General features: G+C 66.9%; 44 protein-coding genes (1 of these 44 cut by a window edge). 23 read left to right on the forward strand and 21 right to left on the reverse strand.

Annotation, left to right across the window (positions count from 1 at the left end):
* The 3 genes from addA to QN347_RS02165 form a co-directional block, all read left to right on the forward strand.
* Positions 1-592: the 3' portion of a double-strand break repair helicase AddA gene (gene addA, locus QN347_RS02155; RefSeq protein ID WP_322160141.1), read on the forward strand. 2,855 nt of this gene lie to the left of the window's left edge; 592 of the gene's 3,447 nt are visible here — the last part of the coding sequence; its start codon lies off the left edge, out of view; the stop codon is at positions 590-592.
* Positions 593-657: 65 nt separating this feature from the next.
* Positions 658-981, forward strand: coding sequence for a thioredoxin TrxA (gene trxA / locus QN347_RS02160; RefSeq protein ID WP_133186775.1), 324 nt, complete (start codon positions 658-660; stop codon positions 979-981).
* Between the two features lie 100 nt (positions 982-1,081).
* Positions 1,082-1,474 (forward strand): PEGA domain-containing protein, encoded by a 393-nt coding sequence (locus QN347_RS02165; protein ID WP_322160139.1) that lies wholly within the window; start codon positions 1,082-1,084, stop codon positions 1,472-1,474.
* 4 nt (positions 1,475-1,478) lie between these two features.
* Here the strand turns inward: QN347_RS02165 and QN347_RS02170 are convergent, their stop codons facing one another.
* Together QN347_RS02170 and argJ are read right to left on the reverse strand one after the other, a co-directional pair.
* Positions 1,479-2,384 (reverse strand): glutathione S-transferase family protein, encoded by a 906-nt coding sequence (locus QN347_RS02170; protein WP_322160138.1) that lies wholly within the window; start codon positions 2,382-2,384, stop codon positions 1,479-1,481.
* A gap of 156 nt (positions 2,385-2,540) precedes the next feature.
* Complete coding sequence (argJ, locus tag QN347_RS02175) at positions 2,541-3,767, reverse strand: bifunctional glutamate N-acetyltransferase/amino-acid acetyltransferase ArgJ (RefSeq protein ID WP_322160137.1); 1,227 nt, start codon at positions 3,765-3,767, stop codon at positions 2,541-2,543.
* A 172-nt stretch (positions 3,768-3,939) separates the two neighbouring features.
* On the opposite strand from argJ, the gene QN347_RS02180 reads away from it, so the two are divergent.
* The 4 genes from QN347_RS02180 to QN347_RS02195 all read left to right on the forward strand — a co-directional run bounded on the left by QN347_RS02180 (position 3,940) and on the right by QN347_RS02195 (position 7,834).
* The gene (locus QN347_RS02180; protein ID WP_323493956.1) at positions 3,940-4,446 is read left to right on the forward strand and encodes an energy transducer TonB; all 507 of its coding nucleotides are present in this window, start codon (positions 3,940-3,942) and stop codon (positions 4,444-4,446) included.
* Positions 4,447-4,508: 62 nt separating this feature from the next.
* Entirely contained in the window at positions 4,509-4,772 is a 264-nt protein-coding gene (locus QN347_RS02185; RefSeq protein WP_322160135.1) for a hypothetical protein, read from the forward strand.
* An 85-nt stretch (positions 4,773-4,857) separates the two neighbouring features.
* On the forward strand, positions 4,858-7,593 hold the full coding sequence (secA, locus tag QN347_RS02190) for a preprotein translocase subunit SecA (protein ID WP_322160134.1): 2,736 nt from the start codon (positions 4,858-4,860) through the stop codon (positions 7,591-7,593).
* 103 nt (positions 7,594-7,696) lie between these two features.
* Positions 7,697-7,834: a hypothetical protein gene (locus QN347_RS02195; protein WP_322160133.1), complete on the forward strand. Its 138-nt coding sequence runs from the start codon at positions 7,697-7,699 to the stop codon at positions 7,832-7,834.
* A 184-nt stretch (positions 7,835-8,018) separates the two neighbouring features.
* Here QN347_RS02195 and mtgA read toward each other — a convergent pair whose 3' ends face one another.
* The 4 genes from mtgA to QN347_RS02215 are packed head-to-tail and all read right to left on the reverse strand — an operon-like array spanning position 8,019 to position 12,056.
* Positions 8,019-8,762 carry a monofunctional biosynthetic peptidoglycan transglycosylase gene (gene mtgA, locus QN347_RS02200; protein WP_322160132.1) on the reverse strand — a complete coding sequence of 248 codons (744 nt, stop codon included), beginning with the start codon at positions 8,760-8,762 and terminating at the stop codon, positions 8,019-8,021.
* 23 nt (positions 8,763-8,785) lie between these two features.
* The gene (locus QN347_RS02205) at positions 8,786-10,138 is read right to left on the reverse strand and encodes an NAD(P)/FAD-dependent oxidoreductase (protein ID WP_322160131.1); all 1,353 of its coding nucleotides are present in this window, start codon (positions 10,136-10,138) and stop codon (positions 8,786-8,788) included.
* 4 nt (positions 10,139-10,142) lie between these two features.
* The gene (gene rpoH, locus QN347_RS02210) at positions 10,143-11,048 is read right to left on the reverse strand and encodes an RNA polymerase sigma factor RpoH (RefSeq protein WP_010186101.1); all 906 of its coding nucleotides are present in this window, start codon (positions 11,046-11,048) and stop codon (positions 10,143-10,145) included.
* 57 nt (positions 11,049-11,105) lie between these two features.
* Positions 11,106-12,056: an RluA family pseudouridine synthase gene (locus QN347_RS02215; protein WP_322160129.1), complete on the reverse strand. Its 951-nt coding sequence runs from the start codon at positions 12,054-12,056 to the stop codon at positions 11,106-11,108.
* 16 nt (positions 12,057-12,072) lie between these two features.
* Here QN347_RS02215 and QN347_RS02220 point away from each other — a divergent pair, with 16 nt between their 5' ends.
* A complete protein-coding gene (locus QN347_RS02220) occupies positions 12,073-12,477 on the forward strand; it encodes a M67 family metallopeptidase (protein WP_322160128.1) in 405 nt (134 codons plus the stop codon).
* A gap of 8 nt (positions 12,478-12,485) precedes the next feature.
* Here QN347_RS02220 and QN347_RS02225 read toward each other — a convergent pair whose 3' ends face one another.
* The 3 genes from QN347_RS02225 to QN347_RS02235 form a co-directional block, all read right to left on the reverse strand.
* Complete coding sequence (locus QN347_RS02225) at positions 12,486-14,270, reverse strand: AMP-dependent synthetase/ligase (RefSeq protein WP_322164104.1); 1,785 nt, start codon at positions 14,268-14,270, stop codon at positions 12,486-12,488.
* Between the two features lie 57 nt (positions 14,271-14,327).
* Complete coding sequence (gene ggt, locus QN347_RS02230; RefSeq protein ID WP_322160127.1) at positions 14,328-16,088, reverse strand: gamma-glutamyltransferase; 1,761 nt, start codon at positions 16,086-16,088, stop codon at positions 14,328-14,330.
* 98 nt (positions 16,089-16,186) lie between these two features.
* Positions 16,187-17,233, reverse strand: a complete 1,047-nt coding sequence (locus QN347_RS02235; RefSeq protein ID WP_322160126.1) for a quinone-dependent dihydroorotate dehydrogenase — start codon at positions 17,231-17,233, stop codon at positions 16,187-16,189.
* Between the two features lie 260 nt (positions 17,234-17,493).
* On the opposite strand from QN347_RS02235, the gene QN347_RS02240 reads away from it, so the two are divergent.
* From QN347_RS02240 to QN347_RS02305, 14 genes are all read left to right on the forward strand, one after another.
* Complete coding sequence (locus QN347_RS02240; protein WP_322160124.1) at positions 17,494-18,363, forward strand: AraC family transcriptional regulator; 870 nt, start codon at positions 17,494-17,496, stop codon at positions 18,361-18,363.
* Positions 18,364-18,456: 93 nt separating this feature from the next.
* Entirely contained in the window at positions 18,457-18,870 is a 414-nt protein-coding gene (locus QN347_RS02245; RefSeq protein ID WP_133186801.1) for an SUF system Fe-S cluster assembly regulator, read from the forward strand.
* Positions 18,871-18,908: 38 nt separating this feature from the next.
* Positions 18,909-20,393 carry a Fe-S cluster assembly protein SufB gene (gene sufB, locus QN347_RS02250; RefSeq protein WP_322160122.1) on the forward strand — a complete coding sequence of 495 codons (1,485 nt, stop codon included), beginning with the start codon at positions 18,909-18,911 and terminating at the stop codon, positions 20,391-20,393.
* A 343-nt stretch (positions 20,394-20,736) separates the two neighbouring features.
* Positions 20,737-21,480, forward strand: coding sequence for a Fe-S cluster assembly ATPase SufC (sufC, locus tag QN347_RS02255; RefSeq protein ID WP_322160121.1), 744 nt, complete (start codon positions 20,737-20,739; stop codon positions 21,478-21,480).
* A 68-nt stretch (positions 21,481-21,548) separates the two neighbouring features.
* Positions 21,549-21,851: a hypothetical protein gene (locus QN347_RS02260; protein WP_322160119.1), complete on the forward strand. Its 303-nt coding sequence runs from the start codon at positions 21,549-21,551 to the stop codon at positions 21,849-21,851.
* Positions 21,848-22,597, forward strand: a complete 750-nt coding sequence (locus QN347_RS02265; RefSeq protein ID WP_322160118.1) for a SufD family Fe-S cluster assembly protein — start codon at positions 21,848-21,850, stop codon at positions 22,595-22,597. Before QN347_RS02260 ends, QN347_RS02265 begins: the two co-directional genes overlap by 4 nt.
* Before the next feature lie 37 nt (positions 22,598-22,634).
* Positions 22,635-23,849: a cysteine desulfurase gene (locus QN347_RS02270; RefSeq protein WP_322160116.1), complete on the forward strand. Its 1,215-nt coding sequence runs from the start codon at positions 22,635-22,637 to the stop codon at positions 23,847-23,849.
* Positions 23,846-24,307, forward strand: a complete 462-nt coding sequence (locus tag QN347_RS02275) for an SUF system Fe-S cluster assembly protein (RefSeq protein WP_133186815.1) — start codon at positions 23,846-23,848, stop codon at positions 24,305-24,307. The genes QN347_RS02270 and QN347_RS02275 overlap by 4 nt, the downstream gene beginning before the upstream one ends.
* 123 nt (positions 24,308-24,430) lie before the next feature.
* Positions 24,431-24,784, forward strand: coding sequence for a HesB/IscA family protein (locus QN347_RS02280; protein ID WP_010187760.1), 354 nt, complete (start codon positions 24,431-24,433; stop codon positions 24,782-24,784).
* Between the two features lie 44 nt (positions 24,785-24,828).
* Positions 24,829-26,010, forward strand: a complete 1,182-nt coding sequence (locus QN347_RS02285; RefSeq protein ID WP_322160114.1) for an NAD(P)/FAD-dependent oxidoreductase — start codon at positions 24,829-24,831, stop codon at positions 26,008-26,010.
* A 90-nt stretch (positions 26,011-26,100) separates the two neighbouring features.
* Positions 26,101-26,496: an endonuclease domain-containing protein gene (locus QN347_RS02290; protein ID WP_322160112.1), complete on the forward strand. Its 396-nt coding sequence runs from the start codon at positions 26,101-26,103 to the stop codon at positions 26,494-26,496.
* A gap of 93 nt (positions 26,497-26,589) precedes the next feature.
* Positions 26,590-28,305, forward strand: a complete 1,716-nt coding sequence (locus QN347_RS02295; RefSeq protein WP_322160111.1) for a DEAD/DEAH box helicase — start codon at positions 26,590-26,592, stop codon at positions 28,303-28,305.
* A 71-nt stretch (positions 28,306-28,376) separates the two neighbouring features.
* Complete coding sequence (hisC, locus tag QN347_RS02300) at positions 28,377-29,471, forward strand: histidinol-phosphate transaminase (protein ID WP_322160110.1); 1,095 nt, start codon at positions 28,377-28,379, stop codon at positions 29,469-29,471.
* Complete coding sequence (locus tag QN347_RS02305; protein ID WP_322160109.1) at positions 29,468-30,169, forward strand: haloacid dehalogenase type II; 702 nt, start codon at positions 29,468-29,470, stop codon at positions 30,167-30,169. The genes hisC and QN347_RS02305 overlap by 4 nt, the downstream gene beginning before the upstream one ends.
* A gap of 4 nt (positions 30,170-30,173) precedes the next feature.
* Here QN347_RS02305 and QN347_RS02310 read toward each other — a convergent pair whose 3' ends face one another.
* The 10 genes from QN347_RS02310 to QN347_RS02355 all read right to left on the reverse strand — a co-directional run bounded on the left by QN347_RS02310 (position 30,174) and on the right by QN347_RS02355 (position 40,256).
* Complete coding sequence (locus QN347_RS02310) at positions 30,174-31,418, reverse strand: NAD(P)/FAD-dependent oxidoreductase (RefSeq protein WP_322160108.1); 1,245 nt, start codon at positions 31,416-31,418, stop codon at positions 30,174-30,176.
* A 73-nt stretch (positions 31,419-31,491) separates the two neighbouring features.
* The gene (locus tag QN347_RS02315) at positions 31,492-31,779 is read right to left on the reverse strand and encodes a DUF3325 family protein (protein WP_322160107.1); all 288 of its coding nucleotides are present in this window, start codon (positions 31,777-31,779) and stop codon (positions 31,492-31,494) included.
* Positions 31,776-33,317 carry a PepSY-associated TM helix domain-containing protein gene (locus QN347_RS02320; protein WP_322160106.1) on the reverse strand — a complete coding sequence of 514 codons (1,542 nt, stop codon included), beginning with the start codon at positions 33,315-33,317 and terminating at the stop codon, positions 31,776-31,778. The genes QN347_RS02315 and QN347_RS02320 overlap by 4 nt, the downstream gene beginning before the upstream one ends.
* Positions 33,314-33,616 carry a hypothetical protein gene (locus tag QN347_RS02325; protein ID WP_322160105.1) on the reverse strand — a complete coding sequence of 101 codons (303 nt, stop codon included), beginning with the start codon at positions 33,614-33,616 and terminating at the stop codon, positions 33,314-33,316. The genes QN347_RS02320 and QN347_RS02325 overlap by 4 nt, the downstream gene beginning before the upstream one ends.
* Before the next feature lie 18 nt (positions 33,617-33,634).
* On the reverse strand, positions 33,635-35,767 hold the full coding sequence (locus tag QN347_RS02330; RefSeq protein WP_322160103.1) for a TonB-dependent siderophore receptor: 2,133 nt from the start codon (positions 35,765-35,767) through the stop codon (positions 33,635-33,637).
* 75 nt (positions 35,768-35,842) lie between these two features.
* Positions 35,843-37,090, reverse strand: a complete 1,248-nt coding sequence (locus QN347_RS02335) for an adenosylmethionine--8-amino-7-oxononanoate transaminase (protein ID WP_322160102.1) — start codon at positions 37,088-37,090, stop codon at positions 35,843-35,845.
* Complete coding sequence (bioD, locus tag QN347_RS02340) at positions 37,087-37,713, reverse strand: dethiobiotin synthase (protein WP_322160100.1); 627 nt, start codon at positions 37,711-37,713, stop codon at positions 37,087-37,089. Before bioD ends, QN347_RS02335 begins: the two co-directional genes overlap by 4 nt.
* Positions 37,710-38,831 carry an 8-amino-7-oxononanoate synthase gene (locus QN347_RS02345; protein ID WP_322160098.1) on the reverse strand — a complete coding sequence of 374 codons (1,122 nt, stop codon included), beginning with the start codon at positions 38,829-38,831 and terminating at the stop codon, positions 37,710-37,712. The genes bioD and QN347_RS02345 overlap by 4 nt, the downstream gene beginning before the upstream one ends.
* Positions 38,832-39,017: 186 nt before the next feature.
* Positions 39,018-39,998: an aldo/keto reductase gene (locus QN347_RS02350; protein ID WP_322160097.1), complete on the reverse strand. Its 981-nt coding sequence runs from the start codon at positions 39,996-39,998 to the stop codon at positions 39,018-39,020.
* A 57-nt stretch (positions 39,999-40,055) separates the two neighbouring features.
* Positions 40,056-40,256: a hypothetical protein gene (locus QN347_RS02355; protein WP_010187745.1), complete on the reverse strand. Its 201-nt coding sequence runs from the start codon at positions 40,254-40,256 to the stop codon at positions 40,056-40,058.
* 161 nt (positions 40,257-40,417) lie between these two features.
* On the opposite strand from QN347_RS02355, the gene QN347_RS02360 reads away from it, so the two are divergent.
* Positions 40,418-42,526 carry an AsmA family protein gene (locus QN347_RS02360; protein WP_416194459.1) on the forward strand — a complete coding sequence of 703 codons (2,109 nt, stop codon included), beginning with the start codon at positions 40,418-40,420 and terminating at the stop codon, positions 42,524-42,526.
* Between the two features lie 148 nt (positions 42,527-42,674).
* Here QN347_RS02360 and QN347_RS02365 read toward each other — a convergent pair whose 3' ends face one another.
* Together QN347_RS02365 and QN347_RS02370 are read right to left on the reverse strand one after the other, a co-directional pair.
* A complete protein-coding gene (locus QN347_RS02365) occupies positions 42,675-43,136 on the reverse strand; it encodes a hypothetical protein (protein WP_322160096.1) in 462 nt (153 codons plus the stop codon).
* Positions 43,137-43,171: 35 nt separating this feature from the next.
* Complete coding sequence (locus QN347_RS02370) at positions 43,172-45,244, reverse strand: catalase (protein WP_322160094.1); 2,073 nt, start codon at positions 45,242-45,244, stop codon at positions 43,172-43,174.
* Positions 45,245-45,439: the final 195 nt, after the last annotated feature.

Below are 45,439 nucleotides of genomic sequence, written 5' to 3' on the forward strand. Positions count from 1 at the left end.
GCGTCCGCTCGCGCCGTCGTCGCTTGGAGAAGATGCTGTCGCCGATGCGCCGCCGACGCCGACGATGCGCGCCGCCGCCGAGCGCGGGCGGTTGATCCATGCGCTGTTCGAACGGTTGCCCGCGGTCGCGCCCGAGCTGCGGGCGGCGGCGGCGGATCGCTGGCTTGCGCAGGCGGGCGCGGTCGAGGATGCCAAGGACCGCGCGCGGATCATCGCGCCGGTGCTCGCGGTGCTCGATGATCCGACGCTGGCCGAGCTGTTCGGCCCGAACGCGCTCGCCGAGGCGCCGATCGCCGCTGTGCTGCGCGACGGGTTCGTCGTGTCGGGGACGGTCGATCGGCTGTTGGTGACCCCCGAGCTGATCCGCGTGGTCGATTTCAAGACCGGGCGCGCGGTGCCGGCGGGGCTTGCCGACGTGCCCGCCTATCATCTCAAGCAGATGGCGGCGTATGTCGCCGCGCTCGCGGTGATCTTCCCGCAGCGCGCTGTCGAGGCGGCGTTGCTCTATACCAGCGGGCCGACGCTCCACATGTTGCCCGACGACCTGCTCGCCGCGCACAAGCCAGGCTTCGCGGGGGTGGAGCAAAGCTAACGTTCGTGCGCTTGAGTGTACCCGGCGCACATCCTATCTCTGCGTTCACACGAAGGAGTTTCACCATGGCGACCAAGAAGATCACCGACGCGAGCTGGGAAGCCGACGTCACCAACGCAACCGGCCCGGTGCTGGTCGATTTCTGGGCGGAATGGTGCGGCCCGTGCAAGATGATCGGGCCGAGCCTCGAGGAAATCTCCGAGGAACTCGGCGAGCAGGTGACGATCGCCAAGCTCAACATCGACGACAATCCCGATGCGCCGGGCAAGTTCGGCGTGCGCGGGATTCCGACGATGATCCTGTTCAAGAACGGCGCGCCTGCTGCGACCAAGGTCGGCGCCGAGCCCAAGGGCCGGTTGAAGGCGTGGCTCGAGGGCGAACTCGCCTGAGATCCTATCGCGGGTTAGGCTGTTAGCGCTTTGAAGCGATAGCCTTTTCTGCATATCTTCCCGCCAGCGCGTGGGCCTCGCGCGCTGGCGGAGTCGTATCATGATCCTGGCGAAGCGTGCGACCGCGGCCGTGGCGGCGATCCTCCTGCTCGGCGGGTGCGCGACGATCTCGCACGGCACGACGCAAAGCCTGGATGTGCGCTCGCAGCCGGCGGGGGCCGACGTCAGCACGTCGCTCGGGATCGCGTGCATCACGCCGTGCACGCTGCGGCTCAAGCGCAAGACCGGCTTCGTCGCGACGATCCGCAAGCCCGGCTATCAGCCGCTTGAGGTTGCCGTGAGCAGCATCGACACCGAGCGGCCGGGCGCCGCTGCCCGCAGTGCGCTGACGACGGGACTGGTCGGCTACCTTGTCGATCGCGGCAATGGCGCGTTGCGCGAACTCAAGCCCAACCCGATCGACGTAACCTTGACGCCCGAGCCGCGACGCTGACGCGTCAGGCGGGTGCGAGGATCTGCCCGATCCGGGGGAAGTGCACCGCGACGCGCCCGACGTGCGGATCCTCGCGCAGCACGACGATCTCGCGCGGTGTCAGGCGCACCAGCGCGCCGGTTACCGCATCTGCGCCCGGGTCTTCGGTTCGAACGGTGACGGTCTGGCCCGCTGTGAAGCCGCTGTCGGGCTCGATCAGCTCGATCGCGGTGGGCTCGGCATCGCGCGCAATCACGAGCGCTTCGGCCGCGGAGAGGTCGGTCGGCGCGCCGTGGCCGATGGCGGTGACGCGCTCGAACCACGCGGCGAGGTGTGGCAGGCGGGCGGTGCGCGCGTCCTTCATCCCGAAATTGCCGTGGAACCACAGGTTCATCGCCGCCGCGCAATCGGCATAGCCCGGTGCGTCGCCGCCGAGGAACGCGCGCCCGTCGCTTAGCGCGTCGTCGAGCCGCGCGAGCCACCCGGTGAATTGCGCGAGCAGATGCGGCGCGGCCTTGGCGATACGGTCGCGGTCGAAGCCGAACAGTTTCTTGCGGTCCTCGAAGAACGCATCGGGGATCCGGTCGAGGAACGGCGCCATCGCCGAGCCGACCGCCTGGCTGAAGGTCGCGCCACCCGCCTGCAGCGCGAGCACCGCGTGTAACCGACCGAGCGGGACGGGGAACAGGCTCGGGCCGGGCAGAGCGGCCTCGATCGCCTCGATCGCGATCGCGGTATCGCAATAGATGTCGGCGCCGATCTGCAGCACCGGCGTCTTGCGATAGCCGCCGGTGAGCGGGGTGAGATCGGGCTTTGGCGCGATGTCGGGGATGATCACCGAACGCCACGCCGCACCCTTGATGCCGAGCGCGATCCGCAGCAGCTCGCTATACGGCGAGCGCGGGTAATGGTGGAGGATGATCTCGGACATCGTGGCTCTCCTGGTGTGTTTTATCTTTTATCGTTGGTGCTCCCCGGCGGAGGCCGGGGCCCAGTTGCGGGCGGATGATCGTCGTGTACCGCCCCCGCTATCAAGGCCTTCGCGACTGGGCCCCGGCCTTCGCCGGGGAGCAGTAAAGGGCAGTACTCAGCTGCGATAATCCGCGTTGATCGAGATGTAGCCGTGCGTCAGGTCGCACGTCCAGACCGTCGCCTGACCTTCGCCCAGCCCGATGTCGACGCCGATCTCGATGTCCTGCCCCTTGAGATGCGCCGCGACGGGCGCCTCGTCATAGCCGACCACCGCGAGGCCGCCCTGCGCCACCTGCGTGTCGCCGAAGCGGATCGCGAGGAGATCGCGCTCGGCGGGTTCGCCGGCCTTGCCGACCGCCATCACGACACGGCCCCAATTGGCGTCCTCGCCCGCGATCGCGGTCTTGACCAGCGGCGAGTTGGCGATGCTGAGCGCGATCGTGCGCGCGCTGGCGTCGCTTTCCGCCCCCGTCACCGCGATCTCGATGAACTTGGTCGCGCCTTCGCCGTCGCGGACGACGAGATGCGCGAGCTGGAGGCACAGGTCGGACAGTGCCGCGCGGAAGGCGTCGGCGCCGGCATCCTCGGCGTCGGCGAGCGGCGTGTTGCCCGCCTTGCCGGTCGCGAAGGCGAGCACGCTGTCGCTGGTCGAGGTGTCGCTGTCGACGGTGATGCACGAGAAGCTCGCGCGATTGGCTTCGCTCAGCGCCGCCTGGAGGAAGGCGGGTTCGACTGCGGCATCGGTAAAGATGAAGCCGAGCATCGTCGCCATGTCGGGCGCGATCATCCCTGAGCCCTTGATGATGCCGACGAGCGTCACGGTACGCCCGTCGACCACCGCGGTCGTCATCGCTGCCTTGGCGAAGGTGTCGGTCGTGCCGATCGTGTTGGTCGCCTGCTCCCACGTACACGGCGCGGCGGCGAAGGCGGCGTCGAGCCCGGCCTCGGCCTTGTCGATCGGCAGCGGCACGCCGATCACGCCGGTCGAGGCGACGAAGATATCGGAGGGCCGGCACCCGAGATGCCCCGCCGCGCGCGCCGCGATCGCCTCGACGGCCGCGCGGCCGCGCGCGCCGGTGAAGGCGTTGGCGTTGCCGGCATTGACGACCATCGCGCGCGCCTGGCCGAGCACGAGCGCGGCGCGGCACCATTCGACCTCGGGCGAAGGGCATTTGCTCTGCGTCAGCACGCCCGCGACGCTGGTGCCCGGATCGAGCGTGATGAAGGTCAGGTCGGTGCGCTCCCACGCCTTGTAGCCGGCGCGCGCGACATGCGGCGTGACGCCGGCGATCTGCGGCAAAAGCGGGAAGGGGCGGGCGAGCGGGGAGCGCGGGCTGGTCATGCTGTGCTCTTAGATGCGCTGCTGCGCCGACGCAAAGGGTGGGCGCCGCGTGGAGGGCGGCAAGGTTGGAGCGGGCCAGCGGGGGGATTGGCGCGTCTCTCGGCTAGCCGTATCGTCCCATAGCGTATCCCGGTCCGCTCACGCCGCTATCGTGCACGACGAAGGAGATGGCATGATGTCGGGGGAGAGGAAACGCCGCGAAACGCTGATGATCGCGGTTTGCAGCGTGCTGGGGTTCGCTGCGATCCTGGTGCTGAGCGTTGGCATCGCATCAATACGCGATTCGACCGACGATTCGCTCGCCGATCTGTCGCGCGTCCAGGCAAGGCAGTCCGCGCCCTCGACCAGGCGCGCAGCCTCGCCCAAGCGCTTGGAAGCGTCCGATCCGCAGGGTCCGGTACCCGTTGGAAATCCAGCGCGTTGGATCACCGCCGATGATTATCCTGTCGCAGCGCTCCACCGCAACGAGCAGGGCAAGGTAGGAGTCGATCTCCAAATTGCCGCCACGGGCAGCGTGGTGGCGTGCCGCATCGGCGAGAGCAGCGGCCATGAGTCGCTCGACCAGGCCGCGTGCCGTGCGCTCCGCAGCCGTGCCCGCTTCGCCCCGGCGCGCGATGCGAACGGCACGCCGATTGCCGCGACCTGGCACCGCAATGTCGTCTGGCGCCTTCCGTCCTGATCGGCGATGGAGGCGCGATCCGCTGGACGTGCGCGCGGTTAGTCCCTAGATCGCGCGGAGCCATGCCGTTTCTGCTGCTTCTCTCTGCCCTTCTGACCGCGCTGACCGGCGTGGTGAGTGGCGTGCGACCGGTCGAGATCAGCGCGCAATGCCCGCTGGCCGCCGCGCAGACGCAGCGTCTCGCGGTCGCGGTCGCCCCGTTCGTGATCGGCCATCGGCATTTGCTCGGCGCGTTTGGGCTCACCGACAGCTTTGCGCTTGCCGATTCGCTGCCCGCCCCGCTGTCGGCCGCACCGCGGCTGTATCTGGATCGCCCACGCGCTTGATCCGGCGGCGCTGACCGCGCTCGCCAGCTCTCCATCCTATTCTGCGCAGCCTCGGTGCGCGCGTTCTATCGTACAGGAATTCCCCATGTTTGGTGGCCTTGCCAAAACGCTCTTCGGTTCGTCCAACGACCGCTACGTCAAATCGCTCGGTGCGATCGTCACCAAGATCAACGACTTCGAGCCCGTCATCTCGGCGATGTCGGATGAAGACCTGTCGGCGCAGACCGTGCGCTTCCGCGAGCGGCTCGCCGCCGACGAGAAGCTCGACGACTTGCTCCCCGAGGCCTTCGCCACGGTGCGCGAAGCCGCCAAGCGCGCGCTCGGCCAGCGGCATTACGACGTACAGATGATCGGCGGCATCGTGCTCCATCGCGGCGAGATCGCCGAGATGCGCACCGGCGAGGGCAAGACGCTCGTCGCCACGCTCGCCACCTATCTAAACGCGCTGCCGGGCAAGGGCGTCCACGTCATCACCGTCAACGACTATCTGGCAGCACGCGATGCCGGCTGGATGGCGCAGGTCTACAATTTCCTCGGGCTGACGGTCGGCGTGATCGTGCCGAACCTGTCGGACGAGCAGCGCCACGCCGCCTACGCCGCCGACATCACCTACGGCACGAACAACGAGTTCGGCTTCGATTACCTGCGCGACAACATGAAGTACGATCGCGAATCGATGGTCCAGCGGCCGTTCGCGATGGCGATCGTCGACGAGGTCGATTCGGTGCTGATCGACGAGGCGCGCACGCCGCTGATCATCTCGGGCCCGACCGACGACAAGTCCGACCTCTATCGCTCGGTCGATCTGGTGGTGAAGGAGCTCGCCGCTGAGGATTACGAGAAGGACGAGAAGCAGAAGTCGATCATCCTCACCGAGGACGGTACCGAGAAGGTCGAGCGGATGCTCGAGAACGCGGGGCTGCTCGAGGGCGCGAACCTCTACGATTTCGAGAACACGCAGGTGGTCCACCACCTCAATCAGGCGCTGCGCGCCAACATGATGTTCAAGGCCGACACCGATTACATCGTCAAGGACGGCAAGGTCATCATCATCGACGAGTTCACCGGCCGGATGATGGACGGCAGGCGTTGGTCGGACGGGCTGCACCAGGCGGTCGAGGCCAAGGAGGGCGTCGACATCGAGCCCGAGAACCAGACGATGGCCTCGATCACCTTCCAGAACTATTTCCGCATGTACCCCAAGCTTGCGGGAATGACCGGCACTGCAGCGACCGAGGCGGCCGAGTTCTACGACATCTACAAGATGAACGTGGTGACGATCCCGACCAATGTCGGCGTCAAGCGCGTCGACGAGGAAGACGAATTCTACAAGGACACCGCCGACAAGTTCGCGGCGATCGCCAAGAAGATCAAGCATCACGCCGATCTCGGCCAGCCGGTGCTGGTCGGCACGGTGTCGATCGAGAAGTCCGAATTGCTCAGCGACTTCCTCGTCAAGGAAGGCGTCGAGCACGCAGTCCTGAACGCGCGCCAGCATGAGCGCGAGGCGCACATCGTCGCGCAGGCCGGCCGCGCCGGCGCGGTGACGATCGCCACCAATATGGCTGGCCGCGGCACCGACATTCAGCTTGGCGGCAATCTTGAATTCCTCGTCAATGACGAGCTGTCCGAGATGCCCGAGGGGCCGGAGCGCGAAGCCGCAATCGCGAAGATCAAGGAACAGATCGCTGCCGAGAAGGCCGCGGTGCTCGCCGCCGGCGGGCTGTTCGTGCTCGGCACCGAGCGTCACGAGAGCCGCCGCATCGACAACCAGCTGCGTGGCCGTTCGGGCCGCCAGGGCGATCCCGGCCTGTCGCGCTTCTATCTCAGCCTCGACGACGACCTGCTGCGCATCTTCGGGCCGGACACGCTGTTCGCCAAGATGATGCGCAACAATATCGGCGACGGCGAGGCCATCGGCAGCAAGTGGCTGTCGAAGGCGATCGAGACCGCGCAGAAGAAGGTCGAGGCGCGCAACTACGACATCCGCAAGCAGGTCGTCGAATATGACGACGTGATGAACGACCAGCGCAAGGTGATCTACGAACAGCGCGCCGACATCATGGATGCCGACACCGTCGGCGACGTGGTCGAGGACATGCGCGCCGAGACGGTCAACACGATCGTCGGCGGCGCCTGCCCTCCGGGCACCTACCCCGAGCAGTGGAACATCGAGGGGATGAAGGCGCAGCTCGCCGAGACGCTCAACCTCGACCCGCAGATCGAGGCATGGCTCGAGGAAGAGGCGATCGACCCCGAGATCATCGAGAGCCGCGTCCAGACGATGGCCGACGAGATGATCGCGGAGAAGGCCGCATCGCTCGACCCCGACACCTGGGTGCGCGTCGAGAAGTCGATCCTGCTGCAGAATCTCGACCATCACTGGAAGGAGCATCTGGCTACGCTCGATGCGCTGCGCCAGGTCGTCCACCTGCGCGCGTACGCGCAGAAGACGCCGATCAACGAGTATAAGCAGGAGGCGTTCTCGCTGTTCGAGCGGATGCTCGCCAACATCCGCGAGGACGTGACGCGGACGATCGCGTTCGCGCAGTTCCAGCTCGAACAGGCGCCCGAACTGCCGACGCTGCCCGACTTCATCACGCAGCATTTCGACCCGTTCACCGGCGAGGACGACAGCTACGATCAGGATGGCGCGTCGTCGGGGCACATCACGACGCGGCTCGCGCCGCTGTCGATCCCGCAGCCCGATGGCAGCGAGATCGGGCAGGACCCGGCGCAGTGGGAAAGCACGGTCAGCCGCAACGCGCCGTGCCCGTGCGGCTCGGGGCGCAAGTACAAGCACTGCCACGGCGCGGTCTGAACGCGATCCGGCGCGCGCGGGCATGGCGGAATGCCGCCGCTCTCGCGCGCGGGAACGAACCCGTGTCGCCGTGGTTCAGGTTTGACAGAACAGGGCGACGAGCATGAGCGACGAATTTTCCGATGTGCCGAGCGTCGACACGATCGAGCGCAAGGGCGGTGGCGCTGCGGTGATCGTGACCGGGATGATCATGCTCATCGCGATCGTCGTTGCTGCGGTGTATCTCATAAACCGCGGCTAGAGCGACATCCGTCGAGCAGCCTGGGTTCACGCGCGATCGACGCGCTGCGACTGGATAAGCGCAGACACCTAAACCGTTCCCGTCTCTTGGGCCGGGAAATGGGCTTGCACCTGAAGAGCAGGGCAGAAGTGTCGGCGAGTCCACCTTGGACTATGTCCGCACGGACGGGTTTGGGTGACAGGCCTTAGCGAAGGCATGCGTCCAATCCGTCGCTCCGCACCACGTTCACGCGCCGGGCGATCGTGTTTCCATGCCGTCGCGTAAAGCCGCGTGGCGCAACCGCCGCGCGTTTCTTTGGCAAGGGTAGGACCGCTGCAATCCGCCCGGCTTCGTCGGCCGACAGTCGCGACGCGTCATGGCCGAAATAGCGATGCGCCGCCGCGTCGACGCCGTAAGTGCCGATCCCCGTCTCGGCGACGTTGAGGTAGACTTCCATGATCCGGCGCTTCCCCCAGATCGTCTCGATCAGCAGCGTGAAATAGGCTTCGAGCGCTTTGCGCGGATACCCGCCGCCCTGGATCAGAAAGACGTTCTTGGCGGTCTGCTGGCTGATCGTCGAGCCGCCGCGGATCCGCCCGCCGCGGGCGTTACGCGCCATCGCGGTCTCGATCGCGGTGAAATCGAAGCCGTGATGCGCGCAGAACCGCGAATCCTCACCCGCGATCGCGGCACGCGGCATGTTGCGGTCGATGTCCGACAGCGGGCGCCAGCTCTTGTCGATACCGTGCCCGCCGAGCGCATCGCCGATCATCGTCAGCGTGATCGGCGGCGGGACGAAGCGGTACACCACCACCATCAGCACCGAGATCAACAGGAAGGCGATCACCAGTTTGACGATCCAGCCGATCGCCCAACCGATCCAGCCGCGGCGGCGCGGCGTTCTGGTCCAGTTGGAGAGGGGCGCGCGGGATGGCCTGGTGTCGCTCATCCTCGCGTCTTAGGGCGCGGCGGTCAGCGCTGTCCACCACGTGCGGCAAGCACGGCTGCAGCAGCGGCGAGGCCGGTCGCATAGGCGCCGTGCGCGGTCGAGAAATCGTGACGCGAGCAGGCTTCGCCAGCAAAGAACAGGCGATCGTCGACCGGGGCGGCGAGCACCGCACGTTGGTCTGCGGCACCGACCCGCGCATGCGAATAACTCCCGTGAATATGCGGCGCGTGCCGCCAGCGGGTGCGGCCGAGCGGGGTCAGTTTGGCGCGCCAGTCGCTACCGAGCAGCGCGACAAGTTCGCCGATCGCGAAGTCTTCAGCGGCGCGGTCGTCCTTGTCCTCGAGCATCTCCGCGCAGTCGCCGCCGAGAAAGCCTTCGATCAGCGGCGTACCGAGCGGCGCGAGGCGGTAGCTTGCGGTGCAGGCGCTGTGCGGATCGCCGATCAGATGGCCGTTGCGCGGCAGATCGGCGTCGGCGACGTGGAGGAAGATCTTGTCGGCGAGCCCGAGCGGCAGGTCGGCGGCGGCGGCGTGCTTGGCGGGGAGCGGGGGATCGAAGCGGATTGCTTCGCGCGCGAGTACGGTGGTGGGCACCGCGACGATGACATGGCGTGTCTCGAGCGTGCCGCGGTCGGTTTCGACGAGGATCGTCGTGCCGCGATGGTCGATACGCGTGACCACGGTCTGGAGTTGTCGTGGCAGGTCCTGCGCGTGACGCGCGACGAGCGTGCCATAGCCTTGCTCGACCGCCCAATTGTCGTCGGTCGCCGCATCCTCATACGCCGCCCAGTCGTGGAGCGAGACTTCGGCCAGCGGCGCGCCATTGGCATAGCCTGAGATCGCATCGATCATCGGGCGCCACGTATCGTCGGAGGCGATGAAATCGCTGAGCGGGCGATCGGGGCCGCTCAGCGCGGCGTGCGCAGTGGTTTCCCAGCGATCCCAGGCGGTGCGATAGGCAGCTTGCTCGGCGCGCTGGAAACCAAGGTCGCGCCATTGATTGCCCCAGTTGGAAGGGCTGCGATCGACGCTTAGCCCGTATTGCTCGGCAAGCCTCGTCCACGGGTTGCGCCGGGCGGAGTGGAGCCAGCCACAGCCATAATCGACGGTGATGTTCCCCAGCGAAGGCCGAGGTCCAGTCGTGCTGTCGGTATTCGGCTGAGGCAGACGCTGACTATGTCCGCCTTCGCTACTGGGCCCCGGCCTTCGCCGGGGTGCGGTATCGGGTGGGAGGGGAAGCGCTACGCTATGCGCCCGACCACCAATGCGGTCCCCCGCCTCGAGCAGCAGCACGTCGAGGCCGGCATCGTGCAGCGTGCGCCCGGCGGCGATGCCAGCGGCACCGGCACCGACGATGATGACATCGGCGCCGGCCATGCGCTTACGCCGCGACGAGCATCCGCTGGTCGCCGGCGATCCGCATCATCGCCTTCTGCAGCTTCTCGAACGCGCGTACTTCGATCTGGCGGACGCGTTCGCGCGAGACGCCGTAGACCTGCGACAGCTCCTCGAGCGTCTTGGGCTCGTCGGTCAGGCGGCGCTCGGTGAGGATGAACTGCTCACGCTCGTTGAGATCCTCCATCGCGGCGGTCAGCATCGAGTGGCGGACGTCAGCCTCCTGCGCTTCGGCGACGACAGTATCCTGCAGCGGCGCATCGTCCTGCAGCCAATCCTGCCACTGGCCGTCGCCATCCTCGCGCATCGGCACGTTGAGCGACGTGTCGCCGCCCATCGCCATGCGGCGGTTCATGCTCGTCACCTCGGCCTCGGTCACGCCGAGGTCCTTGGCGATCTTGGCGAGATGCTCGGGGCTGAGATCGCCGTCCTCGAACGCGTCGAGCTTGGACTTCATCCGGCGCAGGTTGAAGAACAGCTTCTTCTGCGCAGCGGTAGTGCCCATCTTCACGAGGCTCCACGAGCGTAGGATGAATTCCTGGATCGAGGCGCGGATCCACCACATCGCATAGGTCGCGAGGCGGAAGCCGCGATCGGCCTCGAACTTCTTCACCCCCTGCATCAGGCCGATATTGCCCTCGGAGATCAGCTCGCTGACCGGCAGGCCATAGCCGCGATAGCCCATCGCGATCTTCGCCACGAGGCGGAGATGCGACGTCACGAGCTGCGCCGCGGCGTCGGTGTCGCCATGCTCCTCGAAGCGTTTGGCGAGCATGTATTCCTGCTCGGGCGCGAGGATCGGGAATTTCTTGATCTCGGAAAGATAGCGATTGAGGCTCGCTTCGCCACCGAGGGCGGGGATCGTCGCGGGAACGTTGCTGCGGGCTGCCATGATCGTGTCTCCCTTTAATAGGTCGGGTGCCGTGAAACGCGGACGCCAGGCCGAATGCTATACCAAGAGTGCAGTGAACAGTTCCTGCATGTCGCCAGGCATTTCGCTGTCAAACGCCAAAGCGTTACTATTCACCGGATGAATGAACCCCAGACGGGCGGCGTGCAACGCCTGACGTCGGAAACCCAGGGTTTCCAGAAGTGCCTTATGGGCTTGCTTTGTTCTGCCGTAAACTGGGTCGCCGATCAAGGGATGGCCGAGCGAGGCCATGTGCACACGGACTTGATGCGTGCGCCCCGTTTCCAGTCGACATTCCACCAACGCACCCCCGTTCAACCGCTCAAGAGTAGTATAGTGGGTGACGGCGCGTTTTCCGCCGGGGACGATCGCTATTTTCTTGCGGTTCGATGGCGAGCGCGCGAGCGGGGCGTCGACCGAGCCCGCGGTGGGGGTAGGGCGGCCCGACACCATCGCCTTGTAGCGGCGGTCGATCGAATGGTCGTGGAACTGGCGAGCGAGGCCTTCGTGTGCGCGATCGGTCTTGGCAGCGACCATCAGCCCCGACGTGTCCTTGTCGATTCGGTGGACGATTCCGGGGCGCGCGACTCCGCCGATCCCTGACAGATTGCCCGCGCAGTGGTGGAGCAGCGCGTTGACGAGCGTCCCGTCGGCGTTGCCCGCTGCCGGATGGACGACGAGCCCGGCCTGCTTGTCGATCACGATCAGATGCTCGTCCTCGAAGACGACGTTGAGCGCGATGTCCTGCGCTTGGTTGGTCGATGGCGTCGCCTCGGGAACGGACACAACATACAGGCCGCCGGCGATCGCCTTGCTCGACGGATCGCTCACCACCGCGCCGCGCGGATCGGTGACCGCGCCGCCGGCGATCAGCGCCTTGAGTCGCTCGCGCGAAACCTCTGGCAGCGCGTCGGCAAGCGCGCGGTCGAGCCGGAGGCCTAATGCCTTTTCGGACACGCGCGCTTCGATGGTGACGACCCCCCGGTTCATGCTCTAGAATCTGGGAATGGCGATGGAAATTTCAAGCACTCTCGTGGCGAGACTGCTAAACGATGCGCGATTATCGCCGACGCGCGAGATTTGCGGGCTATTGTTCGGAACCGCCGAGACGATCGACAGCGCGCAACCCTGTCCAAACGTCGCGCCCGATCCAAGGCGGCATTTCGAGATCGATCCCGCTGCACTGTTCGCGGCGCACCGTGCGGCGCGGCAGGGCGCTCCCGCGGTCGTCGGGCATTATCATTCGCATCCGTCGGGGACCCCGACCCCCTCGGCGCGCGATGCCGAGGGGGCAATGGGCGACGGTGCGCTGTGGCTGATCGTGACGGCGAGCGACGCACGGCTGTGGCGGACGCCGTCCGCGGGCGCATTCGTGCCGGTCGACTATGTCGCGGTCGATAAGGCCGACTGAGCGTCCGCTCAGGCCTTGTAGAGCGCCTCTAGCCGCGGGCCGTAGACCGCCTTCAACACATGCCGCCGGATCTTGAGGCTCGGCGTCATCTGCTCGTTCTCGATCGCGAAGGGCTCGTCGGCGAGGACGAAGCGGCGGATTCGCTCGGTCACCGCCAGATCGGCGTTGACCCGCTCGACCGCCTGGCCGAGCGCGGTGCGATACGCGCTATTCTCGGCCAGCCGCGCGAAGTTGCAGGCGCTGCCCTCGCGCGCGCACCATTGCTGCGTCCACTCGGCATCGGGAACGATGACGGCGACCATGTAGGGCCGCCGGTCGCCGAACAGCATCGCCTGCGCGATCTCGGGCTGAAGCGTCAGCATCCCCTCGACCTTTTGCGGTGCGACATTCTCGCCCTTGTCGTTGACGATGATGTCCTTCTTGCGATCGGTGATCTGGATGCGGCCCTGCGCGTCGATCACGCCGATGTCGCCAGTGTGGAGCCAGCCGTTCTGCAGCACGCGCGCGGTCTCGGCGGGGTTGCGCCAATAGCCGTGCATCACGAGCTCGCCGCGCACGAGGATTTCGCCATCGTCGGCGATACGCACTTCGGTATCGGGCATCGGCGGGCCGACGGTGTCCATCTTCAGCCCGGCCTTGGGGCGGTTGCACGAGATCACCGGCGCGGTCTCGGTCTGGCCATAGCCTTGCAGGACGGTGATCCCGACCGCTTCGAAAAAGGTGCCGACCTCGGGCGTGAGCGGCGCGCCGCCCGATACCATCGCCTTGATGCGACCGCCGAAGCGCTGCTGGATCTTGGGGCGCAACGTCGCGCCGAGCAGGAAGTCGATCGGCTTGTCGAGCAAGCCCGCTTTGCCCGCCGCCTTCTTGCTGCCGAGCGCCTGTGCACGGCCGAGCAAATAGCTCGAGAGCTTGCCTTGCTTTTCGACCGCCTTGGTGATGCGCGTGCGGAGCAGTTCGAACAGCCGCGGGACGACGATCATCATCGTCGGGCGAACTTCCTCGATATTGGCGGCGAGCTTGTCGAGGCCTTCGCTGTAATAGATCTGCGCGCCGAGCCCGATCGGGAAATATTGCCCGCCGGTATGTTCATAGGCGTGGCTGAGCGGGAGGAACGACAGGAAGATCTCGTCGTCCCAGCCGAAATCCTCCGAGATGATCGTGCAGCAGCCCTGGACGTTGTGGAGGATTGCGCCGTGATGCTGCATCACGCCGCGCGGGGATCCGCCGGTGCCGCTGGTGTAGATCAGGCAGGCGGTATCGGCGCGCGTCGCGGTCGCGGCGATGGTCGACGGCGCGGCCGCATAGGTGGCGAGCAGCGCGTCCCACTGGTGGAATTCGAGCGCGCCCGACTGGTACGCGCGCAGATCCTCGATCCCGATCACGATCTGCGCGGTGCTTGCGCGGATGGCGGCGGGGAGCAGCGTCTTGGCGAGCTTCGCGGTCGAGACGATCACCGCCTTGGCGCCCGAATTCTCGAGGATGTGGATGTGATCGCGCTCGGTGTTGGTGGTGTAGGTCGGCACGGTGATGCAGCCCGCCGCCATGATCGCGAGATCGGCGATGCAGAATTCGGGACGATTCTCGCTGATCAGCATCACGCGGTCGCCGGGCACCAGCCCGATCGCTTTGAGCGCCGCCGCCATGCTCGCGACCTGGTGCGCGGTCTCGCTCCAGCTGCGCGACACCCAGCGGCCGCCCGCTTTATGCCACAGGAACGGCGCGTCGCCCTTTTCGGCAGCGCGCGTGAGGAACATCGCGACGAGATTGGGGAAATGTTCGAGGCGGCGGATGTCTGACATACTCTCTCTCCCGGGGAGGACGCGCCGTGTTCGGCTGCGGAATAACGGTTATTCGGCCGGACGCGGCGTTGCGCCGGCGCGGACGATCTGTGTGGTCTGGCCGTCCTCGCGGACTGCGACGCCCTCGCTGCGCGGATCGGCGGCGCCGACCCAGACGCCGTTGACGCGCTCGATCGCATTGGCTTTTAGCCCCAATGGCGCGATTTGGATATGCTCGCCGAGCGCTTGCAGGGCCGGCACCATCGCATCGAGCTGCGTGCCCTTTTCGGCAACGGCGTCGAGCTTGGGTGCGTAGAGCAAGCCCATCGCGATCGCATCCTGCGCGCTGAGCTTCCAGTCGAGCACGCCGACCAGCGCCTTGGCGACCTGCGCGATGATCGTCGATCCGCCCGCCGCGCCGATCGCGATACGGACCTTGCCGTCGGGGCCATAGACGATCGTCGGCGCCATCGAGCTGCGCGGGCGCTTGCCGCCTTCGACACGGTTGGCGACGAGATAGCCGTCCTTGACGGGCGCGAAATCGAAATCGGTGAGCTCGTTGTTGAGCATCACGCCGTCGACCGACACGCCCGACCCAAAATAGCTTTCGATCGTCGTGGTGACCTCGGCGACGTTACCCTGCTTGTCGACCGCGACGAGGTCGCTCGTGCCGGGAACATCGGCGTTGGGGGCGAGTGTGCGCTGCGGTGCGCCGGGCGGGGTGCCGGCGGCGATGCTCGTCATGCTGTGCTCGGGCGAGATCAGCGCCGAGCGCCTGGCGAGATAGGCCGGATCGAGCAGGCCCTTGGTCGGCACGGTGACATGGTCGGGATCACCGAGATAGAGATCGCGGTCGGCATAGGCCAACCGCTCGGACTCGGCGAAGAGATGCCAGGCGACGGGCGAATTCTTGCCGAGCTTGGGCAGGTCGAAGCGTTCGAGCTGCTTGAGGATCATCAGCACCGCGATCCCGCCCGACGAGGGCGGGCCCATGCCGCATACCTTGTAGACGCGGTACATCGTGCAGACCGGCGGGCGTTCCTTGGCGCGGTAGCCCGCAAGATCGGCGAGCGTCATCTTCGACGGGTTGCGCGCGGCGGTGTTGACCGCGGTGACGATCTTCTGCGCGACCGCGCCTGTATAGAAATAGTCGGCGCCGTGCTTGGCGATCGCGGTGAACAAAGCGGCCTGTTCGGGGCTCTTGAGCAGCGTGCCGACGGGCAGCGGCGTGCCGTCCGCCGCAAGGAAGTGCGACCGCGCCCAGGGATCGATGTGCCCCCCGAAATTGGCGAGCCCGTTATGCAGCCGCGGGGTGACCGCGAAGCCCTCCTGCGCGAGCTTGATCGCCGGGCCGAACAGCGTCGCCCAGGGCAGCTTGCCGTAGCGCTGGTGCGCCAGCGCCATCATCCGCAGGTTGCCGGGCACGCCGACGCTGCGCCCGCCCGGCAGGGCCGCCATGAACGGGAGCGGCTTGCCGTCTGCGCCGTAGAACCATTTCGGGTCGGCTGCCGCTGGCGCGCTCTCGCGCCCGTCGAACCCGGCGACGGCGTTGGTCGCGGCGTCGTGGTGGAGCATGAAGCTGCCCCCGCCGATCCCGCTATTCTGCGGCTCGACGACATTGAGCGCGAGCATCGTCGCGATCGCGGCGTCGGTCGCGCTGCCACCCTGGCGCAGGATCTCGGCCCCGGCGGCGGCCGCGCGCGGGTCAGCGGCGCTGACCATTCCGAGCGCAGGGCTATGCGCTGGCCGTGGCGGCGGAGCCGGGCGCCGGGCTTCCGCAGCGGCGGGCGCGATCAGCAGGAGCAGGTAAGCAACAAGCGGTCTGGTCATGACGCGACCCTAGCGCGCTGTACCGTGCAGGCAAGAACGGGATCGAGCCAAGCTTGCGCTTCTCATATCCTCTCGGCGTCCCTGGCCGGCGCGCAGGCTCAGGCGGCTCGCGTGCCGACCGCCTCGGCGATGCTGGCAAACCCGTCGCGCGCAAGGTTTTTTGCGAGCCCGCGGAGAATCCGCTGCGCGAGCCCTGGACCGTGGAAAACCAATGCCGAGTACAGCTGGACGAGGCTCGCACCCGCGCAGATCCGCGCATAGGCTTCGTCGGCGCTGTCGATCCCGCCGGCCGAGACGAGCGGCATCGTCCCGCCGGTCGCGCTGCGGAAATCGGCGAGCCGCTGGCGGGCGAGGCTTGCCAGCGGCGCGCCCGACAGGCCGCCGGTTTCGCCGGCATGCGCCGATCGCAGCGCGGGGCGCGAGATCGTCGTGTTGCTGACGATCAGCGCATCGACATGGTGCGCCGCCGCGGCGCGCGCGATGAAGTCGATTGCCGACGGGTCGAGATCGGGTGCGACCTTGAGGAACAGCCGCGGCCGCTCGACCGGTGCGCGGCGCGCCTCGTCGGCGGCGGCGAGCACGTCGAGCAATTCGTTGCCGTGCTGCAAGTCGCGCAGGCCCGGCGTGTTGGGCGAGCTGATATTGACCGTGACATAATCGGCAACGCGCGCGGCGGCCGCGACGCCGTGCGCATAATCGGCGACGCGGTCTGGCGCGTCCTTGTTCGCGCCGACGTTGATGCCGAGCACGCCGCGCCGCTTCGCCGCGACCGCACGTGGCAGTGCCGCGGCGATCCCGCCATTGTTGAAGCCCATGCGGTTGATCACCGCTTGGTCCTCGACCAGCCGGAACAAGCGCGGCTTGGGGTTGCCCGCTTGCGGCAGCGGGGTCAGCGTCCCGATCTCGACGCTGCCGAAGCCCAGCGCGAAGAACCCGTCGATCGCGCTGCCATTCTTGTCGACGCCGGCGGCGAGCCCGAGCGGGTTGGCGAAATCGAGCCCCGCGACGTTGGTGCGCAGGCAGGCCGGGCCTTCGCTCCGCGCGACGCCGGTGCGGCTCACCGTCGCAAGAAGCTTGAGCGTCATCTCGTGCGCGCGTTCGGCATCGAGCGCGAAGAGAGCAGGGCGGAGCAGGGGGAACAGCATGGCGGCGTGATGACAGCGCAGGGCGGCTGCGTCAAAGCGCTCCCGCGCTCGGGCAGACCTCTGTGTCACGCCGTTTGCAGGGGAGTCCGACGACTCTGTCCAATACTGACGACGGCGAATCACGGTATGAGAAAGTGCGACCCGGGGAGCCCCAAATTGGAGCTTCCTCCCTTGGGCCGGTCAGTTTGCTGACCGGCCCACTTTTCTTTGTTCGACGAACGCGATACGCTCTGTTCCCAAGAACAGAGGGGTCCGCAATCGTGGAGAACGTTCGGCTAGACTATGCCGTTCCGGCAGCGGATCTGGCCGACTATGTAACGCTATTTTATGATTTTTCCGCCGCCGTCGCCGTGTTCGATGATGTCGAGCGCGCCGACAACGCGCAGATTCGCTTTCGATTGTCCCCAGGCGGCGCCTGTTATCGCTTCGCCGACGGGACCGAGCAGGACTCGAGCGACATCCATGTGATCGGCCCGACCAGCGGCGCGGTCCATGTCCATGCCGAGGGACCGATTGCGCTCTTCGGGATGGGCGTGACCGCGGTCGGCTGGGCGGCGATGATCGGCGCGGATGCCTCGACCATGGTCAACCGCGTCGTCGATGCGGGCAAACTGTTCGGCCTCGGGCGGTTGCAGGTCGCGACCGCCGCGCTGCGCAAGACCGAGGGCATCGCCGCGCGCGCCGCGGTGGGCGAGGAATTGGTCCGCGACTTGATCCGCAGCGCCGATGGCCAATGTACGCTCGGCGCGATCGGGTTCGTGCGTGAGGTCGATGCCTGGCTGGCGGCAAGCCCCTCGCCCGAAATGGAGGAGCTGCTTGCCACCACCGGTCTGTCGCGGCGGCAGGTCGAGCGCAAGTGCAACGCCCTGTACGGCGCGCCGCCCAAATTGCTTGCGCGCAAGTACCGCGCCTTGCGGGCCGCGGTGGCGATGGCGGCGGATGCCGAGACGATTGGCGACGCGGTCGACCGCGGTTTCTACGACCAGTCGCACATGATCCGCGAGATCAAGCAGTTCACCGGCCTGACCCCCGGGCAGATCCGCGCCGATCCGGGTGTCCTCCCACGATTGACGATCGCGCAGCGCACCGCGCTCGACGGTGTCGTCAGCCCCCTGGTGAGCGGAACCTAGCGCGTCTTTTCCAGGGGAGGGCAGGCGCAGGGGTTGACCCGACTCGTGCGTGCGCCCATTTGCAATCGGAGCAATTCCATCCGATTGGACCCGATGCGTCTTTCCAGCCTTGCCGACTATGCCGTCGTGATGATGTCCGCCGCTGCGCGGCATTGCGGTAGCGTGGGTCGGCTCAATGCGACGATGCTCGCCGAGGAGACCGGACTGCCGCTGCCGACGGTGCAGAAGCTCGTCAGCCGGCTGTCGGCGGGAGGGCTGATCGAGAGCGCGCGCGGCACTGGCGGCGGTTTCCGTCTGTCGCGACCCGCGGCGGCGATCAGCCTGGCCGATATCATCGAGGCGATCGAGGGACCGATCGCGCTCACCACCTGCGTCGACGAGGCGCGGCACGATTGCGCGCTCGAGGGCGATTGCCGGGTCAAACCGCATTGGGGCGTCGTCAACGGCGCGGTGCGCGGTGCGCTCGACGGGGTTTCGCTCGCGAGCCTGTCGAGGATCCCAGCATGACTGATTTTAACGAGCCGCGTGACGGCAGGGATGATGTAATGGCTACCAAGAACGCCGAAGCTTATGAAGCCGTCAGCAAGACCTACGAATGGGGCTTCCATTCGGACATCGAGCAGGACTTCGCGCCCAAGGGCCTGAGCGAGGACACTGTCCGCTTCATCTCCGCCAAGAAGGGCGAGCCCGCGTGGATGCTCGACTGGCGCCTCAAGGCGTTCCGCCTGTGGCAGACGATGGAGGCGCCCGACTGGGCCAAGCTCCAGATGGACCCGATCGACTATCAGGACGCCTATTATTACGCCGAGCCCAAGGTAAAGCCCAAGCTCGGCTCGCTCGACGAGGTCGATCCCGAAATCCTGCGCGTCTATGAGAAGCTCGGCATTCCGATCGAGGAGCAGAAGATGCTCGCCGGCGTCGAGGAGCTCGATGCCGAGGGCAACCCGAAGCGCCGCGTTGCGGTCGATGCGGTGTTCGACAGCGTCTCGGTCGCGACCACCTTCCGCAAGGAACTCGAAGCCGCGGGCGTGATCTTCCGGTCGATCTCCGAGGCGATCAAGGAATATCCCGATCTCGTGCGCAAGTGGCTCGGCAAGGTCGTGCCGCAGCACGACAATTATTTCGCGACGCTCAATTGCGCGGTCTTCAGCGACGGGACCTTCGTCTACATCCCCGAGGGCGTGCGCTGCCCGATGGAGCTTTCGACCTATTTCCGCATTAATGCCGAGAATACCGGGCAGTTCGAACGCACGCTGATCGTCGCCGACAAGGGGTCGTACGTCTCGTATCTCGAGGGCTGCACCGCGCCGATGCGCGACGAGAACCAGCTGCACGCGGCGGTGGTCGAGCTCGTTGCGCTCGACGATGCCGAGATCAAATATTCGACGGTGCAGAACTGGTATCCCGGCGACGAGAACGGCAAGGGCGGGATCTACAACTTCGTCACCAAGCGCGCGCTGTGCCAGGGCAAGAATTCGAAGGTGTCGTGGACGCAGGTCGAGACCGGCAGCGCGATCACCTGGAAGTATCCGTCGTGCGTGCTCGCGGGCGAGAACAGCGTCGGCGAATTCTATTCGGTGGCGGTGACCAACAATCGCCAGCAGGCCGATACAGGCACCAAGATGATCCATCTCGGCAAAGGCTCGCGCTCGACGATCGTGTCGAAGGGGATTTCGGCGGGGCGTTCGGACAATACCTATCGCGGGCTGGTGCGCGTCGCGCCGACCGCGGAGGGCGTGCGCAACTTCACGCAGTGCGACTCGCTCCTGCTCGGCGACCAGTGCGGGGCGCATACCGTGCCGTATATCGAGGTGCGCAACCCGTCGGCACAGATCGAGCATGAGGCGACCACCTCGAAGATCAGCGACGACCAGATGTTCTACGCGATGCAGCGCGGGCTCGATTCCGAGGCGGCGGTGGCGCTGATCGTCAACGGCTTCGCCAAGGAAGTGCTCCAGCAGCTGCCGATGGAGTTTGCGGTCGAGGCGCAGAAGTTGCTGGGGATCAGCCTTGAGGGGTCGGTGGGGTGATGTGGCCGAGCATCTTTTTACTTAGTGCATTGCAGGGCGGCGGCACTCCCGTTCCGGCACCGGTGGTAAAGGCGTTGCAAACATACGGCGAATGTTTGCGTAGACGTGCTGTAGATCTTGAGCCGTCCCAGGCGACCCCGGCCGATATATTTCTGGCCGCGAAGACCGGCTGTGCGACCCAACACACAGACGCTCTCCTTGCTCTTCAAGATGAGTTTGGAAAGCGTCAGACCCAGAGTGAGGCCGCCCGTGGCGCGTTGGGGATGATAGAATTTACCGAAGACACTGCCGAAAGCGACATTCGCTTGCGAATTTTAGAGATACGAGCGGGACGAAGCCGATAATGTTGAAAATCACCGACCTCCACGCCGAAATCGACGGCAAGGAAATCCTCAAGGGGCTCTCGCTCAGCGTCAATGCGGGCGAGGTCCATGCGATCATGGGGCCGAACGGCGCGGGCAAGTCGACGCTCGGCTATATACTCGGCGGGCGGCCCGGTTATGAGGTCACCGCGGGCTCGGTCGAGTTCGACGGGAAGGATTTGCTCGAGATGGCGCCGCACGAGCGCGCTGCCGCCGGGCTGTTCCTCGGTTTCCAGTATCCGGTCGAGATCCCCGGCGTGTCGAACGTGCAATTCCTGCGCGAGGCGCTCAACGCCCAACGCCGCGGGCGCGACGAGAAGCCGCTGTCGGGCGCCGAGTTCCTCAAGCTCGCGCGCGAGCAGGCTGCCGCGCTGTCGATGGATGCCGAGATGCTCAAGCGTCCGGTCAATGTCGGCTTCTCGGGCGGCGAGAAGAAGCGCAACGAGATGGTGCAGATGGGCATCATCGGCCCCAGCCTCGCGATCCTCGATGAAACCGACAGCGGGCTCGACATCGATGCGCTGCGCGTCGTGGGCGACGGAATCAACCGGATCATGCGCAAGCCCGACAAGGCGGTGATCCTGATCACCCACTATCAGCGCCTGCTCGATTACGTTTCGCCCGATTTCGTCCATGTGTTGGCCGGCGGGCGGATCGTGCGCTCGGGCGGACCGGAACTGGCGCTGGAGCTGGAGCGTGAGGGATACGCCGGGGTGGCGGCGTGATCTTCGCCTTGGCCCTGCTCCAAAGTGTCGCCCCGTCGCCGCCACCAGCCGCCGACCCCGATATCGTCGTGATCGCCCGCAAGCTGCAGGATTGGCGCGCGTCGGTCCGGATGAAGAAGGGCAAATATGTCTGCGCGGTGACCCGATCGACCGGTGACCCGGAGATCGACGGGGTTGCTTGCGAGGCGATGCGCGTCTGCGCGATTCCGGCGATGCCGCGCTATACCGCGACACGCGCCAAGGGCGTGGATGCGGCGACGCGCCAGCGGCTCATCGAAGGGATCAATGGGGAGATGGCTACGTGCGTGCGCGACCAACGCCATCAACTGATCGGCGAGTTGGCCGATCGTCGGGCGGGAGCGGTGCAATGACGCTGGCTCTTCCCACCCGCCGCGATGAATCCTGGCGGTATTCCGATCTCGAAGCCGTCGCCTCGGTGTGGCCAGTGCCTGCGGCCGAAGTGATCGAGGTCCCCGCCGGCCAGTCCATCGCCCGCGTGATCGTCCAGGATGCAGCGATCGACGCCGTTGCGATCCGCGATTTCCAGGTCATCCTGCGCGAAGGTGCGACCGCGACCTTCCACGTGCTCAACGTCGGCGGGCAGCTCGGCCGCGTGACCATCGACGTGACGTGCCACGAAGGCGCGCACTTCGAGCTTGGCGCGGCGATGCTCGGCGGCGGCGACCAGACGCTCGAGATCGTCACCGTGCTCAACCATATCGAGCCCAATGCCACCTCGAACCAAGTGGTGCGATCGGTGCTCGGCGGACGCGCGACGGGGTCGTATCTCGGCAAGGTCGCGGTCGCGCGGCATGCGCAGAAGACCGATGCCTCGCAATCGGTCAAGGCGATGCTGCTCAGCCGCACCGCGACCGCGAACGCCAAGCCCGAGCTCGAGATTTTCGCCGACGACGTGAAGTGCGCGCATGGTGCGACGGTCGGCGAGCTCGATGCGAATGCGCTCTTCTATCTTGCGTCGCGCGGGATCGCGCCGGCGCAGGCCAAGGCGATATTGCTGCGGGCGTTCATCGGATCGGTGTTCGAGGGGATCGAAGACGTTGCCGAACGCGAGCGCGTCGAGGCGGTGGCGCAGGCGGCGTTGGAGCGGATGCTGTGAGCGCGCGCAACAGACTCCTTTCCAGGGAGGGGAGGCAATGAGCGTGCTGACCCAGACCCGCCCGCTAGACCATGTCGCCGATTTCCCGGCGATCCCGGCCGGCTGGGCGTATCTCGATACCGCCGCCACTGCGCAGAAGCCGCAAGAGGTGATCGACGCGATCACGCGCGCCTATGACACCGATTACGCCACGGTGCACCGCGGCGTGTATCGGCGCTCGGCTGATATGACGCTCGCCTATGAGGCGGCGCGTCGCAAGGTGGCCAAGTTCCTCAACGCCGGTTCCGAAAACGAGATCGTCTTCGTCCGCGGCGCGACCGAGGGGATCAACCTCGTCGCGCACTGCTGGGCGGGAACGCAGCTCAAGGCCGGCGACCGCATCCTGCTCTCGCAGCTCGAGCATCACAGCAACATCGTGCCGTGGCAGATGGTCGCCGAGCGGATCGGTGCGCAGATCGACGTGCTCCCGCTCACTGCCGACCACCGCATCGACCTCGACGCGATGGCCGCGATGATCACGCCGCAGCACAAGCTCGTCGCGTTGGGGCATGTCTCGAACGTGCTCGGCTCGGTGCTCGACGGCCGCCGGGCGGCGGACATCGCGCATTCGGTCGGGGCGAAGATTCTGCTCGACGGTTGCCAGTCGGTCCCGCGCATGACGGTCGACGTCGCCGCACTTGATTGCGATTTCTACGTCTTTTCGGGCCACAAGCTCTACGGCCCGACCGGAATCGGCGTGTTGTGGGCAAAGCCAGCATTGCTCGAGGCGATGCCGCCGTATCAGGGTGGTGGCGCGATGATCGACAAGGTCAGCTTTGCGGGTACGACCTACGCGCCGCCGCCGGGCCGCTTCGAGGCGGGCACGCCACATATTGTCGGCGTGCTCGGGCTCGCCGCCGGGATCGACTATGTGACGCGGATCGGGCTTGAGCGCATCCATGCGCACGAGACCGCGCTGGTGAAACTGACACGCGACGCGCTGTCGCAGTTCAACTCGCTGACCTTGTTCGGCCCCGAGGATTCCGCAGGAATCGTCAGCTTCAGCATCGCGGGGGTGCATCCGCACGACATCGGCACCATCTTGGACGAAGCCAAGGTGGCGGTGCGCGCGGGCCATCACTGCGCGCAGCCGCTGATGGAGACGCTCGGCGTCGATGCGACGGCGCGCGCGAGCTTCGGGGTCTATAACAGCGCCGCCGACGTCGAAGCGCTGGTGCGCGGAATTGAAAGAGTAACGAGGATTTTCGGATGAGCGACCGGATCGAGATTCAGGAAGTCGGCGCCGTCGAGCAGCCGCCGCGCGCGCGCGTCGAGGACGTCGCGGTCGAGGCAGGGACGCGCAAGCGCGACTATCTCGAGGGTTTTCTTAGCCAGAAGCCCGCAGGCGATGTCGCCGGCGAACCGGGCGGAGCGCTGTACGAGGCGGTCGTCGACGCGCTCAAGGAAATCTACGATCCGGAAATTCCGGTCAACATCTACGATCTCGGACTGATCTATGGCGTCGAGGTGACCGAGGCCGGCCACGCCGTTGTTACGATGACCCTGACCACGCCGCATTGCCCTGTCGCCGAATCGATGCCGATGGAAGTCGAACTGCGCGTCGGCGCGGTGCCGGGGGTCGGCTCGGCCGAGGTCAATCTGGTATGGGATCCGGCATGGGATCCCGCCAAGATGTCCGACGATGCCAAGCTCGAACTGGGCATGCTGTAATGCACTAAGCCCCTTCCCTTCAGGGGAGGGGCTGGGGTGGGAAAGTCCCAAACGCAGGTCTCTGCGAGGCTTCCCCCACCCCCTACCCCTCCCTGAAGGGGGGGGCTTTGGAGGAAGAAGCCGATGACCACCATGACCCGCGTTCGCCCTGCTGCGCTGATCCTCACGCCCACGGCCGAGGCGCGGATCGCCGCGCTGATGGCCAAGGCGCCCGCGGACGCGATCGGCGTCAAGCTGTCGACGCCGCGGCGCGGCTGTTCGGGGCTTGCCTACTCGGTCGATTACGTCACCGAAGCCAAGCCGTTCGACGAGCGGATCGATACGCCCGGCGGGACTTTGTTCGTCGATGGCGGGTCGATCCTGTATCTGATCGGCTCGACGATGAATTGGGTCGAGGACGATTTTGCGGCAGGCTTCGTGTTCGTCAATCCCAACGCCAAGGGTGCATGCGGGTGTGGCGAAAGCTTCACCGTCTAAGCCGCGCACTGGCCTGCGCGCCGATTTGCGTCCACAGGCGGGCGATGACGACCCATACGACTTACGACACCATCATTCTCGGCGCTGGCGCGGCCGGGCTGATGTGCGCTTTCACCGCCGGCCAGCGCGGGCGCCGCGTGCTGCTGCTCGATCATGCCGAGGCGATCGGCAAGAAGATCCTGATCTCGGGTGGCGGGCGGTGCAATTTTACCAATGTGCACACCGCGGCCGATCGCTATATTTCGGCCAACCCGCATTTCGCCAAGTCGGCGCTCGGGCGCTACACCGCGCAGGATTTCCTGGCGCTGGTCGAGGCACACGGGATTGCGTGGCACGAGAAGACGCTCGGGCAATTGTTCTGCGATGGGTCCGCCAAGCAGATCGTCGCGCTGCTGCAGGACGAATGCGACAAAGGCGGGGTGGAGATCGCGCTGGGTGAAGCGATCCGCGATATTGACCATGCCGATGGACAGTATCGCGTTAGTTTCGGCGATCGCACCGCGAGTGCGCCGTCGCTCGTCATCGCCACCGGCGGCCCGTCGATTCCGCAAATGGGCGCGACCGGCTTTGCCTATGATCTCGCACGGCGCTTCGGACTGAAAGTGGTCGAGCCCCGCCCGGCCCTGGTGCCGCTGACGCTTGGTGGCGACGAAACCTTGTTCCGCTCGCTTTCGGGTGTGGCGGCGGAAGTGGTCGCCAGGGCGGGCAAGACCAAATTCCGCGAGGCCGCGCTGTTCACGCACAAGGGGTTGAGCGGGCCGGCGATCCTGCAGGTGTCGTCGTATTGGCGGCACGGCGAGCCGGTCGGGATCGATTTCCTGCCCGAGCTCAAGCCCGGCTGGCTCGTCGGCGTGAAGCACACCCGGCCGCGCGTCTCGCTCGCGTCGGTGCTGTCGAACCATCTGCCCGGGCGGCTTGCCGAGACGCTCGCCGATCGGCTCGGGATCGAGGGCGAACTCGGCGCGGCGACCGACAAGGCGGTCGATGCGGCAGCGCGGCAGTTGGCCGATTGGCGCTTCAGTCCGAACGGCACCGAAGGCTTCGCCAAGGCCGAGGTGACGGCAGGCGGCATCTCGACGGCCGAACTGTCGTCACAGACGATGGAGGCGCGGAAGGTGCCCGGGCTGTATGCGATCGGCGAGGCGGTCGACGTGACGGGATGGCTCGGCGGCTATAACTTCCAATGGGCCTGGGCGAGCGGCTGGGCGGCGGGGCAGGTGGTGTAGGTCACCACCTCGCTTAACTTTCTCCCCTCCCTAGAAGGGAGGGGCTGGGGGTGGGTTGCTCTCCGTATCGGACGGCGGCAGTCTTACGGAATGCCTCGAGTCTCACCCGAGATGACGAAACGCGCCCGTGATCTGCGGACCAACGCAACCGACGCCGAACGCCGGATCTGGCTGCGCATACGATCGTATCGCCCGCGCTTCACCCGTCAGCTCGTTATCGGGCGCTACATCATCGACATCGCCTGCCGCGAAGCGAAGCTTGCCATCGAGCTAGACGGCGGTCAGCACACCGACTCGCTTTACGACGAGGAGCGAACTGCGTTCCTCGAAAGCCTCGGGTGGCAGGTGCTCCGCTTCTGGAATTCCGAGGCGATCACGAATCCCGACGGCGTCGCTGAAGCGATCCTGACCGACGTCGGCAGCCGCCTCGGGCCGACCCACCCCCAGCCCCTCCCTTCCAGGGGGGGGAGGAAGAAGGCGGTTTAGCGCCAGAATCCACACCCCCCGTGCTTTTCTCCAGCACCCGTGCTAAGGGCCCTTCTTGGCGCGCGAACCCGCCGCCCCCATATTCGGAATACCATGCCCTTTTCACACCTCCCCACGCTTCTTGCCGAAGCGCTCTCCGCCCGTGGCTATGAAGCCCCGACTCCTGTCCAGGCCGCCGTCATCCAGCCCGAGGCCGAAGGCCGCGACGTCATCGTCTCGGCGCAGACCGGGTCGGGCAAGACCGTCGCATTCGGCCTCGCCATCGCGCCGCAGCTGCTGACCGAAGACGGCCTGCTCCCGCCGCCGCGCGCACCGCTCGCGCTCGCGATCGCGCCGACGCGCGAACTCGCGTTGCAGGTCAGCCGCGAGCTCGAATGGCTCTACGGCAAGGCCGGCGCGCGCATCTCGACTTGCGTTGGAGGCATGGACGCGTCGCGCGAGCGCCGCAGCCTCGCGCATGGCACGCATATCGTCGTCGGCACGCCGGGCCGTCTGCGCGACCATATCGAGCGCGGCGCGCTCGATCTGTCGAACCTCAAGGCGGTCATCCTCGACGAAGCCGACGAGATGCTCGACATGGGCTTCCGCGAAGATCTCGAGCTGATCCTCGACGCTTCGCCGTCGGAGCGCCGTACGCTCCTCTTCTCGGCGACGATGCCCAAGTCGATTGTCGCGCTCGCCAAGCGCTACCAGAAGGATGCGCTGCGCATCTCGACCGTCGGCGAGGACCGCGGGCATGGCGATATCGAATATCAGGCGGTGACCGTGGCGCCGGCCGATATCGAGAATGCCGTCGTCAATCTGCTCCGCCTCCACGAGGCCGAGACGGCGATGCTGTTCTGCGCGACGCGCGACAATGTCCGCCATCTCCATGCCGGCCTCATCGAGCGTGGCTTCGCCGCGGTCGCGCTGTCGGGCGAGCATAGCCAAAACGAGCGCAACGCCGCGATGCAGGCGCTGCGCGACAAGCGTGCGCGCGTCTGCGTCGCGACCGACGTCGCCGCGCGCGGGATCGATCTGCCCTCGCTCAGCCTCGTCGTTCACGTCGAGCTGCCGCGCGATGCCGAGACGATGCAGCACCGCTCGGGTCGTACCGGTCGCGCGGGCAAGAAGGGCACCGCGATCCTGATCGTGCCGTATCAGCGCAAGCGCCGCGTCGAGATGATGCTGCGCGGCGCGCGGATCGCGGTCGAGTGGATGAACGCGCCGACCGTCGACGACATCCGCAAGGCCGACAAGTCGCGGCTGATGACGATGCTGATGGAGGACGTCGAAGTCGACGAGGACGATCGCGCATTGGCGGCACAGCTGCTCGAGAAGAAGACTCCCGAGGATATCGCGGCGGCACTGGTGCGCAGCTATCGCGCGCGGATGCCCGCGCCCGAGGAAATGATCGAGGCGAGCGGTTCCGCGCCGCGCGAGGCGGGCAAGGAGCATCACCGCGAGGGCTTCGACGATATCGTCTGGTTCCGCATGGACATCGGCCGTCGCCAGAATGCCGATCCGCGCTGGATCCTGCCGCTGATCTGCCGTCGCGGGCACATCACCAAGAACGAAGTCGGCGCGATCCGCATCGCCGCCAACGAGACGATGTTCCAGGTGCCGAGCGGCATCGCGGGCAAGTTCATGGCGGCGGTAAAGCGCACCGCCGGCGAGGAAGCCGAAGGCGGCGTGCAGTTCGAGCAAGTCCAGGGCGGGCCGGTCGAGGCCGAGCGCAGCCCGCGGCGTGCCAATGGGCCTGCGCCGGTGCGGCATCAGCCGCGGCCGACATTGCGGCCCGGTGGGCCGAACAAGCGCCCGCAACGCTAACCCCGTAAATCCTCCCTCGCTGCGCGAGGGAGGATTTGAAGTGTCGCTCTTTCCCCGCTAACCCACGCGGAATGAACGCACCCCAGCCCAAGCCATGGATCATGGCCATCGCCCCCTACGTGCCCGGTCGCTCGACGAGCGAGGGTGGGGCGCCCGTCATCAAGCTGTCGTCGAACGAGAATCCGCTCGGCACCAGCCCGCAAGCGGTCGACGCCTTCGCCAAACATTCCGCCGATCTCGCACGCTATCCCGATGCCGGCGCAGCACTGCTGCGCGAGGCGATCGCGGCGCATCACGATCTCGACCCTGCGCGCGTCATCTACGGCACCGGGTCGGATGAAGTGCTCCACCTTATCGCCGGCGCCTATGCCGGGCCCGGCGACGAGATCATCCAGGTGCGCTACGGCTTCGCGGTCTATGAGATCGCCACCCGCCGCGTCGGCGCGACGCTCGTCATCGCCGACGACCGCGATTATGCGACCGATGTCGACGCGATCCTCGCTGCGGTCACCGAGCGTACGCGCGTCGTATTCGTTGCGAATCCCAACAATCCGACCGGCACCTTCACGCGCAAGGAAGAGATTGCGCGCCTCCATGCCGGGCTTCCGGCACACGTGATGCTCGTGCTCGATCAGGCCTATGCCGAATATCTCGCGCCCGAGGATGACGACGGCGGGCTCGACCTCGCGCGCACCGCGCCGAACGTCATCGTGACGCGCACCTTCTCGAAGATCCACGGCCTTGCCGCCGAGCGAATCGGCTGGGGGTACGGGTCGGAGGACGCGATCTCGGCGATGCACCGCATCCGGGCGCCATTCTGCTGCACCACCGCCGGGCAGGAAGCCGCGATCGCGGCGCTCGGCGCGGCCGATTTCATCGCCGCCTCGCGCGAGCACAATCGCGAATGGCGCGCGTGGTTCGGCGCGGAGATGGGCAAGCTCGGCAACGCCGGCCTGCGCGTCGTCCCGAGCGAAGCCAACTTCCTGCTCGTGTTGTTCGAAGGCGCCGTCACCGCCGAGACCGCGTACAAGGCACTGCTCAGCCGCGGCTATATCGTGCGCTGGCTGCCGGGGCAGGGGCTCGCCAACGGCTTGCGCATGACGATCGGCACCGAGGCCGAGACGCGTGGCCTCGCCGCGGCGCTGCGCGAGATCGTCGCCGGGTGATCAAGGCGCTCGCCTTCGACGTGTTCGGCACCGTCGTCGATTGGCGGACGAGCATCGCGCGCGAGGCTGCGGCGGTTTTCGCGAGGATCGGGCGCGAGGATCTCGATCCGGCGCGTTTCGCAGACGACTGGCGCGGCCTGTATCAGCCGGCGATGGAGGAATGCCGTTCGGGCCGGCGCGCTTATACGCGGCTCGACGTGCTCAACCGCGAGACGCTCGACGTGCTGGTCGAGCGGCTCGGCATCGCGGCGGATGAAGCGACGCTCGCCGATCTGGCGCTGGCGTGGCGGCGGCTCGATCCGTGGCCCGATGCGGTTGCGGGATTGACGCGGCTCAAGGCGCGCTTCCCGATCGTCACGCTGTCGAACGGCAATGTCGCGCTCATGCTCGCGCTGGCGCGGCATGGCGGGCTGCCGTGGGATGCGATCCTCGGGGCCGAGGCGACCGGGATCTACAAGCCATTGCCGCAGGCCTATCTCGGCACCGCCGATATTCTGGGGATTGCGCCCGAAGCGCTATGCCTCGTCGCCGCGCATCACAGCGATCTTGCCGCGGCACGGGCGTGTGGGCTGGCGACCGCCTATGTCGATCGGCCGATGGAATTGGGCGGCGCGCCCAAGCCCGACCGCGCCTCGGAACAGGCGTGGGATTACAGCGCCGAGTCGCTGACCGAATTGGCCGACCGCCTCGGCTGCTGAGGCGTCAGCCAGCCGCCAGCATTTCCTTCAACGGCACGTCCGCATCGGCCAGCAACGCGGGGTCGATCACGGCGCGTGCCACCACCAGCGCACGGCCCTGAACGTAATCGCGCGTCATGTTGACGCAATCGAGCGCGATCACCTTGCCGCGCTTTAGATAGACGACCGAGAAGCGCCGCGTGGAGACATCGCCGCGCAGCACCGCCGTATCGAAGCCGGTCGAAAGCCCGACGGTCTGCAGCTTCAGATCATATTGGTTCGACCAGAACCACGGCACCGCATCATAGGGCTGCGGATCGCCCGTCAGCACGCGCGCGACGACGGTCGCCTGGTCGTTGGCGTTCTGCACCGATTCGAGCCGGATCGTCGCGCCATCGGCATAGAGGTTGGGATGCGCGGCACAGTCGCCGATCGCGAACACGTCGGGAAGCGAGGTGCGGCAGAAGGCATCGACCGTCACGCCATTGCCGCCAGCGGCGCCCGCCTCGATCAGCGGCGCGACCGCTGGGACGATGCCGATCCCGACGACCACCATGCTGCCCACCACCACGCTGCCATCGGCGAGCCGTACCCCGGTCGCCGCGCCGTCATGGCCCTCGATGCTTACGACCGTGACGCCGGTGCGCAGGTCGACGCCGTGCGCGCGGTGCTCGGCTTCGTAGAAATGCGAGAGCGCTTCGCCGGCAACGCGCGCAAGCACGCGCGGTGCCGCCTCGAGCACGGTGACGTGCTTGCCGAGCTTGGTCAGCACCGCTGCGGCCTCGAGCCCGATATAGCCGCCGCCGATCACGATGACGTGGCTCACGTCGGGCAGTTCGGCGATCATCTGGTCGACATCGGCGCGGGTGCGCACGCCGTGGACGCCGCGCAGGTCATGCCCGGCGCACGTCAGCCGGCGTGGCGGACCACCGGTCGCCCAGATCAGGTTCGAATAGCCGATGGTCGCACCCTCGTCGGTGGTGACGACGTGCGTGGCAGGATCGACCGATACCACCGTGCGGCCCGGCAGTAGCGGAATCGTGCGCTCGACCCAGAAGGCCGCGGGTCGGATCAGGATCCGCTCGAAGGGCTTTTCGCCAGCGAGATAGTCCTTCGATAGCGGGGGGCGCTCATAGGGAAGCTCGGGCTCGTCGCCGAGCAGCGCGATCGTCCCCGCATACCCGCGCTGGCGCAGCGCGATCGCCGCTTGCGCCCCGCCATGCCCCGCACCCACGATCAAAACGTCGAACGAAAGCGCGGTGTCGGTCATGTCGGCCCCTCTTGATCCTCGTGGCGGCTGACGTGCGGGCAACGCGCCGTTCTGTCCAGCCCGAAGCGCGATATCAGCCGCGCAGCCGCCGCGCCGGGAGCGGGATGAAGTTCAAGGCGGCAAAGGCCAGCGCGGCCCCGCTGATGATCGACGCGAACCAGCCGATTGGGCCGAACACCGCGCCCCACGCGATCATCGACAGCGCGAATGCCAGCGCGAGGAGCGTCCACGCGGTTGCGCGCAACCTGATGGCGCGGCCCCGCGGACACGCGCGCCGGTAGCGCTTGCCGTGATGCTGGTCGGTCGCCAGTCCGAACAGCACGAAGGCGAGGATAGCAGCAATGAAGGGGAGCGCGGTCATGCGCGCGCCTGGCTGCGCGATCGGCGTCGCGCGGGCACATGCAGGTGAACGCCGCGCGCGATCGCGGCATAGGCAAGCCCGAGCGCGAGCAGCGTCAGGTCGACACCGGCGAGCGTGGCGTCACCCGCCGCGATCGTCGCCGGCAAGCCGCGCGCGGTCGCGAGCATGTCGAACAGCGGGAGCGCGAGCAGCAGCGCTGCGGTCAGCGCGAGTTGCTCGACCCAGGCGCTCCGCGGGCGGCGGAGAAAGGCGTGGAGCAGCAGCGCTCCCCAGAGCACGAACATCGCATTGATCTCGGCCTCGGCGCGCGCCGGGAGGGTGAGCGGCAGGAGGCGGTTCGCCCACAGGAAGCCCACCATCGCCGCCGGGAAGCCCGCGACGAAACCGATATTGAGCCGCTCGACCAGGCGGAAGCCGAACGGCGGGCGCGACGGATCGGGCAATTTCTCGCGGCGCTTGACGCTCCACAGCACCAGCCCGCTTGCGACCATCACCGATCCGCCGATGCCGCACAGGAAATAGACCCAGCGGATCACGGCGTCGGCGAAGCGCCCGGCATGGACCCCGATCATCGCGCCCGCCGTCACTGCGGCCGCGCCCGGCAGCGGGGAGGCCCAGAGCAGGCGTCCGCTCACGCCGTCATAGGTCAGCCGCGGCGTCAGGCTCGACAGCGTGCCGTGGTTGCTTTGCGACAGCAGGATCCGCGCCGAGGCATCGCCCGGTGCGGTGACGCTGATGATATCGACCGGCGCGCCGAGCCGCCGCTCGCCATCGCGCAGCACAGCGGCAAGATCGACCAGCGGCGCGGGCCGGTCGGCACGCGGGACTGCCGGAGCCTCGGGATAGAGCAAGCGACCCAAGCTGAAGGGGGCGCTGTAATTGGCGACCGCTGCCCACGGCATCAGCAGCGTCATCAGCGTGACGAGCCCGGTATAGGTGATCATCAAGTGAAACGGCAGGCCGAGCACTGCGACGGCATTGTGCCCGTCGAGCCATGAGCGTTGCCCCTTGCCGCCACGAAAGGTGAAGAAATCGCGGAAGATCTTCTTGTGCGTCACGATCCCGCTGAGGATCGCGACGAGCATGAACATCGCGCAGATCCCGACGATCCAGCGCGCGACGTAATACGGCACGTAATGCAGGTCGAAGTGGAAGCGGTAGAAGAAGTCGCCGCCGAGCGTCGCGCGCGCCACGACCTTGGCGCCATTGGCGTCGATGCGCGCGCTGGTCTCGCCGGGCGTGGGCGGCGCTTTGGCGCCCGGCACCCAGAAGACGCTGCCGCTCGCCGAGCGCGTGCTCGGCACGGTGATGAACCAGCTTGCGGCGTCAGGGGCTTCGCGGTGTAGCAGCAGCTGCGCGCCGCGGACGACGCGCGCTGGCTGCTCGATCGGCGGGAGTTCGGGTTGTGCCCAGCGGTTGAGCGCCTCGCGCCAATAGGCCGCGGTGCCCGTCACGAACACGATGAACAGCACCCAGCCGACGAGCAGTCCCGACCAGGTGTGGAGCGTCGCCTGGCTCTGCCGGAAGCCCTTGCTCACGCGCGACCCGTCAGCGCGATCGACCCGAACGCGATCGCCGCGGCGATGCTGCCGCCGAGCAGCGTCGTCCACGCCGCGCGCCAGCCGCTCCGCGCGGCGAACGCCCACATCGCGGTGAAGGCGCACAGCGCGAACGCGACGAGCGTCGCGGTGAAGGTCGCCTCGGCTGGCCCGCCGGGCAGGATCCGCGCGAGCGCCATCGCCCACAGGCTCGCCACCGCATAGCCGCCGGGCATGGCGACGACGACGCGCAGCGCGGTGTCGGCGCGGTGTCGCCAAACGCGTCGGTCGTGGTTCATGCCCTGCCGCATCTGCCCTCAGAACCGATAGGCGATCGTGCCCTGCACGGTGCGGCGGTTGCCGTACCAGCACCAGGCATAATCGAGGTAGCAGGTCGTGACATACTTCTTGTCGAAGATGTTGGCGGCGTTGACCCCGAGCGAGACGCCGGCAAAGCGCGGCGCGATTGTGCCGAGATCGAAGCGCACCAGCGCGTCGACCAGCGTGAAGCCCGGCGTGCTCGTCCGCGCAGCACCACCGGCATAGATGCTGTCGACATGGCGCACCGCGCCGCCGATCGCGAAGCCCTGCCACTTGCCGTCGCGTGGTGCCCATTCGAGATTGCCCGACATGCCGCCGCGCCCGACGCCGAGGATCCCCGCGCCGATATTGGCGGGGTTGGCGTCAGCGGTGGTGCGGACCTTCTGGCGGCTATAGGCGAGTTTCGCGTTGAAGCCGTAGGGCAGGGGGGCGCTCGCCTCGACCTCGACGCCGCTCGAGCGGACCCGGCCGCTCTGCGTCGAGACGTTGGTGAGCGGGTTGGTGGTGATGAGGTTGGTCTGGTCGATCTGGAACCATGCGCCGGCGACGAGAATCTGCGTGCTCGGCACGGTATATTTCGCGCCGGCCTCGATCTGCTTGCCCTCGGATGGCTTGGCGACGGTGATCACGCCGTTTGGCTGCGTCAGCGTACCGTTGGGTTCGAACGAGGTCGAATAGCTGACATAGGGCGCAAGCCCGAACGGCAGCGTGTAGAGCGCACCGGCGCGATAGGTGAACTTCTGCGAGTCCTGCGACGCGGTGTTCGGTCCGGTGCGGACCGACGCCCAGTCCTGCCGCCCGCTCAACAGCACGCGCAAAGCGCCGTACGAAAGCTGGTCTTGCGCATAGACGCCCGCCTGGTTCGAGCGGGGCCTGTTGTCGTTCAGGCTGAAAGAGTTCGGCACCGCCGCCGGGCTCTGCGGCACGACCATCGTGCCATAGACCGGGGCATAGCCGTTGAGCGGGGTCGCCGAGCCGAAGGCGTTGATCGAGCGCGCGGTACCGGTCTGGTAATCGACGCCGAACAGCACGTCGTGCTTCACCGCGCCCGTGGCGAACCGGCCATGCACCTGGTTGTCGAACACCCAGGAGTCGCTGCGCTCGCGCGTCGCGTAGGAGGCGCGGTTGTAAAGCGTGGAGTTCGGGTTGGCAGCGGCGACCAGCGATCCTGCGGCATAGACGATCCCGAGCCGCGCGGTGCCATGCTGGTAGCGGCCCGAGGCGCGGATGTTCCAGTCGGGGTTGATCTCGTGCGTCAGGATATAGGTCGCGGCGACCTGCTCGCGCTTGAAGTAATTGCCGGGCTCGCCGAAATCGGTCGAGGTTGCGAGCTTGCCGTTGGGGTTGGGCAAGAAGGTGCCCGACGCCGGGAACACGCCGTAGCTGCCATTCTGCGGATCGTTCGAATAGGCGCCGAGCAGCGTCAGCTTGGTCGCAGGATCGAGTTTGAAGGTCAGCGCGCCCGACACCGTCTGGCGCTCGCGCGCGCTGAAGGTCTGCTGCGTGTGCGCTCCGTTGACGCTGCCGTTGATCCGCCACAGCACCGAATCGCCGATCTTGCCGCCGACATCGGCATCGGCGCGGTACAGGTCGTAGGTGCCGTAGGTGCCCGACACCGCACCGTAGAGCGGCTTGTCAAGCGGCAGTTTGCTCGACAGCGCGACGAGGCCGCCGGGGCCCGACTGGCCGTAGAGCACCGAAGCGGGGCCCTTGATCACTTCGATCCGGTCGAGCCGTGAGACGTCGATCTGGGGCTCGAGATAGCTTGCCCCGCCGATCAGCTTGAGCCCGTCGAGGAATTGCGGTGCATCGAAGCCGCGCAGCTTGAACTGGTCATAGACTTCGGCGCTCGATCCGCGCTGCTCGGTGGTGACGCCGGCGACGAAGCGTAGCGCCTGGTTGAGGTTCGACAGGCCGAGATCGGCGATGTCGGCGGCGCTGATGACGCTGATCGATTGCGGCGTCTCGGCGATCGGTGCCGAGCTCTTGGTGCCGGCGGTGGCCTCGCTGCTTGGGCGCGCGCCGGTGACGACGATCGCGGGGCCGTCCTCGGCTTCGTCCTCCGCCATCGCCGGTGCGGCATAGACGGCGGAGCTCAGCAGCACTGCGGAGATGACAAAACGCTTCATTCACTGGTCCCTTTGGTGTCACGGGGCCTAGTGACGTATTTGCGAACGCTTATCAATAGCGTTATCAAGAAGGCGTCAGAGCCTCTCGCTCGCCTCGGCGATCGCGCTATAGATTTCGCCCAGGCTGGCATCGTCGATACAGTAGGGCGGCATGACGTAGACGGTGTTGCCGAGCGGACGGAGCAGCAGGTCGCGCTGTTTGAAGAACGCGAGCAGCCGCGGGCCGAGGCCATCGAGATAGGTGCCCGTAGCGCTCGCCAGTTCGAATGCCGCGATCGTCCCGCAGACGCGGGCATTGTGGATCGTCGGCAGTAGGCGCAACTGCTCGGCCCAGCCCGCCTGGCGCTGCGCGAGATCGGCGATGCGATCGAGCACGGGCTCGGTGCGCCAGATTTCGAGATTGGCGTTGGCGGCGGCGCACGCGATCGGGTTCGCGGTGTAGCTCGACGAGTGGAAGAACATCCGCGAGCGGTCTTCCGAATAGTGCGCGTCGAAGATTTCGGCTGTCGCCATCGTCACCGCGAGCGGAACCGCGCCGCCGGTCAGCCCCTTCGACAGGCACAGGATGTCGGGCACGACGCCGGCTTGCTCGCACGCCAGCAGCGTGCCGGTCCGGCCCCACGCCGTCATCACTTCGTCGGCGATGAACAGTACGCCGTGGCGCGCACAGATCGCGCGCATCTCGGCGAGCACGCGAGGCGGATAGAAGAGCATCCCGCCCGCGCCGAGCACCAACGGCTCGAAGATGAACGCGGCCGGCGCGGCGCGGCACGCCTGCTCTAGCGCATCGAGCGTTGCTTGCTCGGCGCCAGCGGCGGGGTAGGGGATCGTGCCGACATCGAACAGCAACGGCGCATAGGCCTGGTTGTAGACGCCGCGCGCGCCGACCGACATCGCGCCGATCGTGTCGCCGTGATAGCTGTGCTCGAGCACGAGGATGCGGTTGCGCGGTTCACCGCGATTGGCGAAGAACCCGAGCGCCATCTTGAGCGCGACCTCGACCGCGGTCGATCCCGAATCCGAGAAGAAGACATGCTCGAGTGCGGGCGGCATGATCTCCACCAGGCCTTGCGCGAGCGTCTCGGCGGTCTCGTGCGTCCAGCCGGCGAAGATGATCTGGTCCATCTTGCTCGCTTGATCGGCGATCGCCGCCATGATCGCGGGATGGCAATGGCCGTGCGTCGTCACCCACCACGACGAGATCGCATCGATGATCCGGCGGCCGTCATCGGTGTAGAGAAACGCGCCCTCGGTGCGCGTGACGCGCGGGATCGTCTCGCCGAGGCCGTGCTGCGTGAACGGGTGCCAGACGGGCGAGCTCATCGGAAATCCTCAAGCGAGAAATGCGCAGCAAAGGCGGCGGCGAGCGCCGCGCGGTCGAGCGTCGGCAGCATCGGCAAGCGGCCGAGGCGGCGGACGTCGCCGATCCGCGCGATCGTCGCCTCGCTGTCCTCGACCGGCTCGCCGATAAAGGCCACGCCGAGGATCGGCACGCCGCGCGCGCGCAGCGCCTCGATCGAAAGCAGGCTGTGGTTGATCGTGCCGAGCGCGGTGCGCGCGACGAGCACCACGGGATCGCCCCAGCGCGCGAAGATATCGGCGTAGAGCGTCGTGTCGTTGACCGGAACGAGCACGCCGCCCGCGCCTTCGATCACCATCGCGCCATCGTGCGGCGGCGGATCGAGCGCGTCGGCATCGATCGTCACGCCGTCGATCCGTGCCGCGCGGTGCGGCGAGCACGGTGTGACGAGCCGATACGCCTCGGGCAGGATATGGCTCGCGGGCAGGCCGCTCAGCGCCGCGACGCGCGCGGCATCGCTGCCGTCGTCGAGCCCGGTTTGCACGGGTTTCCAATAGGACGCGCCGAGCGCTCCGGCGAGCGCGGCGGCAAAGACCGTCTTGCCGATGTCGGTATCGGTGCCGGTGACGACGATGCGGGGGATCATGACAAAGCTTCCAGGCAAGTGGCGAGACGGTCGATATCGGCGATGTCGACGTTGAGCGTGATCGAGATGCGCAGCCGCGAGCTTCCCGGCGGCACCGTCGGCGGGCGGATGCCGCGCACGTCGAAGCCCGCCGCCTGCAGGCGCGCGGCGAGCGCCATCGTCGCTTCGGCGTCGCCGACGATCAGCGGAAGGATCTGCGAGCCCGTCACCGTCGCCCCGAGCGGCGCGAGCACTTGGCCGGCATGGGCGATCAGCGCGTCGAGCCGCGTACGGCGCTCGGGTTCGTCGGCGAGGATGGCGAGCGCGGCGCGCACCGCGCTTGCCATCAACGGGGAGGGGGCGGTCGAAAAGATGAAGGCGCGCCCGCGATTGATCAGGAAATCGCGCACCACCGCTGGCCCGCACACCAGCGCGCCCTCGCAGCCGAGCGCCTTGCCGCAGGTGCGCATCGTGATCACGTCGGCGCGTCCGTCGAGCGCGGCAGCCAAACCGCGGCCGTCGGGGCCGAAGACGCCGGTGGCATGCGCCTCGTCGATCAGCAGCATGCCGCCGTGGCGTTGCGCGATACCGGCGAGATCGGCGAGCGGGGCCTGGTCGCCGTCCATGCTGTAGAGGCTCTCGACCGCGATCCACGGCGTGCCCGTTCCGCCCGCGCGGCGCCAGGCGGAGATCGCGTCGTCGAACGCCTGGGCGTCGTTATGTGCGACGCCCTGTGCCGGTGCGCGCGCGAGGCGCATTCCGTCATGTGCGCTGGCGTGGATCAGCGCGTCGTGCAGGATCAGGTCGCCGGTCTGCGGCAAAGTGGCGAACGAGGCGGCGTTGGCGGCAAAGCCACTCGAAAAATAGAGCGCGGTCTCGCTACCGAAGAAGGCGGCGGCTTCGGCTTCGAGCGCTTCGTGCTCGGGATCGTTGCCGCGCAGCAGCCGCGATCCGCCCGAGCCGATCGATACGCCGCGGTCGAGCGCCGCTGCGACGGCTTCGCGCAGGCGCAGCGAGGCGGCGAGACCGAGATAGTCGTTCGAGGCGAAATCGATCCCGGCGCGGGGGGAGAGGCTGCGGCGGCGGTGGGACTGGCCAAGCGATTCGAGATCGCGGGCGTGGGCGGCGAGGACGGACATCGCGCACGCCCTAACGCGGTTGACCGCGTCGCGCGATGGGGTTGCGATTAGAAGCGATCGCCGTCGCCCGCCTTATTCCCGTCATCCCCGCAAAAGCGGGGATCCCGCTCCTGGCCCGCGGTGCGCAGGAGAAGCGGGACCCTCGCTTTCGCGAGGGTGACGGGGGGCAGGATATGGGGGTGGCGCTCAGGAAAAGCCCACCACCGCATGCGGCACGTACGGTTCTTCGAGCCGCGCGATCTCGGCCTCGGTCAGCCCAATCTCGAGCGCCGCCAGCGCGTCGTCGAGATGCGCGAGCTTCGATGCGCCGACGATCGGCGCGGAAACCTCGGGCTTGGCCAGCACCCAGGCGAGCGCGATCTGCGCGCGCGCCACGCCGCGCTCGGTCGCGATCTCGGCGACGCGCTCGACCACGCGGCTGTCGGCATCGGCGGTGTGGCGATACAAGGTCGCGCCGAACGCGTCGGTCTGCGATCGCTCGGTCGCATCGTCCCAGTCGCGCGTCAGCCGGCCGCGCGCGAGCGGGCTCCACGGGATCACGCCAATCCCTTCGGCGGCGCAGAGCGGCAGCATCTCGCGCTCCTCCTCGCGGTAGAGCAGGTTGAGATAATTCTGCATCGTCGCAAAGCGCGTCCAGCCATTTGCCTCGGACGTGTGGAGCATCGTCGCGAACTGCCAGGCGAACATCGACGAGGCACCGATATAGCGCGCCTTGCCGGCCTTGACGACGTCGTGCAGCGCCTCGAGTGTCTCCTCGATCGCGACTTCGGGGTCGAAGCGGTGGATCTGGTAGAGATCGACATAGTCGGTGCCGAGCCGCGTCAGGCTGGCATCGATCTCGGTCAGGATCGCCTTGCGGCTGAGCCCGGCGCCGTTCGGGCCGGGACGCATCCGGCCGTGCACCTTGGTCGCGATCACGACCTCGTCGCGGCGCGTGAAGTCCTTGAGTGCACGCCCGACGATCTCCTCCGACGTGCCGTCCGAATAGACATTGGCGGTGTCGAAGAAATTTATCCCGGCTTCGCCCGCCTTTTGCAGGATCGGGCGGCTGGCCGCTTCGTCGAGCGTCCAGGCGTGGGTGCCGCGATCGGGCACGCCGAAGGTCATGCAGCCGAGGCACAGCCGCGAGACGTCGAGCCCGGTCGCGCCGAGTTTGATGTAATCCATGTGCGCTCCTCGCTTGGTGTCGGATGGCCAACGAACCAGCGGCGAGAGCGCTCCGGCTTATTTCTTGGGTGTGACCCATACCGAAACCGGCACGACGAACTTGCCGGGCGCAGGCTTGCCGACATCGACGCGGTCGGCGGTGACGAGTTCGCCCGAGGTGAGCGTGAAGGACGCCCAGGGCTTGGGCATACGGCCGAAGACCATCTTCTGGATAGGCTCGCCGGTGGCGGAATTCATGATCGTTGCGGTGACACTCATGGCGGCGCGTTAGCGAGCGAGCGGCGCGCCTGTCCAGCGGTGTGCGACGAGCCGGCACTTTTCCGGTCAAGCGGCGTTCAGTTGTCGCGGCTATGGCTGTGTTCAGGACCAGGGTGAATGCCCGAAACGAAGAAGCCTCGCGCCATGCAGACCAAACGACCGTGACCGAGATCCCTGCCGCCACGGCGACCACGCCCGAAGGCGACCGCGCGACTGTCGAGACACCGGCGCGGCGCCGCTGGCGCATCGTGCGCAATGTGCTGCTCGCGATTCTGGCGGTGCTGTTCGCGATCTGGCTGGTGCTCTACATCACCAAGGGGCGCTTCCTGAAGCCGACCTTCGAACGTGTCGTGGGATCGCTGACGCATCGCACCGTCGGCGTGCGGGGCGATTTTCAGCTGTTCTTCGATCCGTTCCAGATCAAGTTCCTCGCCGAGGGGCTGACGATCTCGAACCCGTCCTGGGCGAGCAAGCCAAATCTGTTCGAGGCGAAGAAGATCGACACGCGGATTGCGCCGCTGTCGCTGCTGTTCGGCAAGCGTCGGCTCTATTTCCTCGATCTCGCCGACGGCGCGGTCGATCTCGAATGGAGCCCCGACCACAGCACCAACAGCTGGACCTTCAGCCAGACCAAGGGCGGCAAGCCGCTCGCCTTTCCGACGATCGACCGCGCGACGCTCGCGGGTACGACGGTGCGCTATCGCGACACGCGGATGCGGCTGCTTGCCGATCTGACCTTCGCCACGATCAAGTCGACCGACGCGAAGATCGGCGACAAGGTCGATTTCACCGGCAATGGCGTGGTGCGCGATACGCCGTTCACGCTGACCGGCGCGTTGCTCTCCCCCGACCAGACCGTGGCGCGTGGTGCCAACACGCTGACGATGACCGCGCACGCCGCACACAACGTGATCGATGTCGCGGGCACGCTGCCGAGCCTAGCCGAGATCGAGAAGGTCCCGCTCGACGTGACGGCGCGTGGGCGCAACATGGCCGAACTGCTGCATATCATCGGCGTCACCATTCCGCAGTCGCGCACCTATGTCCTCAAGGCGCAACTGGTGAAGACCGGCACCACCTATGCCTTCACGCATCTGCGCGGCCGCTTCGGCGCGAGCGATCTAGCAGGGCGCTTCACGGTCGAGAATATCGCGCCGCGCATCCACATCGCCGCGACGCTGGCGAGCAAGAAGGTCGACATCATCGATCTCGCGCCGTTCATCGGCTACAATCCTGATCTGATCGCGGCCAAGGGCGTCCAGGCGGCAGCCGCCGCTACGGGTGCCGCACCGGCGCGCCTGCTGCCCGACGCGTCGCTCGATATTGCCGCGCTCCACGCGTTCGATGCGGATCTGAAATGGACGGTCGGCACGGTGCGGTCGAAAAACGTGCCGGTCTCGAACATCGACCTGACGCTCGCGCTCAAGGACAGCGTGCTCAAGCTCTCGCCGCTGACCTTCTCGATGGCGCGCGGCACTGTCGCGTCCGACATTATCCTCGACACGCGTCGCCGGCCGACCAAGGCGAGCTACGACATCCGCCTGGCCTCGACCCCGATGGGGCGGCTGCTCGCCGGGTTCGGCGTTGCCGAGGCGGGGACGACGGGGACGATCAAGGGGCGGATCCAGCTCGTCGGCAGCGGCGACAGCCTCCATGATTCGCTCGCCAATGCGAACGGAAGGATCGCGTTCGTGATGCCCGCCGGCAGCTTCTGGACGCGCAACGTTCAGTTGAGCGAACTCGATATCGGCACCTTCGTCCAGAAGATGTTCCAGGACAAATTGAAGGAGCCGGTGCGGATCAATTGCGGGCTGGTCGCCTTCACGGTGCGCAAGGGCGCGGCGGCGGCCGATCCGATCCTGATCGACACCAGCAAGAACGTGATCGCGGCGACGGGCGGGTTCAGCTTCGGGACCGAGGCGCTCGATCTCGCCTTCCGCGCCGATGGCAAGAAGTTCAGCCTGCTTTCTGCGCAGTCGCCGGTCGGGCTCAACGGTCATTTCGCAAAGCCGGGGATTTCGGTGATCAGCCCCGATTTGATCGGTCGCGCGGGGACCGGGCTTGGGCTGGCGCTGCTCGCCACGCCGCCGGCAGCGTTACTCGCGTTTATCGACGTGGGGGATGCCAAGGCTGCAGCCTGCTCGCCGATCCTCTTTGCAAAGCCCGCCGCGGCGCAGCGCACGACCAAGGGCAAGCCGCGAGATGATGTCGGCAACGGCACGCCTGAACAGGGCGCTGGCAAGCGGAAGAAGTTCCTGGGGATTTTCTGAGGAGGCGCCTCGGTCACAGCACCCCGGCGAAGGCCGGGGCCCAGGGGTGGAGGCTCCAACGGCGCGTGCAACGCGCTCTTTCAGAACGCTCGCCTCTGGGCCCCGGCCTTCGCCGGGGAACGATGCGGGAAAAGTCGGAGCTAGCCCGTCAGCGCGCCTTGCGCAGCCGCTTTGCATTCCCGGTCGCCGCCTTGTGCACCGGCGCGACCACATCGCGGCCCATCTTCGCGCTCGTTTCGAGCGCTGTCAGGGCGTGCATGCTTGAACGTTCGGACAGCGCGGCAAGTTCGAACAGCGTCGGTAGGCGGCCGCGCAGCCACATCGCGCCGAGCTCCTGTGCCTGCGCGACATAGCCCGCCTGCAGCGTCATCCACGCCTGCATGCCCGCCGTCCCGGATGCCGAGAAGGCGGCGACTTTCTCAGGCACCATCCGGCCGAGCTCGGCATAATCACCGCTGAGCGGCGAACGCATCGCTTCGCCGATCGTGTTGGTGCGCGAGGCGATCACCGCGTGCGAGGCGGTCGCGGTTTCGCTCAATCGCTCGCCGGTCGCACCGACCGACCCCCATGCCGACATGACACGCGTCCAATAGGCAAAGGGGTTGATCATACGGTGCATCCCGATAGAGGCCGCAGCCCTAGCGGCTAGGCGAGGGTACGGACGTTAGGTTCCCGCGCATAGAAGCGCTTGGCCGCAGCGGCGATGAAGGCCTTGTCGAGACCCGTCACGCCTTCATCGGCCTCGACGCCGGCCTTGTCGAGCAAAGGCTTCGCCGCGTCGCTCGCGCCGACCGCCTTGAGATGCCCGAACGCGTCCATCACCCACTGGACGGCTGCGCCCTCCTTGAGCATCGCCGCGGCTCCGTCCTTCGACAGCACGACCGCTGCCGCATCGAACAGCTGCGACGGCGAACCGGCGAGCTGGCCATCGGCCTTCTTCATCGTCCCGTCGGACAGCTTTGCGCCGCCGACCTTGGGCGCGACGAGGAAGGGTTTCGCCTTCGCCTTGGTGATTGCCGCGACCAGCGTCTCGAGCTCGCCCGCATCGGTGCCATCCGCGATCAGCACGCCGACGGTCCGCCCTTCGAGCGTCGCCTTCATGTTCTTGTGGATCGACAGCGCGTCGGACGGCTTCATGTCGACCGGCTCGCGCGCGGCTTTCGCCTTCTTGGGCAGCGGGATGCCCAGCCCGTCGGCGACGCGCTTGGCGAACGCCTCGTCGACATTGCGCAGGTTCGCCAGCATCCGCGGCGGGACCTGATCGAGCGTCCCGACCTTCGACAGCTCGAACACGAACGACGATGCGATATGTGCCTGCTCGCTCTCGGTCTGCGAGTTCAGGAACAGCCGTGCCTGGCTGTAATGGTCGCTGAACGTCTCCGAGCGGATGCGGAGCTTGTCGCCAGTCTCGTTCGGACCGGTCGCGGCATTGACCGTGGCGAAGCCCTTCGGGCTTTCGCGCGGGCCGCCTTCCTCGCCATGTGCGCCGAGGCTGTTGGGCTCGTAATTCGCCCGACCCTTCGGCACCTGCGTCTGCATCATTCCGTCGCGCTGGAAGTTGCCGAACGGGCAGCGCGGCGCGTTGATCGGGATCTGGTGGAAGTTGGTCGTGCCCAGACGCGACTTCTGCGTGTCGAGGTACGAGAACAACCGGCCCTGCAGCAGCGGATCGTTCGAGAAATCAATGCCGGGCACGATGTTGGTCGGCAGGAAGGCGACTTGCTCGGTCTCGGCAAAGAAGTTGTCGACGTTGCGGTTGAGCACCATCCGACCGATGATCCGCACGGGGATGTCGTCCTCGGGAATCAGCTTGGTCGAATCGAGCACGTCATAGGGCTGCGCGTCGGCGAAGGCCTGGTCGAACACCTGGATACCGAGCTCCCATTCGGGGAAGTCGCCACCATCGATCGCCTCGAACAGGTCGCGGCGGTGATAGTCGTTGTCGGCCGCCTGAAGCTTGAGCGCCTCGTCCCAGATCGTCGACTGAATGCCGAGCTTGGGCTTCCAGTGGAACTTGACGAAGCTCGCCTTGTCCTCGGCGTTGACCAGCTTGAAGGTGTGGATGCCGAAGCCTTCCATCATCCGCAGCGAGCGCGGGAGGGTACGGTCGGACATCGCCCAGAACAGCATGTGCGTCGCTTCGGGGGTGAGCGATGCCCAGTCCCAGAAGGTGTCGTGCGCGCTGCCGGCCTGCGGATAGCCACGATCGGCCTCCATCTTCACCGCGTGGATCAGGTCGGGAAACTTGATCGCATCCTGGATGAAGAACACCGGGATGTTGTTGCCGACCAGATCCCAATTGCCTTCGCGCGTGTAGAGCTTGACGGCGAAACCGCGCACGTCGCGCGGGGTGTCGACCGAACCCGATCCGCCCGCGACGGTCGAGAAGCGGACGAACACTTCGGTCTTCTCGCCCTTGGTGAACACCGCGGCCTTCGACAGGTCCGAAATGTCATCGGTCGCCTCGAAATAGCCGTGCGCGCCCGAGCCGCGGGCGTGGACGATCCGCTCGGGGATGCGCTCATGGTCGAAGTGGAAGATCTTCTCGCGCAGCACGAAATCCTCGAGCAGCGTCGGCCCGCGCTCGCCCGAGCGCAAGCTGTTCTGGTTGTCGGAGATCGGCACGCCGTGGTTGGTGGTCAGCACGGCATCGCCCTCGCTGGCCTGTTGGTGGGTCTCGCCCGCGTTGCCGCGGATTGTCTCGGGGGTGGTGGCCATCTCATGTCTCCGGGAAAAATATCGTGCGCTGTCGACAAGCGCGCGCCAGCGCGCCCATTCGGAAAACCTCGCGGTCAAGGAACGACCCGGCCGCGGATTCTTTCCGCCGCAATCGCAATATATAGCCTGACTCATTGAGGAGCCGGAAAAGAGGTTGCGTTGTGGTCCGGAAGCGATTCATGTTCCAACATGATC

This window comes from Sphingomonas sp. 10B4, from assembly GCF_035019905.1.
GTDB classification, from domain to species: domain Bacteria; phylum Pseudomonadota; class Alphaproteobacteria; order Sphingomonadales; family Sphingomonadaceae; genus Sphingomonas; species Sphingomonas glacialis.

Bases quoted from the DNA above. Each gene is read 5' to 3' on its own strand.
- trxA (WP_133186775.1), top strand. From the start codon at position 658: ATGGCGACCAAGAAGATCACCGACGCGAGCTGGGAAGCCGACGTCACC.
- QN347_RS02165 (WP_322160139.1), top strand. From the start codon at position 1,082: ATGATCCTGGCGAAGCGTGCGACCGCGGCCGTGGCGGCGATCCTCCTG.
- QN347_RS02170 (WP_322160138.1), bottom strand. From the start codon at position 2,384: ATGTCCGAGATCATCCTCCACCATTACCCGCGCTCGCCGTATAGCGAG.
- argJ (WP_322160137.1), bottom strand. From the start codon at position 3,767: ATGACCAGCCCGCGCTCCCCGCTCGCCCGCCCCTTCCCGCTTTTGCCG.
- QN347_RS02180 (WP_323493956.1), top strand. From the start codon at position 3,940: ATGATGTCGGGGGAGAGGAAACGCCGCGAAACGCTGATGATCGCGGTT.
- QN347_RS02185 (WP_322160135.1), top strand. From the start codon at position 4,509: ATGCCGTTTCTGCTGCTTCTCTCTGCCCTTCTGACCGCGCTGACCGGC.
- secA (WP_322160134.1), top strand. From the start codon at position 4,858: ATGTTTGGTGGCCTTGCCAAAACGCTCTTCGGTTCGTCCAACGACCGC.
- QN347_RS02195 (WP_322160133.1), top strand. From the start codon at position 7,697: ATGAGCGACGAATTTTCCGATGTGCCGAGCGTCGACACGATCGAGCGC.
- mtgA (WP_322160132.1), bottom strand. From the start codon at position 8,762: ATGAGCGACACCAGGCCATCCCGCGCGCCCCTCTCCAACTGGACCAGA.
- QN347_RS02205 (WP_322160131.1), bottom strand. From the start codon at position 10,138: ATGGCCGGCGCCGATGTCATCATCGTCGGTGCCGGTGCCGCTGGCATC.
- rpoH (WP_010186101.1), bottom strand. From the start codon at position 11,048: ATGGCAGCCCGCAGCAACGTTCCCGCGACGATCCCCGCCCTCGGTGGC.
- QN347_RS02215 (WP_322160129.1), bottom strand. From the start codon at position 12,056: ATGAACCGGGGGGTCGTCACCATCGAAGCGCGCGTGTCCGAAAAGGCA.
- QN347_RS02220 (WP_322160128.1), top strand. From the start codon at position 12,073: ATGGCGATGGAAATTTCAAGCACTCTCGTGGCGAGACTGCTAAACGAT.
- ggt (WP_322160127.1), bottom strand. From the start codon at position 16,088: ATGACCAGACCGCTTGTTGCTTACCTGCTCCTGCTGATCGCGCCCGCC.
- QN347_RS02235 (WP_322160126.1), bottom strand. From the start codon at position 17,233: ATGCTGTTCCCCCTGCTCCGCCCTGCTCTCTTCGCGCTCGATGCCGAA.
- QN347_RS02245 (WP_133186801.1), top strand. From the start codon at position 18,457: ATGCGTCTTTCCAGCCTTGCCGACTATGCCGTCGTGATGATGTCCGCC.
- sufB (WP_322160122.1), top strand. From the start codon at position 18,909: ATGGCTACCAAGAACGCCGAAGCTTATGAAGCCGTCAGCAAGACCTAC.
- sufC (WP_322160121.1), top strand. From the start codon at position 20,737: ATGTTGAAAATCACCGACCTCCACGCCGAAATCGACGGCAAGGAAATC.
- QN347_RS02265 (WP_322160118.1), top strand. From the start codon at position 21,848: ATGACGCTGGCTCTTCCCACCCGCCGCGATGAATCCTGGCGGTATTCC.
- QN347_RS02270 (WP_322160116.1), top strand. From the start codon at position 22,635: ATGAGCGTGCTGACCCAGACCCGCCCGCTAGACCATGTCGCCGATTTC.
- QN347_RS02275 (WP_133186815.1), top strand. From the start codon at position 23,846: ATGAGCGACCGGATCGAGATTCAGGAAGTCGGCGCCGTCGAGCAGCCG.
- QN347_RS02280 (WP_010187760.1), top strand. From the start codon at position 24,431: ATGACCACCATGACCCGCGTTCGCCCTGCTGCGCTGATCCTCACGCCC.
- QN347_RS02285 (WP_322160114.1), top strand. From the start codon at position 24,829: ATGACGACCCATACGACTTACGACACCATCATTCTCGGCGCTGGCGCG.
- QN347_RS02290 (WP_322160112.1), top strand. From the start codon at position 26,101: ATGCCTCGAGTCTCACCCGAGATGACGAAACGCGCCCGTGATCTGCGG.
- QN347_RS02295 (WP_322160111.1), top strand. From the start codon at position 26,590: ATGCCCTTTTCACACCTCCCCACGCTTCTTGCCGAAGCGCTCTCCGCC.
- hisC (WP_322160110.1), top strand. From the start codon at position 28,377: ATGAACGCACCCCAGCCCAAGCCATGGATCATGGCCATCGCCCCCTAC.
- QN347_RS02310 (WP_322160108.1), bottom strand. From the start codon at position 31,418: ATGACCGACACCGCGCTTTCGTTCGACGTTTTGATCGTGGGTGCGGGG.
- QN347_RS02315 (WP_322160107.1), bottom strand. From the start codon at position 31,779: ATGACCGCGCTCCCCTTCATTGCTGCTATCCTCGCCTTCGTGCTGTTC.
- QN347_RS02325 (WP_322160105.1), bottom strand. From the start codon at position 33,616: ATGAACCACGACCGACGCGTTTGGCGACACCGCGCCGACACCGCGCTG.
- QN347_RS02330 (WP_322160103.1), bottom strand. From the start codon at position 35,767: ATGAAGCGTTTTGTCATCTCCGCAGTGCTGCTGAGCTCCGCCGTCTAT.
- QN347_RS02335 (WP_322160102.1), bottom strand. From the start codon at position 37,090: ATGAGCTCGCCCGTCTGGCACCCGTTCACGCAGCACGGCCTCGGCGAG.
- bioD (WP_322160100.1), bottom strand. From the start codon at position 37,713: ATGATCCCCCGCATCGTCGTCACCGGCACCGATACCGACATCGGCAAG.
- QN347_RS02345 (WP_322160098.1), bottom strand. From the start codon at position 38,831: ATGTCCGTCCTCGCCGCCCACGCCCGCGATCTCGAATCGCTTGGCCAG.
- QN347_RS02350 (WP_322160097.1), bottom strand. From the start codon at position 39,998: ATGGATTACATCAAACTCGGCGCGACCGGGCTCGACGTCTCGCGGCTG.
- QN347_RS02355 (WP_010187745.1), bottom strand. From the start codon at position 40,256: ATGAGTGTCACCGCAACGATCATGAATTCCGCCACCGGCGAGCCTATC.
- QN347_RS02365 (WP_322160096.1), bottom strand. From the start codon at position 43,136: ATGATCAACCCCTTTGCCTATTGGACGCGTGTCATGTCGGCATGGGGG.
- QN347_RS02370 (WP_322160094.1), bottom strand. From the start codon at position 45,244: ATGGCCACCACCCCCGAGACAATCCGCGGCAACGCGGGCGAGACCCAC.